The sequence below is a fragment of the Streptomyces sp. NPDC002809 genome, assembly GCF_040295435.1.
GTDB lineage: Bacteria > Actinomycetota > Actinomycetes > Streptomycetales > Streptomycetaceae > Streptomyces.
The window spans coordinates 57,672-102,549 of record NZ_JBEOVJ010000021.1 but is presented as its reverse complement, the minus strand read 5'-3'; the positions used below and the strand labels follow the sequence as shown (position 1 = coordinate 102,549).

At 70.2% G+C, this 44,878-nt stretch carries 39 protein-coding genes and 4 pseudogenes (1 of these 43 running past the window's edge); 21 read left to right on the top strand and 22 right to left on the bottom strand.

Going from position 1 to position 44,878, the window contains the following annotated elements; all coding sequences use genetic code 11:
* Positions 1-160: 160 nt before the first annotated feature.
* Positions 161-1,774: an alpha/beta hydrolase gene (locus ABT025_RS15745; RefSeq protein WP_350994195.1), complete on the bottom strand. Its 1,614-nt coding sequence runs from the start codon at positions 1,772-1,774 to the stop codon at positions 161-163.
* 113 nt (positions 1,775-1,887) lie between these two features.
* Entirely contained in the window at positions 1,888-2,535 is a 648-nt protein-coding gene (locus ABT025_RS15740; RefSeq protein ID WP_350994193.1) for a hypothetical protein, read from the bottom strand.
* Positions 2,536-2,666: 131 nt separating this feature from the next.
* Between ABT025_RS15740 and ABT025_RS15735 the strand changes: the two genes are divergently transcribed.
* Both ABT025_RS15735 and ABT025_RS15730 read left to right on the top strand, forming a co-directional pair.
* Positions 2,667-3,278: a TetR/AcrR family transcriptional regulator gene (locus tag ABT025_RS15735; RefSeq protein WP_350994191.1), complete on the top strand. Its 612-nt coding sequence runs from the start codon at positions 2,667-2,669 to the stop codon at positions 3,276-3,278.
* A 277-nt stretch (positions 3,279-3,555) separates the two neighbouring features.
* The gene (locus ABT025_RS15730) at positions 3,556-5,163 is read left to right on the top strand and encodes a site-specific integrase (protein WP_350994189.1); all 1,608 of its coding nucleotides are present in this window, start codon (positions 3,556-3,558) and stop codon (positions 5,161-5,163) included.
* A 17-nt stretch (positions 5,164-5,180) separates the two neighbouring features.
* On the opposite strand, the gene ABT025_RS15725 is transcribed toward ABT025_RS15730, so the two are convergent.
* On the bottom strand, positions 5,181-5,771 hold the full coding sequence (locus tag ABT025_RS15725; RefSeq protein ID WP_350994187.1) for a TetR/AcrR family transcriptional regulator: 591 nt from the start codon (positions 5,769-5,771) through the stop codon (positions 5,181-5,183).
* Between the two features lie 127 nt (positions 5,772-5,898).
* Between ABT025_RS15725 and ABT025_RS15720 the strand changes: the two genes are divergently transcribed.
* From ABT025_RS15720 to ABT025_RS39495, 3 genes and pseudogenes are all read left to right on the top strand, one after another.
* The gene (locus ABT025_RS15720) at positions 5,899-6,630 is read left to right on the top strand and encodes an SDR family oxidoreductase (protein ID WP_350994185.1); all 732 of its coding nucleotides are present in this window, start codon (positions 5,899-5,901) and stop codon (positions 6,628-6,630) included.
* A 260-nt stretch (positions 6,631-6,890) separates the two neighbouring features.
* The gene (locus ABT025_RS15715) at positions 6,891-7,751 is read left to right on the top strand and encodes a DUF4158 domain-containing protein (RefSeq protein WP_502971953.1); all 861 of its coding nucleotides are present in this window, start codon (positions 6,891-6,893) and stop codon (positions 7,749-7,751) included.
* Positions 7,652-8,110, top strand: a pseudogene (locus ABT025_RS39495) (Tn3 family transposase); the annotation flags it as partial. The gene ABT025_RS15715 and the pseudogene ABT025_RS39495, both read left to right, overlap by 100 nt.
* 71 nt (positions 8,111-8,181) lie before the next feature.
* Here ABT025_RS39495 and ABT025_RS15710 read toward each other — a convergent pair.
* A complete protein-coding gene (locus ABT025_RS15710; protein WP_350994182.1) occupies positions 8,182-8,940 on the bottom strand; it encodes an SDR family NAD(P)-dependent oxidoreductase in 759 nt (252 codons plus the stop codon).
* A gap of 147 nt (positions 8,941-9,087) precedes the next feature.
* Between ABT025_RS15710 and ABT025_RS15705 the strand changes: the two genes are divergently transcribed.
* Together ABT025_RS15705 and ABT025_RS15700 are read left to right on the top strand one after the other, a co-directional pair.
* Positions 9,088-9,723: a TetR/AcrR family transcriptional regulator gene (locus ABT025_RS15705; RefSeq protein WP_350994181.1), complete on the top strand. Its 636-nt coding sequence runs from the start codon at positions 9,088-9,090 to the stop codon at positions 9,721-9,723.
* A gap of 137 nt (positions 9,724-9,860) precedes the next feature.
* Positions 9,861-10,013, top strand: a complete 153-nt coding sequence (locus ABT025_RS15700; RefSeq protein ID WP_350994180.1) for a hypothetical protein — start codon at positions 9,861-9,863, stop codon at positions 10,011-10,013.
* A gap of 103 nt (positions 10,014-10,116) precedes the next feature.
* Here the strand turns inward: ABT025_RS15700 and ABT025_RS15695 are convergent, their stop codons facing one another.
* Positions 10,117-10,485 carry a VOC family protein gene (locus ABT025_RS15695; RefSeq protein ID WP_350994178.1) on the bottom strand — a complete coding sequence of 123 codons (369 nt, stop codon included), beginning with the start codon at positions 10,483-10,485 and terminating at the stop codon, positions 10,117-10,119.
* A 32-nt stretch (positions 10,486-10,517) separates the two neighbouring features.
* Positions 10,518-11,291, bottom strand: a complete 774-nt coding sequence (locus tag ABT025_RS15690) for an oxidoreductase (RefSeq protein WP_350994176.1) — start codon at positions 11,289-11,291, stop codon at positions 10,518-10,520.
* Positions 11,292-11,373: 82 nt separating this feature from the next.
* Between ABT025_RS15690 and ABT025_RS15685 the strand changes: the two genes are divergently transcribed.
* Entirely contained in the window at positions 11,374-11,952 is a 579-nt protein-coding gene (locus tag ABT025_RS15685; protein ID WP_350994174.1) for a TetR/AcrR family transcriptional regulator, read from the top strand.
* 43 nt (positions 11,953-11,995) lie between these two features.
* Here the strand turns inward: ABT025_RS15685 and ABT025_RS15680 are convergent.
* Positions 11,996-12,463: pseudogene (locus tag ABT025_RS15680) on the bottom strand (Tn3 family transposase); the annotation flags it as partial.
* 10 nt (positions 12,464-12,473) lie between these two features.
* Here ABT025_RS15680 and ABT025_RS15675 point away from each other — a divergent pair.
* Both ABT025_RS15675 and ABT025_RS15670 read left to right on the top strand, forming a co-directional pair.
* Positions 12,474-12,668 (top strand): annotated as a pseudogene (locus ABT025_RS15675) (hypothetical protein); the annotation flags it as partial.
* Between the two features lie 421 nt (positions 12,669-13,089).
* A complete protein-coding gene (locus ABT025_RS15670) occupies positions 13,090-13,830 on the top strand; it encodes a MerR family transcriptional regulator (RefSeq protein WP_350994172.1) in 741 nt (246 codons plus the stop codon).
* A gap of 219 nt (positions 13,831-14,049) precedes the next feature.
* Here ABT025_RS15670 and ABT025_RS15665 read toward each other — a convergent pair whose 3' ends face one another.
* Positions 14,050-14,802, bottom strand: coding sequence for a helix-turn-helix domain-containing protein (locus tag ABT025_RS15665; protein ID WP_350994170.1), 753 nt, complete (start codon positions 14,800-14,802; stop codon positions 14,050-14,052).
* 166 nt (positions 14,803-14,968) lie between these two features.
* Here ABT025_RS15665 and ABT025_RS15660 point away from each other — a divergent pair, with 166 nt between their 5' ends.
* Positions 14,969-16,480, top strand: coding sequence for an alpha/beta hydrolase (locus ABT025_RS15660; RefSeq protein WP_350994168.1), 1,512 nt, complete (start codon positions 14,969-14,971; stop codon positions 16,478-16,480).
* Positions 16,481-17,380: 900 nt separating this feature from the next.
* Here ABT025_RS15660 and ABT025_RS15655 read toward each other — a convergent pair.
* Positions 17,381-18,241 (bottom strand): 3-hydroxybutyryl-CoA dehydrogenase, encoded by an 861-nt coding sequence (locus ABT025_RS15655; protein WP_350994166.1) that lies wholly within the window; start codon positions 18,239-18,241, stop codon positions 17,381-17,383.
* Between the two features lie 276 nt (positions 18,242-18,517).
* Between ABT025_RS15655 and ABT025_RS15650 the strand changes: the two genes are divergently transcribed.
* Positions 18,518-19,795, top strand: a complete 1,278-nt coding sequence (locus ABT025_RS15650) for a glycoside hydrolase family 10-like protein (RefSeq protein WP_350994164.1) — start codon at positions 18,518-18,520, stop codon at positions 19,793-19,795.
* 51 nt (positions 19,796-19,846) lie between these two features.
* On the opposite strand, the gene ABT025_RS15645 is transcribed toward ABT025_RS15650, so the two are convergent.
* Complete coding sequence (locus ABT025_RS15645; protein ID WP_350994162.1) at positions 19,847-20,053, bottom strand: DUF1918 domain-containing protein; 207 nt, start codon at positions 20,051-20,053, stop codon at positions 19,847-19,849.
* A 42-nt stretch (positions 20,054-20,095) separates the two neighbouring features.
* A complete protein-coding gene (locus tag ABT025_RS15640) occupies positions 20,096-21,073 on the bottom strand; it encodes a DMT family transporter (protein WP_350994160.1) in 978 nt (325 codons plus the stop codon).
* Between ABT025_RS15640 and ABT025_RS15635 the strand changes: the two genes are divergently transcribed.
* From ABT025_RS15635 to ABT025_RS15625, 3 genes are read left to right on the top strand one after another with little or no spacing between them, the layout of a single operon-like run.
* Complete coding sequence (locus tag ABT025_RS15635) at positions 21,072-22,541, top strand: aminotransferase-like domain-containing protein (protein ID WP_350994158.1); 1,470 nt, start codon at positions 21,072-21,074, stop codon at positions 22,539-22,541. The genes ABT025_RS15640 and ABT025_RS15635 overlap by 2 nt on opposite strands.
* Complete coding sequence (locus ABT025_RS15630) at positions 22,538-22,969, top strand: GNAT family N-acetyltransferase (protein WP_350994156.1); 432 nt, start codon at positions 22,538-22,540, stop codon at positions 22,967-22,969. The genes ABT025_RS15635 and ABT025_RS15630 overlap by 4 nt, the downstream gene beginning before the upstream one ends.
* 60 nt (positions 22,970-23,029) lie before the next feature.
* A complete protein-coding gene (locus ABT025_RS15625; protein ID WP_350994154.1) occupies positions 23,030-23,602 on the top strand; it encodes a histidine phosphatase family protein in 573 nt (190 codons plus the stop codon).
* A gap of 45 nt (positions 23,603-23,647) precedes the next feature.
* Here ABT025_RS15625 and ABT025_RS15620 read toward each other — a convergent pair whose 3' ends face one another.
* The 5 genes and pseudogenes from ABT025_RS15620 to ABT025_RS15600 all read right to left on the bottom strand — a co-directional run bounded on the left by ABT025_RS15620 (position 23,648) and on the right by ABT025_RS15600 (position 29,065).
* Positions 23,648-25,888, bottom strand: a complete 2,241-nt coding sequence (locus tag ABT025_RS15620) for an MMPL family transporter (RefSeq protein ID WP_350994152.1) — start codon at positions 25,886-25,888, stop codon at positions 23,648-23,650.
* A gap of 192 nt (positions 25,889-26,080) precedes the next feature.
* Positions 26,081-26,824 (bottom strand): Clp protease N-terminal domain-containing protein, encoded by a 744-nt coding sequence (locus ABT025_RS15615; RefSeq protein ID WP_350994150.1) that lies wholly within the window; start codon positions 26,822-26,824, stop codon positions 26,081-26,083.
* Positions 26,825-26,977: 153 nt separating this feature from the next.
* Positions 26,978-27,475, bottom strand: coding sequence for a peptidylprolyl isomerase (locus tag ABT025_RS15610; RefSeq protein WP_350994148.1), 498 nt, complete (start codon positions 27,473-27,475; stop codon positions 26,978-26,980).
* A 129-nt stretch (positions 27,476-27,604) separates the two neighbouring features.
* Positions 27,605-27,955, bottom strand: a pseudogene (locus ABT025_RS15605) (mycothiol transferase).
* Positions 27,956-28,255: 300 nt separating this feature from the next.
* On the bottom strand, positions 28,256-29,065 hold the full coding sequence (locus tag ABT025_RS15600; RefSeq protein WP_350994146.1) for a LysR substrate-binding domain-containing protein: 810 nt from the start codon (positions 29,063-29,065) through the stop codon (positions 28,256-28,258).
* A gap of 58 nt (positions 29,066-29,123) precedes the next feature.
* On the opposite strand from ABT025_RS15600, the gene ABT025_RS15595 reads away from it, so the two are divergent.
* The 4 genes from ABT025_RS15595 (at position 29,124) to rox (ending at position 35,262) form a co-directional block, all read left to right on the top strand.
* Positions 29,124-29,513: a DUF5997 family protein gene (locus ABT025_RS15595; RefSeq protein ID WP_350994144.1), complete on the top strand. Its 390-nt coding sequence runs from the start codon at positions 29,124-29,126 to the stop codon at positions 29,511-29,513.
* A gap of 449 nt (positions 29,514-29,962) precedes the next feature.
* Positions 29,963-31,609, top strand: a complete 1,647-nt coding sequence (locus ABT025_RS15590) for a TlrC/CarA/OleB/SrmB family ABC-F type ribosomal protection protein (protein WP_350994142.1) — start codon at positions 29,963-29,965, stop codon at positions 31,607-31,609.
* A 92-nt stretch (positions 31,610-31,701) separates the two neighbouring features.
* Positions 31,702-33,501 carry a hypothetical protein gene (locus tag ABT025_RS15585; protein WP_350994140.1) on the top strand — a complete coding sequence of 600 codons (1,800 nt, stop codon included), beginning with the start codon at positions 31,702-31,704 and terminating at the stop codon, positions 33,499-33,501.
* Between the two features lie 318 nt (positions 33,502-33,819).
* Complete coding sequence (gene rox, locus ABT025_RS15580) at positions 33,820-35,262, top strand: rifampin monooxygenase (RefSeq protein WP_350994138.1); 1,443 nt, start codon at positions 33,820-33,822, stop codon at positions 35,260-35,262.
* A 98-nt stretch (positions 35,263-35,360) separates the two neighbouring features.
* Here rox and ABT025_RS15575 read toward each other — a convergent pair whose 3' ends face one another.
* Complete coding sequence (locus ABT025_RS15575) at positions 35,361-36,101, bottom strand: esterase/lipase family protein (RefSeq protein WP_350994136.1); 741 nt, start codon at positions 36,099-36,101, stop codon at positions 35,361-35,363.
* A 142-nt stretch (positions 36,102-36,243) separates the two neighbouring features.
* On the opposite strand from ABT025_RS15575, the gene ABT025_RS15570 reads away from it, so the two are divergent.
* On the top strand, positions 36,244-36,843 hold the full coding sequence (locus ABT025_RS15570) for a hypothetical protein (RefSeq protein WP_350994134.1): 600 nt from the start codon (positions 36,244-36,246) through the stop codon (positions 36,841-36,843).
* A gap of 229 nt (positions 36,844-37,072) precedes the next feature.
* Here the strand turns inward: ABT025_RS15570 and ABT025_RS15565 are convergent, their stop codons facing one another.
* From ABT025_RS15565 to ABT025_RS15550, 4 genes are all read right to left on the bottom strand, one after another.
* Positions 37,073-37,618: a flavin reductase family protein gene (locus ABT025_RS15565; protein WP_350994130.1), complete on the bottom strand. Its 546-nt coding sequence runs from the start codon at positions 37,616-37,618 to the stop codon at positions 37,073-37,075.
* Entirely contained in the window at positions 37,615-38,136 is a 522-nt protein-coding gene (locus tag ABT025_RS15560; protein ID WP_350994128.1) for an NADPH-dependent FMN reductase, read from the bottom strand. The genes ABT025_RS15565 and ABT025_RS15560 overlap by 4 nt, the downstream gene beginning before the upstream one ends.
* 414 nt (positions 38,137-38,550) lie before the next feature.
* Entirely contained in the window at positions 38,551-40,050 is a 1,500-nt protein-coding gene (locus ABT025_RS15555) for an MFS transporter (RefSeq protein WP_350994126.1), read from the bottom strand.
* 98 nt (positions 40,051-40,148) lie between these two features.
* Positions 40,149-40,523: a cupin domain-containing protein gene (locus ABT025_RS15550; protein ID WP_350994124.1), complete on the bottom strand. Its 375-nt coding sequence runs from the start codon at positions 40,521-40,523 to the stop codon at positions 40,149-40,151.
* Between the two features lie 73 nt (positions 40,524-40,596).
* Between ABT025_RS15550 and ABT025_RS15545 the strand changes: the two genes are divergently transcribed.
* Positions 40,597-41,070, top strand: coding sequence for a MarR family winged helix-turn-helix transcriptional regulator (locus ABT025_RS15545; RefSeq protein ID WP_350994122.1), 474 nt, complete (start codon positions 40,597-40,599; stop codon positions 41,068-41,070).
* Positions 41,071-41,273: 203 nt separating this feature from the next.
* Here ABT025_RS15545 and ABT025_RS15540 read toward each other — a convergent pair whose 3' ends face one another.
* A protein-coding gene (locus ABT025_RS15540; protein ID WP_350994120.1) for an ATP-binding protein crosses the window boundary here: on the bottom strand, positions 41,274-44,878 show its 3' portion. It continues 2,083 nt past the right edge of the window; only the last 3,605 of its 5,688 coding nucleotides appear in the window; its start codon lies beyond the right edge, outside the window — the gene reads right to left on this strand; the stop codon is at positions 41,274-41,276.

Genomic DNA, 44,878 nt, shown 5'->3' with positions numbered 1-44,878 from the left:
GCGAAAAGGCAGCCACTTCCTCGCCTTCCTCGGCCTCGCAGCAGCCCTCACCTGCTACAAGAGGCTCGCGAAACTCACCACGTGAGACATCCTCTAAGTCATTCCGCTGTTCTGAGGTCGTGCCGTGCGTATGCGTGGGCGGGTGACGGTCGGCTGCGACTCACCGCTTCGCAGGGACCAGGGGGCGGGTGGTCGCGGGCGTGTCCGTTTTGCACACGGTGCCGTCGGTGGGGTGGGTGCCGTGGAGGAATGCGGCGTCAACTGCTCTGTCGACACACGAGTTGATGCCGTAGGAGCCGTGTCCGACTCCCTCACGTGTGAGCAGGACCGCGGAGTCCAGAGTCCGGGTCATGTTCTCGGCCCAGTGGTGGGGGGTGACGGGGTCCAGTCGGCCTGCGACCACCAGTGCCGGTGGCGCACCGGCGCCTGTGAGCGGCTTGGTGACGCGGTCCTTGTTCGGCGCGGGCCACCGAGCGCAGTTGAGAGCGGAGTAGGCGGCCCGGGTCCCGATCCGCTTCGCCTCAGTAGTGGCCTTGGTGGCTGCGGCCTTGTGCGCGGCGATGCCGGACGGGGTCTTCGAGTCGGCGCAGCGTACCGCTGTGTGGGTTTCGAACATCGCGGTGGGGACGGGGAAGGGAGATACCGTGACGCTGTTCCACAGGGTGTAGAGGGGTGCGCCGTTGCCCTTCTGCGCGGCCAGCAGCGCCGAGGTCAGCAAGGGCCAGGTGTTCTGGTCGCCGGCCAGGGCTCGGGTGGTCTCCAGGGCCATGGCACCGTCGAGTTCGCCGATCGGAGTGGCGTCCCCCTTGGCGGATGCGATCTTCAGCGGTTTCGCTTCCAACGTGTCCATGAGCGTGTCGAACGCCGCCTCCGGGTCACCTGCCCCGAACGGGCACACTGCGGCCCCTTCGGCGCGGCAGGTCTTGAACCAGGCGTTGAGGGTTCGTTCGCTTGCCACGGCGACGTCGTTCTGGAAGGGGAGGGAGTTACCGAACCACTGGTTGGTGTCGACGGGCGCGTCGAGCACCATCTGGCGGACGCGGTGAGGGAAGAGGGTGGCGTACATCGGGCCGACCACGGTGCCGTAGGACAAGCCGTAGTACGTGATCTTTTTCTCGCCGAGCGCGGCGCGGACTTGGTCGATGTCGCGGGCCACGTTGTCGGTGGACAGGCTGGCCAGGAACTTTTTGTTCTGGTGCTTGGCGCAGCCGTCGGTGAACGCGGCGGCATCGGCCAGCAGTCGCGGCAGAGGCTTGCCCCCGGGGATCGCCGGGGCGAAGGAGGTACCGGCGGCGTCGGCTCGCTGCTGGTCGGTCAGGCAGCGAACGGCCTGCGACTGGCCGACGCCGCGTGGGTCCATCGCGATGACGTCGAATCTGGCGAGCACAGCGGGCGAGAAAGCGCCCGGGGTGCCGGCTGTGTTGGGCAGATTACGCAGTGTCTCGGTGGCGGCGACCCCGGGTCCGCCCGGGTTGAAGATCAGACTGCCGATGCGCTGGTCGGGATCAGTGGCCCGGTGCCGCATGACCGCGAGCGGGATCTGCGCGCCCTCGGGCTCGATGTATTCCTGCGGCACCTTGATCGTGGCGCATTGCAAGTCCTTCCCGCACGTGCTCCAAGTGAGCGGGTCCGGGGAGCGGACCGGAGCCGACGCGCCCGCTGCGGACGTGCTGCGCAGTCCCGAGGTGCCGGATGAGCAACCCGTCAGGACCATCAGGGCTGTGGCGAACGCAGCCCCGTACTTGGCGGCGGCCCGTGGCCTCAACCGGATCATGATCATCTTCCTTTCGTCCTACGTGTGCCATTCCCTGCAGCCTGGCCGTGCCGGTCGCGCGAGAGGCCGGCCGAAGAGGGGTGACGTGGTCGCGCCTTCCTCGCTTCGATGAGTCAGTGACCGGCGGCGTCGAGCAGGGAGGAGTACCGCAGGCGGAGTGCGCGCTCCATGCTCGCCAGAACGGCCCCGCCCCCCAGTGCGAGGTTCAGCCAGATCGGCAGGTGTATCGGCGATACGAATGTTCCGACCCGCTGTGTGACGGGGGGGATGTGAGAGACGGGTTCGGCGAGCTGCAACAGGTTCAGTCCCACACCTATGACCAGCAGCAACGCCGATCCGATGGCGACCGCCCGGCTCAGTCCCGGATGGCGGGCACCGAAGCGCGCCCTCCGCCCCTCCGCCGAGGCAGGGTCGGGCGTGAGCTGAGACGGCTGTCCGCCCCAGGGGCGATAGTGGCAGCGCTTGACGCCGTAGCCGCTCATCGCCACCTCGATGAGGCCCCCGTCGACAGGGAAGAGTGCGGGCAGTTTCGACTCGGCCACATGCCTGCCGTCCAGGAACAGATGCGCCCGGATCCTGCTGTTGTCCAACCGCGCCCAGTGCCGTACGTCGACGGCGTGCAGGCGTTCCTGCCCGCCGTCACCGGGAAGCCGTAACCAGAACAGGGAGCGCACGGGGAGCTGCCACCAGCGGAACCGCTGCAGTTCTCTGCCGTCGCCCGGCTTGAGGCGCCTTGATGCCGCCCACTGCTTCATCGCCATGATCCGCCCTTCCTGTGCGCATCGGCCACACCGCCACTAGTACAGCGTGTTGGAGGGGACGCTAGCACACTGTACTAGTACGGCGTACTAGTACAGTGAAAGGCGCTGGGAGAAGCGAAGGAGAGCGGGACATGGAAACACGCGAGAAGATCCTCAAGGCCGCTGCGGAGATGATCGCCGAGGATGTAGCGGCGAAGCTGAGCGTGCGAGCCGTCGCCGCGCGTGCGGGAGTGAGCATCGGCTCCCTGAGGTTCCACTTCCCCACTCAGCGCGCGCTGCAGGACAGCCTGCTCGAGCGGATCTACGAACACCTGCTGCCCGGCGACCCGATCCGGGATCAGACCCTGGCGCCCCGCGAACGGCTGCTGAACTGCCTGCGGCAGGTTCTCGCCCTGACCGGCACCAACGAAGACGCGCGAACCGCATGGGGCGCCACGTACCGGAACTTCATCGAGCCCGAGCCGACCGAACCGGTACGCGCCGCGTACCTCCGCCTCGAGCGGGAGGCGGAGCGCCGGGTCGAACACTGGCTGACCGTGCTCGCCGAGGAAGGCGCACTGCCCCCGGGAGACCACACTCGCCACGTCAGGTTCCTTCTCACCATCCTCAACGGACTCTCGTTCGAACGCGCCCTGCCTACCCGCGAATCCGCCCTCATCGCCGAGATCGAGACCCTCAACGCAGCCGTCGATCACGTTCTCTCCGTCGGCCCCGAAACACCCGGCAGGCCGACCCGGCCGTGAACCGAACCAAGCACCCCTCTGCACCGGTTGCCCTCGAAGGGCAGGGGTGCGAGAGCAGATTGATGTATGCCCCTTGGCCCTTGTGCGGACCGGGCCGGTCGGGGGCAACCTGCTCGATGAGCACGTCGACATCGGCGACCTGCTGACCCCCGAGCCGGAGAAGGTCAGCCGCCCAGGGCGGACGGAGGCCGACGAGTGGCGGTCAGCGCGGGGACTGCCACACCGGCGGTGATCCCCAAGTGCCGGGACGGCCGATCCCTCCCACCGGAGTGAACTGATGGCACGCTTCCCGAAGGGCTACGTCAAGCCCACCAGCTCCTGCTCAGGCTGCCTGGCCTGGGGCGAGTTTCGCGGTCGGCTCTGTCACACCTGCTACATGTTCGGCCGCAGCCACGAGACGGCCGTCTGCATCGGCTGCCGGCGAGTCCAGCCGCTGAAGTGGGAGTGCTGCCGTCTGTGCTGGTGCCAGGCCCGACCCAACGCCAAGACCGCCACCAGTATGCCGACCGTCAACGACGAGGTGATGACCCCGTGGCTTCAGGCCGTGCGCCATCAGCAGCTCTTCTTCGTGGGACTGCACTACCGCAGAGGATCAGCTCTCACCGCCCTGCATCACGTCAAGGCGCGAGAAGCATCCCGCAGGCCACCACCCATGTCGCGCTCACAGCCGAGAACCGGTTGGAGGCAACTACCGCTGTTCGAGCAGGTTCCGCGTGGTTTCGGACGGCTCGACCCGGCCGCCGCCGACCTGGCCAGCCCATGGCTGGCCAGGGCGAAGCACCTCGCCCACCAACTCGCCGAAGCCCGAGCCCGAGCCCGGGGCTGGGGACGCGGCATCCGCTTCGCTGTCAACCGCGGCCTGGCCGTCGTGCTCACCGGATACGTCGAGGGCGACGTCATCCGCCACAGTGAGATATTCACCCCGCTCCGTGCCCTCGACCTGCGGGTTGGTCACGTCATCACGGTCCTTGAGGAGATGGGGATCTCCCTGGACGACAGTGAACCGTCCTTCGAACGCTGGCTCGCAGATCGTCTGAAGGGTCTCGCCCCCGGCATTGCTGCGGAGGCTGAACGCTGGACCCGGGTTCTGCGCGACGGCGGCCCACGGAGCCTGCCTCGGCAACAGGGCACGGTCTGGCTCTACCTCAACCGGGCCCGACCGGCGCTGCTGGAGTGGTCGAACCGCTACGACCACCTGCGGGAAGTGACCCGCGACGACGTCCTCACCTACGTCAAGACACTGCGCGGCCGGCAGCGGCATGACCAACTCGTGGCCCTGCGTTCGCTATTCATCTGGGCCAAGCGGAATGGGCTGATCTTCCGCAACCCGACCGGCCGGATCAAGGTCGGGCAGTACGAGTACGCCGTGCTGCAACTGCTGGTCCCCGATCAGGTCGACCGCTCTGTCGCGGTGGCCACCACCCCGGCGACGCGGCTCATCCTCGCCCTCGCGGCGATCCACGCCGCCCGGGTCGCTCAGATCGGCACGCTCATGCTCGACGATGTCGATCTCGGGAACCGCCGGCTGGCCATCGCCGGGCGAGTCCGGCCGCTCGACGACCTCACCTTGAAACTGCTGCTGGACTGGCTGGAGCACCAGCGAAGCCGGTGGCCGAACACCGCGAATCTCCACCTGCTGATCAACAAGCAGACCGCCACCAAGACCAGCCGCGCCAGCAACCACTGGATCAGCGCTGCGATGCGCGGGCAGGACGCGACGCTGGAACGGCTCCGCGTTGACCGGCAACTCGAAGAGGCCCTGACCCGCGGGCCCGATCCGCTCCACCTCGCCGAGGTGTTCGGGCTCGACGAGAAGACCGCGATGCGCTACTCGGACTCCGCACGAGCACTACTGGAACAGGCCGCTGAACAGCAGCTTCGATGATGTCCGGGCTTCTGGCGTCAGTTTTCGGGGGGCCGCGACGGCACGGGTTTCAGTCCGTCCAGGATGAGGTCGAGAAGGCGTTCGGCCTGCTCTCGCTGCTCGGGCTTAGCCGAGGTGAGGGCGATGCCGGCGAGGGCGGCGAACATGTCGGTCGGGCTGATGTCGGACCGGATCGTTCCGGCAGCGCTATTGGCGTCCATGAGGGAGGAGAGGGCGGTCTGAATCATCTCGTGACTTTCGGCGTAGGGATTGGTTCCCAAGTTGACGACGGCTCGCAGGGCGTCGGCCATGCCGAGTTTGGCGGTGGCGTAGTCGATGAAGCGGCGGGTCCAGGCTCGCAGCGCCTCAGGCGGTGACATCGCCGCAAGGAGACCGGGGACGGCGTCGCACAGCCGGGCCACTTCGTTGCGGTACGCCGCCTCGATCAGAGCTTCCCGGGTCGGGAAGTTGCGGTAGAGGGTGCCGGTTCCCACGCCCGCTTCTCTGGCGATGCGCTCGAAGTGCGCATCCAGTCCCTCCTCGGTGAACACGTGCACCGCGGCGGCCAGGATCTTCTCCCGGTTCCGCTGTGCGTCAGCCCTCAGCGGGCGTCCTGCATCCCGGGCCATCAGTGGCTCTCCCTTGTCTCCATTTGCTAAGTGGAGGCTCCGCCACTTAGTGTGAACGAAGTGGCCGAGCCTCCACTTTCACTGTAGGGCACGGCCCCCCGCTCCTCCGCTGGAAGGACTGTCCATCATGTCGGGAATCGAAGGCAAAGTCGTGGCGATCGCGGGAGCCAGCAGCGGCATCGGCGAGGCGACCGCGCTTCTGCTCGCCGAGCGCGGTGCGAAGATCGTCCTCGGGGCACGCCGTCCGGAGCGTCTTGAGGCTCTGGCCGCCCGCATCGAAGAGGCCGGCGGTGAAGCCGTCTGGGCCCGCACGGACGTGACGCGACGCAAGGACCTTTCCGGCCTCGTCAAGCTGGCGAGCGATCGATACGGCCAGCTCGACGTCCTCGTCAGCAACGCCGGGATCGGCTTGATCTCCCGTCTGGATGACCTGCGCGTCGAGGACTGGGAGGAGATGATCGACGTCAACCTCAAAGGGGTCCTGTACGGGATCGCCGCGGCCCTTCCCGTCTTCCGGGAGCAGGGCTTCGGGCACTTCGTCAACACCGTGTCCACCGCCGGACTGCGTATCGTGCCGCTCCAGTCGGTGTACGCCGGCACGAAGAACGCCGTCCGCACCATCTCCGAGGGCTTGCGGCAAGAGGCCGGCGACAGCCTGCGCGTCACCGTCGTCTCTCCCGGCGCCGTCCGCACGGACTTCGCAGAGCGCATGGATCCGGCGGTGAAAACCCAGATCGACAAGATGATGGAGACCGCTCTTTCGCCCGACGCGGTGGCCCGCGCCATCGCCTTCGCCATCGAGCAGCCGGACGGTGTCGATGTAGGCGACATCGTGGTTCGCCCCACCGCCCAGGGATAGTCTGCGCAACCACGCAGCTCACCCCCACGTTCCTACCGAACCCACGGATGCCCCCAGCCGACGCACACGGACCGACCCTCGAGTTCCCGCTGAACAAGCTTCAGTTCCGCTGAACCCACGGGCCTCGACGGCCTCGGGGAACATCGGTGCGGCGGTGATCGGTGAGAACGATCATGGTGGTCTAGCACAGTGATCCACTTCGCCGCTGGGGTTCGGGGGAAAGCTCCGGGCCCGTTCTGGGGCTGGCTACGGTCCGGCTCGTGCCGGTGGAATCTCTGAGCGATGGTCAGGCCGAGGCGTACGGGACGTTCGCCGAGGAGCCGACGAGGCCCGAGCTGGAGCGGTTCTTTTTCCTGGGCGACGTGGACCGGGACCTGATCGCTCTGCGGCGAACGGAGCATCACCGGCTCGGGCTCGCACTCCAGATGTGCACGGTTCGGTACGCCGGGCTGTTCCTGGAGGACCCGCTCGCTGTGCCGTGGCCGGTGATCGAGCACCTGGCCGTGCAGCTCGGCATCAAGGACCCGTCGGTGGTCAAGCGGTACACGGAGCGGCGTCAGAGAGCTGGAGCTGGTCGAGGAGCAGGAGACGGACCTGGATGTGGCCGCGCTCTGGGCAGCCGTGGAGGAAGTCGCCCCGCGCGCGACCGTAATGACTGCGGCGGCCACGGTGGTGACGCTGGTGCCCGAGGACGAGAACTCGGCCGAGGTCGCCATGCGGGCCGCGCTCGCGAACCGGTACGCCACGGTGCGCCCGTTTCTCGCGCTGCTGGGCGAGTCGAAGGCGCTGGACGCGGCGAGCGCGGGCAAGCGGGTCCTGGCCGGGGTGCGCGCCCTGCCGGCGCTGGCCCGGCGGAAGGTGGGGGTCAAGCCGCTGCTGCCGCGCGAGGTGGACGACAAGCTCGTGCCGCCGGCGTGGCGCAAGGCGGTGTACGCCAACCCCGATCTGCCGCAGGGCGCGGTGGACCGGGACGCGTATGTGGTGTGCGTGCTGGAGCAGCTGCACCGGGCCCTGAACCACTCCGCTCGGCGCGGCGTTCGCCGAGTACGGGCGGATCGCCAAGACCGAGCACCTGCTGCGGGTGGTCGACCCGGTGGGCGACACCTACCGCCGGCAGATGAACCGGCAGCTCACCGTCCAGGAGTCCGGCCACAAGCTGGCCCGGGACGTGTGCCACGGCAACCGCGGCACCATCCACCAGGCGTATCGGGACGGGATGGAGGACCAGCTCGGCGCGCTCGGCCTGGTCCTCAACGCCATCGTGCTGTGGACCACGAAGTACATCGACGCCGCCGTCGCCCAGCTCCGCGCCGAGGGCCACGAGATCTGGGACGAGGACATCGCCCGGCTCTCCCCGCTCAAGCACCGCAACCTGAACCTACTCGGCCGCTACAGCTTCACCGTCGGCGCCCCGGCCGTCGGCGCCCCGGCCGGCGGCGCTCTACGCCCCCTGCGCGACCCGGACTCGTCGGAGCTGGATGAAGACGAGACTGGCGCGGAATGGATCCGGCGCGCCGTTGCCCGTGACCCGGAACAGACCCGCCCGGTCGGTCACAGGAGGGCACCGCCGGAGACCTCGATGCGCTGGGCGGTCATCCAGCGCAGGCCGTCGGAGGCCAGCGTGGCGATGGCGTCGCCGATCTCCTCGGGTTCGCCGACGCGGCCAAGCGCGGTCTGCCCGGCCAGCCCTTGGCGCATACCGGCGTCATCCCGCATGGCACCGCCGTTGAAGTCGGTGGCGGTCGGCCCCGGGGCAATGCTGTTGACCCGGATACCTAGGGGGCCGAGTTCTGCGGCCAGAGTGCGGCTCAGGGCCTCGACGGCGGCCTTTGAGGCGGAGTAGACGGAGGTCGCGGGGCTGGTGTGGCGAGTCAACGACGACGAGACGTTGATGACGCGCGCGCCTTCCGCCAGCAGCGGCACAAGCGACTGGATGAGGAAGAACGTGCCCCGAACGTTCGTGCCGAACACCGTGTCGAAGTCGTCGGTCGTGACAGCTTCCAGTGGGCCGAAGACACCCACCCCCGCGTTGTTGACCACGATATCGAGCCGCGAAGCCCCCCAGCGCTCAAGCAGTCCGCTCAGTTCGGAAGTGAAGGCTCCGAAAGAGGAGACGTCGCTGATGTCGAGACGCACGACAGCGGCGGTCCCACCCGCAGCGTGCACCTGCTGCTCCGTCTCCTCGGCCCCGGTCACATCACCGCGATGAGTGACCACGACCCGCACCCCGTGCGCCGCCAGCGCAAGAGCCGTACTCCGGCCCAGACCACGGTTCGCACCGGTCACCAAAGCGATCCTGTCGGCTGTCATCCGCTACTCCCTCATCACACGGCACCGGAGAGACATCGGGCACCGCCATAAGAGGCGAGTCACTTGACTCGCCTTTTCATTGCAGCGTAGGCAGCCTCGAAGAGGCGAGTCAAGTGACTCGCCTCGGATCTAGGGCATACTGCACGCATGGCAGCAGAGCTCTCCGCACACCACCGCCGTCTCGCCCAGCAAAAGCGTGAGGCGATCATCTCCGCGGCCACGGACCTCTTCCTGAACCACGGTTACGACGGCACGTCCCTCGCGCGCATTGCCGAAGGGGCGGCAGTCTCGAAGTCCACCTTGTTCAAGCAGTTCCCCACCAAGGCAGCCCTCTTCGAGGCCATCGTCACCGAGTCATGGCAGCGTGACGCCACCGACGCCGTGGCGCGACCTCAGGCCGGAGATCTGCGTTCCGGCCTGACCTCCGTCGGCCACCGCTACGCCGACCTGATCAGCCGGCCCGGCATGACAGCCCTGTTCCGCATCGTCATCGCCGAGCTGCCTCGCTTCCCCGAACTGGGACGGATGCAGTTCCAGCTCGGCAAGCTGCCCTACTTCACCTCTGTCCAGCGCTACCTGGAGTCGGAGCATGAGGCCGGTAACGCCGACGTTCCGGACGCCGAGAGCGCCGCCAACCAGTTCCTCGGGATGATCGCCAACTACGTCCTGTGGCCCCGCATGCTGCTGACCGACTGGAACCCCACAGCCTCCGACATCCGCTACGCCGTCGAGCAAGCGGTAGAGACCACGCTCGCCCGCTATGCCTCCGATCGACCAGCCTGATCCGAAGCTGGAATTCGTACGCCGCCACCCCAGCGCCGGAGGGGCCGGCGGAGACGCGACCGTGCGGGTCGTCGCTGTCGGTATACGGGTGCCGGTAAGGACCGTGTCACCGGCCGCAAACGGCCGGTCGGGGCTTCGTGGCCGATGCCCTGCTCGACGTGGTCGCGGTCGACGCCAACCCGCAGCAGGGCGTCAATCTGATGATTGAGGTTCTGGACGGCGGTCGAGACCCGCGCGTAGCCCATGAGCACGTGTCGGAATCTATCGGCCGGACCGTTCACCGACGCTGATTCCCGACGCGCGTTGCCGACACTGCTCACCTGCGGTGATGCGCTGACCGCTTGAGCTCGCCATCGTTTGACGACAGGGGCGGCTCGGTGGACGGCGACCGGCTCAGGTTGAGCGCAGGCAGAAGGGGTGGCCGGCCGGGCTGGCGTAGACCCGGCTAACGGTCCGGGTTTCCGGGGTGACCTCGTCGGTGGGCCGCAGTCGGGTGGCGCCGGCGTCGATGGCCGTGCGGTCGGCGGTTGCGAGGTCGTCTACGCCGAAGTCGAGGTGCATCTGCTGGGAGGTGCCGTCCGGCCAGTTCGGGGCGGTGTGTCCGGGGGCGGACTGGACCACGACCACCGGGAGGCCAGGAGCCTGGACGAAGTGGTGGGTCGGCGTGGGAGTGACAGAACCGCCGAGCAGCCGGTGCCAGAAGGAGCTTTCCTTCTCGATGTCGGCGGCGTCGATGATCACGGACGCCAGGGTGATGGGCATGGGGGTGTCCTGTTCGTGTTGTCGGTGGTTGCTCAGACGGTGGGGATGATGCCGCCGTCGACGCGGAACTGTGCTCCGGTGAGCCATTTCGCGCGGCTGGAAGAGAGGAAGGCGATCATCTCGGCGACATCCTCGGGATCTCCTGGGCGGCCCATGGGAACGTTCAGGTGCTCCACGATCTGCCGGGTGACCTCCTCGGTGGTGATGCCTTGCTTCTCGGCCATGTGCTTCAGGTGGGCGGTGGCGCCGTCGGTGACGACGAAGCCGGGAAGGACACAGACCACGCGCACGCCGTGCTCGCCGACCTCGGTGGCCAGTTCGCGGCTGTAGGTGTTGAGCGCGGCCTTGGCGGCGGCGTAGGACGCCTCGGTGCGCTGAGGCAGTTGGCTGGCGATCGAGGAGACGTGCACGACGACGCCCGAGCCCCGCTCAACCATTCCCGGCACCAGCGCCCGGTCCAGGCGCACGGCGCTGAGGAGGTTCATCTCCAGGTCCGCCCGCCAGGATTCGTCCGACCGGCTCAGGGTCGGCGCCGGGGCGCTCGCCGCGCCCGCGTTGTTCACGAGCACGTCCACACCGCCCACCTCATCGACGACGCGGCGGCCGAGTTCGGCCACCCCCTGCTGCGTGGAGAGGTCCGCCGCAAGGAATGTGGCACCCCTGTCCTTCTCGGGCCTGCTGCGGGAGGCCGTCAGCACGGTCGCGCCCGCGGCGACGAAGCGGCGCACGGTCGCCGCGCCCAGGCCCCGGCTGCCGCCGGTGACCAGTACCCGAAGGCCGTCGAGGCTGTTGTCCGTGATGGGCATGGGGTCTCTCCTCCGTAAGATGAACCTGACTCCGGAAAAGGTACACCGTAAACGGAGCTGGACTCACCTTATGGAGGTTCTCTTGCCGCAATCACGCCCGCTGCGTGCCGACGCGCGACGCAACCGCGAGGCACTGCTGTCCGCGGCCCGCCAGGCGTTCCTCGGCGGCGACACCGACGCGCACGTCGAGGACATCGCCCGCAGCGCCGGCGTCGCCGTCGGAACGCTCTACCGCCACTTCGAAACCCGCGACGCGCTGATCGAGGAGGTCTACCGCAAAGAGGTCGACGACCTGTGCGCCACGCCCGGCGTCCTGCTGGACCAGCACGCCCCGGAGGAGGCACTGCGGCGCTTCCTGCTGCTGCTCGTGGACCACGCGGCGGTGGGCAAGGGGATGTCCAGTGTGCTGGAAAGCATCATGGCAACGGACTCACACGTCTTCGACGATGCACGCACCCGTATGGCCAACGCCCTCTCCCTGCTGCTCGAAGCCGGCAGCGCGGCCGGCACCGTACGCGACGACGTCACAGGTTCCACCCTTCTGCGCGCCCTGGGCGGCATCTGCGGAATGCGCGCCACGGAGGGCTGGTTGGTCGAGGCCCGGCAGATCACCGCCCTCCTCTTCGACGGCCTGCGACACGTCGCCCCGCGGTCACCCTGAGCCGGGGGCCGCGCGCGGTGCGCCACCGGCCAGGCCCTGCCCGTCACTCTTGACCGTTCCCGTCGTCGTCCTCGTACAGCTCCGGCGGGTCAGGATCGCGCAGCGGGCACAGTGCGCGGACGGCGGGGATCCTGGCGGTGAAGTACTAGCGGCCGGGCACGTTGAGGTTGGGCGTGCTTGAGCGGGGAGACGCGGGCGACGTCTTCGTCCAGGACGTCGTGCTCGCGCTCCTCGGCGGGCAGGGCCCGTAACTCGAATGCGGCGTCGAGATGGCGAGTCGTCCACAGCGCGGCGGCATTCAGCACCACACCGAGCGCGCCGAGCTGGTCCTCCTGGGCGTCTTGTACGCCTGCATGATCTGCCCGCGCTTGCCGAGGCAGATGTCGCGGGCGAGCTTGTGGTGGGACTCCTGCACGGTGAGCTGCCGGTTCATCTGCCGCCGGCAGGTGTCGTCGACCGGGTCGACCACCCGTAGCAGGTGCAGAGTCCTGGCGATCCGCCCGTACTCGGCAGCCCCTGTTCGTTTCAGCAGCGCGGCGGGGGTGCGGGACTGGTTGTCCTGGCTGGACACCTTCAACACTGCCTATGGCCCCGTGGACGCTGACGTGTTCTCACCCTCATCCGGGCCCACCGGGCTTCCAGAGAAACCTGGCCTCGCATCCCGAAGCTGTGCTGGACGACCATGTTCGATCTCAGCGCCACCCACGGTTCATTGATCTCCGGGCCCGGACTCGGCCGTGAACCGAACCAACCACTTCTCTGCACCGGCTCCCCTGATGAGTGGGGGTACGAGAACGGCGTGGTGTACGCCCTTGTGCGGATCGGACCGGACCGATGAGTGTCGACAGCCGCCGAGCCCTCGACGACGCAATGACCGCACGGCTATCAGCAGGGCGGGGACCTCGGCGATGATGTTGGGCTGGCGGACCATGGAGTTCCTGCGGGCGTCGTGTTCCCTTCAGGTACCCGCAGCCACCGGTCTTCTTCTGAACCTCGGTGGTCTCCGCACATCGCCAAGAGGCCGGGACAGCACGCTCGTACGCTCTGACCTGCCCCAGCCTGCCGTTGCGTCATGGTTTTCAATGGGGCTCGCGACGTGGCCGCGTCGGAGCAGCGGACGGTGGGGAGATTTCGATCATGGCGTGGAGCACCCGGGAGATGGCGGAGCTGGCCGGCGTCAGCCTCAGGGCCGTACGGCACTATCACGACATCGGCCTGATCGAGGAGCCGGAGCGCCGATCCAACGGCTATAAACAGTACGGCGTCAGTCATCTTGTCCGGCTCCTCCGGATCAAGCGCCTCACCGCTCTGGGCTTCTCCCTCTCCCAGATCGCGGACATGGACGAGGACCCGGATTCGGGTCCCGATCCGCGTGACCTGCGGGCTCTTGACGCTGAGCTGGCCGCCACCATCGAACGTCTGCAACACGCACGTGCCGAGGTGGGCGCCCTCCTGCGCGGACGAGCCGCGAGCGATCTTCCCCTCCGCTTCGCCTCTGTGGACAAGACAGCCGAGCTTCCTGACCCGGACCGCTCCTTCGTCACGGTCCTCGGTACGGTCCTCGGGCCCAGTGGGATGGATGCCTATGCCGACCTGCTCCAGCAGGAGCCGCAGCCCGTGGCACGTGAACTCAACGAGCTTCCCGCCGATGCCGACGATCTGACCCGCCAGAGTCTCGCCGAGCGTCTCGTGCCTTACGTCCTGGGTCTACGGTCCCGCCATCCCGGGCTCAGCGACCTGGCTTCAGATGCCCCGCGCGGTCGACAGCACACCGGCCGCACCATCGGCAAAGCCATCAGCGATCTCTACAATCCAGCCCAGGTGGACGTCATGAAGCGGCTCGACGGGCTCCTGTCCGATGTGGATGCTCCACGGTGACCGTGCTCAGAGCGCCGCTTCGTGACTCGGTGGGTGCGGCCCAGTGCGCGCCTGATGGTGTGACGAGTGCGCGAAAGAGCCGTCGTCACTGCCACTACCACCTGGACATCAGCGAACCGTAGTCGGTGTGGTCCACAGCCGCACGTGCCTCGTTTCTGTAGGCCGGTACGACGCCTGTGCGGACGCACAGATGCGGTGTGCTCCTGCCCGGCGCTGCCCTCACCACTGGGCATCGTCGCTCTCGCTCCCTGCGGTGTCGTTCTCGACGAGGATGGTGTGAACGCGTCGCAGCACGTCGAGGTGCGCGCGGTTGTAGAACTCGACCAGTGCGTGCACGGCGACCGAGTCCGCAAGCGCCCTTTCTCGGTGCGAGGCCAGCCCGAGGTCGGCCAGAGTGGGGTGGGCCCGGTGCTGCTGGCGGACTTCGGGAGCCATCTGCTCGGCCAGCCGCTGCCGTACGTCGTCGGGAGCATCCTCCTCGAGCGCCGCGAACTCCGCTTCGAGGTCGCCGCGAGGTCCCGAAAGCTGTTCTTGGAGGGCGGCAATCGCTTCGGGCGTGAGGATGCTGGAGTAGGCCACCAGCAGGGATCGCTGGGTTTCGGGCAGGTCGTCGGCAAGCGTCTTGAAGTCCGGGGGCATGTCGAGCGCGGCCCGATTGTCCATGATGGCCGCCAGGTCCCGCCGCATCTGCTGTCGGCGTTCGATGTCCGCCGCGAGTTCGGCGTCCAGGTCCCGAAGGATCTGCCGTGCCCTCTCATCACCGCCTTCGACCGCGGGGACATCTGCGAGGGCCACGCCGAGGCCGGTCAGTCTGCGGATACGCAGCAGGCGCACCAGATGGCTGACGCCGTAGCGCTTGTAGCCGTTGGACGCCCGTTCCGGCTCGTCCAGCAGGCCGATCTCGTGGTAGTGCCGGACGGCCTTGGCCGTCGTCCCCGCGAGTTCCGCCAGCCGACGGGTACTCCACGCCACCAGGAGCCCCCTCTCCAGGATCGTGCCCGGCGGCCATTGAAAACCCTGCCCCTGGGGCACGGTCAACTCCGTCCGGTTCCGGCTCGCCACCGGTTGACCGTGCCCCAGGGGCAGGGAGTGGGATGGTCGCGACCACGCCCCACGCACCGATATGCGGAGACTGGACATGAAACGACGAAGCAGTGTCGGCCGAAACCTGGCCCTCCTGGCTGTCATCGGCCTGGGCGCGTCACTGATCACTGTGCCCGCCGCCGCCGAGGAGACGAAAACGCCTCAGGTGAAGTGGGGTCAGTGCCCCGACGACGTCGTGGCAGAAGCCGCTCCGACCGTCTTGCAGTGCGCCACCGTGCGCGTGCCGTTGGACTACGCCGAGCCGGAAGGCGAGCAGATCGACCTCACCGTCTCCAGGCTGGCCGCCACCGACCCGTACAAGAGGCGCGGCGTCCTCATGCTCAACCCGGGCGGTCCCGGCGGATCCGGGCTGGCGCTGTCCGCGCTGCTGGTGGCCCAGGGCCTTCCCAGCAGCGTCACCGACCGCTACGACCTGATCGGCATGGACACCCGGGGGATCGGTCATTCCACGCCGGTCAGCTGCGGTTTCACCACAGACAGCCCCTACTACTCCAACATCCCGCCCTATGCGGTGGATGACGCCGCGGTCACCGCGCAGGCGAAAGTCGCTGAGCGGGCAGCCGAGCAGTGCACGGACAACGACGACGATGGCCGGCTGCGCCACCTGACCACCGCGAACACCGCCCGCGACCTGGACCGGATCCGGGCCGCGCTCGGCGAGGAGAAAACCAGCTACCTGGGCTACTCGTACGGCACGGCCCTCGGCGCCGCCTACGCGTCGATGTTCCCGGAGCGTTCCGACCGGATCGTGCTCGACAGCAACATCGGAGACACCCACCTCGACCGCGACGGCATGCGCCGCTACGCGCTCGGCATGGAGCAGACCCTGCCGGACTTCGCGAAGTGGGCCGCCCGCCGGCACGACAGCTACGGACTGGGCCACACACCTGGGCAGGTACGGGCGTCCTACCTCACCATCGCCGGCAGGCTCGACAAGGCTCCCGTCGCGGGGATCGACGGCAACCTCTTCCGGCTCCTGACTTTCGGCCACCTGTTCAAGCAGACGCAGTACCCCACGCTGGCGCAGACCTGGCAGACGCTGCTCGAAGGCGACGAGGCCGCGGCCCGCGGTCTGACGGCCGCCTCCGAGGAAACGGCGGACGGCACGCTGTCGCCGACCGACAACGCCCTGACCGTGTTCCTCGCCGTTACCTGTAACGACGCGGAGTGGCCCGAGGACATCAACACCTACCGGCAAGGCGTCGCCGAGGACCGCGAACGCTACCCGCTGTACGGCGCCGCCACCGCCAACATCACCCCCTGCGCCTTCTGGCCGTACACCCCTGCTGAACCGCCCGTGGAGGTCCACGCCGAAGGCCCGCGCAACGTGCTGCTCCTACAGAACCGGCTGGACGCGTCGACCCCGCACTTGGGCGGGAAGATGCTGCGCGAGAAGTTCGGCGACCGCGCACGGCTGATCAGCGTCGACGACAGCGGGCACGGTGTCTACGTCCTGGGCCGGAACTCCTGCGCGTTGAACACCACCACGCGCTACCTCGTCGAGGGCGAGATGCCCACGAAGGACACGTCCTGCCGCGCGGATTGACCACCGGACCCGCGCCGCCGGCACCCCGTCCGCCGTTGACATCTTCCGGCGTACCCGTCGATGCCGGTTTGCAAGTAGTGGCGCAGTCCGCAGTACCCGTCCTCCCTCGGTGAACGGCGCCAGTTGCGGCGCGCCTGACCGAGAGATTCGGCAGTGGGGTCCGGAAGCCGGAGCAGACACAGGACGGGCACGGGACTGCCGTAGTGGCGCTATGAGAGCTCGCCATTGGTTCGCAGTGTCAGCAGTACGCCCTGCCGACGCGGGTCAGGGCCGGTGAAGGGTGTAGCAGTGCATCGAAGGCGCCACTGGTACCAGGGCTCCGATGCGTTTCGAATGGCGGGTCCTACGGAGGTGCCAGGTGGCCGTGCGTTGTGGGAAAGGCACAGTTGCCGTAGTGCCTCCGGCCAGTGTGCGCGGTCCTCGGTGAGAGCCGCGAGGTCTGACGGGGATGAGCGGCCGATCGGCCTCGCCGGTGGACGGGCGGTGGACAGACGCCTTTGGACGGTGCGGCACGAGGTGGCACGGGCCAAGCTGCTGCCGATGCTCTGACCAGGAAAAATGTCACGAGACAGTACGGCAGGGCATTCCCTGGCATGATCGCTCTCGGTCTCGTAATGCGTAGATCCCGGGTCGGAGTTGCCAGGGACTTTTCAGGGACTTTCAGCTCTGTCGGAGGGACATCCGAGGGAGTTTTCGCAGTACAAGCACGGAAGGCTGCGACAGCGCTGAAAGGCCCAGGGTATCGGGCCCGCGCATCCGCGCCGTCGCTCCATAGCGCTCCGGCACGGCGTCGGGTCGACGTTAGGAGACGAGGCTCTTCGGGGCCGCACACGGCCCTGACCTCGAGGAACGTGCCCCCACGGGCCCGGCGGCGTGAGCGCCGGGCCCGCGGGCGGGCGGTCAGGCGTACGGGTAGAACCCCGACCCCGTCTTCCGGCCGAGCCGGCCCGCGTCCACCATGCGCTGGAGCAGCGGGGGAGCGGCGTACAGGGGCTCCTTGTACTCGGCGTACATCGAGTCGGCGACCGAGGCCACCGTGTCGAGGCCGATCAGGTCGGCGAGCTTGAGCGGGCCCATCGGGTGGGCGCAGCCCATCTCCATGCCGTTGTCGATGTCCTCGCGGCTGGCGATGCCCGACTCGAACATCCGGATCGCGGAGAGCAGATACGGGATCAGCAGCGCGTTGACGACGAAACCGGAACGGTCCTGGGCGTGGATCGGGTGCTTGCCCAGTATGTCCTGCACCATGGCCTCGGCGCGCTTGACCGTCTCGTCCGACGTGGTCAGTGCCGGGATCAGCTCGACGAGCCGCTGCACCGGGGCCGGGTTGAAGAAGTGGATGCCGATGACCTGGTCCGGGCGGGAGGTCGCGACGGCCAGCTTCACCAGCGGGATCGAGGAGGTGTTGGAGGCGAGGATCGCGTCCTGCCGGGTCACCACCTGGTCCAGCACCTGGAAGATCTCGGTCTTGACCTGCTCGTTCTCCACGACGGCCTCGATGACGAGATCGCGGTCGGCGAACTCACCGAGGTCCGTGGTGAAGCTGAGACGGGCGAGGGTCTCGTCGCGCTCCTCAGCCGTGATCTTGCCGCGTTCGGCGGCCTTCGAGAGGGAGTTGTGGAGCCGGGTGCGGCCGATCTCCAGCGCCTCGCCGGTGGTCTCGGCCACCTTGACGTCGAGGCCGCTGCGGGCGCACACCTCCGCGATGCCTGCGCCCATCTGGCCGCATCCCACCACTCCGACGCGTGCAATGTCGGCCATAGAGTCCGTCACCTCGTGCCTTTCGCTGTTCTCCGGTCGGCGGCTTCCGTCTGATTCCGGGCTCCACCACGACCCCACGACGTTACTCCGGGCCTCGGGGCGACCGGTAAATGGGGGGCGAGGCCGAGGGGCCGGGGGCGCGCACCTGCCTCGCTCCCGCTTCCCCCGTTTGCCGGTCGCCCTTACCGGAGATCGCGGGCCGGGGCGGGCATGCTCGGTCTCACGCCCGGATTCCGGGGCCGCGGAGGCGAGTGCAGGGACGGCAGGTGCGGCGATATGCGGCAAATGGAACGAAGGAAGTTCGTCACGGGTGCGGTCGGTACGGTCGCGGGGGTGATGGCCTCGGCCGTCATGGCGGGTGACGCCGCCGCGGCCGTGCGGGACGGGGCCCTCGCAGGCCTGCCCGGCGGGGCCCGTGATGTGCTCCGGAGCGATCTCCGGGGCATGTGGGTGGCCACGATCGAGAACGTCGACTGGCCGTCGAAGCCGGGTCTGTCGGCCGCGGCGCAACGGGCCGGGCTGATCGCGTACCTCGACGAGGCTGTCGCCCGGCGGCTGAACGCGGTGATTCTCCAGGTCCGTCCCAGTGCCGACGCGCTGTGGCCCTCACCGTACGAGCCGTGGGCCAAGTGCCTCACCGGGGTCCAGGGCAAGGACCCCGGCTGGGATCCGCTGGGCACGGCCGTGCAGGAGGCGCACAGCCGGGGCCTGGAGCTGCACGCCTGGTTCAACCCGTACCGGGTCGCCAACCACGCCGATCCCTCCCTGCTGTCCGCCCGCCATCCCGCGCGGCTGCACCCCGAATGGGTCGTGCCGTACGGCGGGAAGCTCTACTACAACCCCGGACTGCCCGAGGTCCGCGCGTTCGTCCAGGACGCGATGCTCGACGCGGTCCGCCGCTACGACATCGACGCCGTCCACTGGGACGACTACTTCTATCCGTACCCGGTGGCCGGCCAGAGCTTCGCGGACGGTGCCGCGTACGCGAAGTACGGCGCGGGTTTTCCGGACCGGGCCGCCTGGCGGCGCTCCAACACCGACAAGCTGGTGCGGGAGATGTCCGAGCGGATCAAGGCGCTCAAGCCGGCGGTCCGGTTCGGTATCAGCCCGTTCGGCGTGTGGCGCAACGCCTCCACCGACCCGCTCGGCTCCCGCACCGAGGCGGGCGTGCAGACGTACGACGACCTGTACGCCGACACCCGCGGCTGGATCAAGAAGGGGTGGATCGATCACGTCTGCCCGCAGCTGTACTGGAACATCGGCTTCGCTCCCGCCGACTACGCGGCACTGGTCCCCTGGTGGGGCGAGGTGGTCCGGGGCACGGGCGTGGACCTCTTCATCGGCGAAGCCCTGTACAAGGCCGGCGACCCGGCCCAGCCCGCGGCCTGGCAGGACCCTGCGGAGCTGTCCCGGCACATCGGCTTCGCCGCGGCGTACGACCAGGTCCGCGGCCACGTCTACTTCTCGGGGAAGAGCGTGGTCACGGACCGGATCGGCGCGATGGACCGGGTGGTGGCCGACCACTACCGGACGCGGGCGCGCCCGCCCCGCTGACCGGCCGCCCCGTTCCGCTGCGGCGCCTCGCGGGGCGGCGGCCGGCCGTCCTCAGGTTCCCGGGTCCCGGTCCCGGGCGGTGTGCTGGACGACGCTGTCGGGGCCGGGGGCGATCAGGTGTTCATGTCCGTCCTCGAAGCGGACGCGGTACGGGGGAGTCCCCCCGTCACCGAGCACTTCGACGATCTCTGCGACCCGGTCGTGCTGCCCCACGGTCCTGCCGTGCGTCAGCAACCGGTCGCCCGTGTGTGCCTCCATCGGGAGTGACCTCCTCACGGGTGGCGTTCCATGTCGACAAGTCTATGACCGGCGGGCTCCGGCGCGCTGGGTGACCGCGATGCAGACGAGGACGGCGACCGCCGCCGCCGGGGCCGCCGGGGCGACCTCCTCGCCGAGCAGCAGGAACGACCAGATGAGCGTCAGCAGCGGCTGTGCGAGCTGAAGCTGGCTGGCCCGGGCGACGCCGATCTCGGCCATGCCGCGGTACCAGACGTACAGGCCGAGGAAGGTCGACGCCACGGACACCCAGACCAGTCCGATCACCCCGTGCGCGGTCAGCCGCACCGGCTCGTACGGCAGCGCGATCGCGGCGCCCGCCACCGCGAGCGGCACAGTGAGGATCAACGCCCAGCCGGTCACCTGCCAGCCCGGCATCTCCCTCGCCAGCCGGCCGCCCTCCGTGTACCCGGCGGCGCAGACCAGCAGCGCGCAGAACAGGTAGAGATCCCCGGCCGACAGGCCGCCGCCGCTCTGCAGCACGGTGAAGGCGATCACCACCGCCGCCCCGGCGAGCGCCGCGGTCCAGAACGCACGGGAAGGCCGCGATCCGGTGCGTACGGAGGAGAACACCGCGGTGGTCAGCGGCAGGAGGCCGACGACCACCGCCGCGTGCGAGGTGGTCGAGGTCCGCAGCGCCAGCGTGGTCAGCAGGGGGAACCCCACGACCACCCCGCCCGCCACGACCGCGAGACCGGCCCAGTGCCGCCGCTCGGGCAGCCGCACCCGGGCCGCGACCATCACCGCACCGGCGACGGTGGCGGCCAGCAGGGTGCGCAGCGCGACCAGGGACCAGGGGCCGAAGCTCTCCAGGCCCCAGGCGGTGGAGGGGAAGGTCAGCGAGAAGGAGACCACTCCGAGCAGGGCGAGCAGGGTGCCGTTCCGGCTCGCCGGGAGGGAATCGGGGGACGCGAGGGGTGAGGGGCCACTCGATGCCGGCCCGGTTCCCGCCGGGCCGACCGCTATTGCGGGTCCGGCAGTAGCGCTATCCTGTGCTGTCATGCAAGAGCGTAGCAGTGTCGCCCAGTTGACTGAAGTACTCCGGAGTGAGCTGAACCGCTACTCACCTGGTGAGAAGCTGCCGTCCAGTCGTGCACTCGTCGAACGTTTCCGGGCCGGCCCCGTCACGGTCTCGCGGGCCGTGGCCCAGCTGGCGGCCGAGGGGCTCGTCGTCACCCGTCCCGGCTCCGGCGCATTCCGCGCGCAGCCCCCCACAGGTGTACGCCCGCCCGCCGACACCTCCTGGCAGGAGGTGTCGCTCAGCGGTGACGGCGGGCCCGAGGTGGTGCCCCGTACGGTCGACGCCTCCGGTCTCCTGGTCACGCTGACGCCGCCGCCCACCGGGGTCATCGAGTTCAACGGGGGCTATCTGCACAGCTCGCTCCAGCCCGAGCGGGCCATGGCGGCCGCCCTCGCCCGGGCCGGCCGCCGCCCCGGCGCCTGGAGCCGGCCGCCCACCGACGGGCTCACCGAACTGCGCGCCTGGTTCGCCCGTGAGATCGGCCCCGCGCTCACGGCGGCGGACGTGCTGATCACCGCGGGTGGCCAGAGCGCCCTGGCCACCGCGCTGCGGGCGCTGGCCCAGCCCGGCGCGCCCGTCCTCGTCGAGTCGCCCACGTACCCCGGCATGCTGGCGGCAGCCCGGGCCGCCGGGCTGCGCCCGGTGCCCGTCCCCGTCGACGCCGACGGTGTGCGGCCCGATCTCCTCGACGCGGCCTTCCGGGCCACCGGCGCCCGTGTCCTCGTGTGCCAGCCCCTCTTCCAGAACCCGACGGGCGCCGTTCTCGCCGGCGGCCGGCGTGCCGAGGTCGTCCGGATCGCCCGGGAGGCGGGGGCGTTCGTCGTCGAGGACGACTTCGCCCGCCATCTCGTCCATGACGACGCCGGACCGCTCCCCGCTTCGCTGGCCGCGGACGATCCCGACGGTGTCGTCGTCCACGTCTGTTCCCTGACCAAGGCCACCTCGCCCAGTTTCCGGGTGGGCGCCCTGGCGGCCCGGGGGCCGGTCCTGGAAAGGCTGCGGGCCATCCAGGTCGTCGACAGCCTCTTCGTCTCCCGGCCGCTCCAGGAGGCCGCGCTGGAACTCGTCGGCTCTCCCGCCTGGGGCCGTCATCTGCGCTCCGTATCGGCGGAGCTGCGCATCCGCCGCACCGCCATGATCACCGCGCTGCGCCAGGAACTGCCGGGCCTCGCGCTCCCGCACATCCCCGCGGGCGGCGGCAGCCTCTGGGTGCGCCTGCCCGATTCCGGCGCCGGTGCGGACGAGTCGGCCATGGTCGCCGCGGCCCTGCGCGGCGGCGTCGCCATCGCGCCGGGGCGTCCCTACTTCTGCGCCGAACCGCCCTCGCCCCAGGTCAGGTTGAGCTTTGTCGCGGTCGCCGGTCTCGCCGAGATCACCGAAGGCGTGCGGCGGCTGTGCGCTGCCTGGGAGGGCCTGCTCGGCACCCCGGCCGATAGGGTCCGGGCATGACCGAAATGCCTCAGGAACGTTACGAGATATCGTCCGACCCCGGCCGGCTGGACGCTGCCCGGGTTCACAACTGGCTCTCCACCGACGCCTACTGGGCCATGGGGCGGACCAGGGAACACCAGGATCGCGCCATCGCCGGGTCGCTGAACTTCGGTGTCTACGACCGCGTATCCGGCGAACAGGCCGGATACGCCCGTGTGGTGACCGACCTCGCGACGTTCGCCTGGCTCTGTGACGTGTACGTGGACCCCGCGGCCCGCGGGCACGGTCTGGGCGGAAGGCTCGTCGCGGCGGCGCGCGACCATCTCGCTCCGACCGGTGTCCGCAGGTTCCTGCTCGCCACGGCCGATGCCCACGGTGTGTACGAGAAGGCCGGTTTCCGGCCGCTCGACAATGCGGACCAATGGATGTGTCTCCGGTTCGCCTGAGCCGGAAGCCTTTCGGCGGCACTCTTGACCTGCGCGGCGATCGGCTCCACGATCGCGCCCATGAGTGTTCGAGTCTCGCTCGTCGCCGCGGCACGCAGCTCCTCCCTGCTCGGTGAGCGCTTCGACGACGACCGGCCGCTCGACGAGGCCGGCTGGCACGAGGTCCGGTTCGCCGCCCCGGCCCTGGTGCCCCTCGGGGCGGCCGAGCTGCGCTACTGCTCGCCGACCGCCCGCAGCCGTGCCACCGGCGACGCGCTCGGCTTCGCGCCGCTGGTCCAGCCCGCCCTGCGCGACTGCGACATGGGGCGCTGGCGCGGCTGCACGCTCTCCGATGTCACCGCACGCGAACCGGCCGCCGTGGACGCCTGGCTGGCGGACCCGCGCTCGGCGCCGCACGGCGGCGAGCCGCTGCTCGCGTTCATCTCCCGGATCGGCAACTGGCTGGACACCCGCCCCGCCTGCGACGGGTCCATCGTCGCCGTGGCCGAACCCGCGGTCGTCCGGGCCGCCCTCGTCTACGCGCTGAAGGCCCCGCCGTCGACGTACTGGAACGTCGACGTCCGCCCGCTCTCCACGGTCACGCTCACCGGCATGCCCCGCCGCTGGAGCCTCCGCCTGGGAACCGGGTCGTGACCTCGGCCGCTACCGGGGACGGACGGGCGGGACGGGCGAGGGCGGTCAGGGGGCCGGCAGGGGCGGGACCGACTCGCCCTCGGTGTCGATGCGGGGGAGCACCCGGTCCAGCCACCGTGGCATCCACCATGCGCTCCGGCCCAGCAGCGTCATCACCGCGGGGACCAGCAGCAGCCGGACGATCGTGGCGTCGACGAGCACGCTGACCGCCAGTCCGAGCCCCAGCATCTTGACCACGATGTTGTCGCTGATGACGAAGGCGGCGAAGACGCTGACCATGATGAGCGCGGCGCAGGTGATCACCCGTGCGGTGATCTCCAGCCCGTGTGCCACCGCGCCCTTGCTGTCCCCGGTCCGCAGCCAGGCCTCGTGCACCCGGGAGATCAGGAACACCTCGTAGTCCATGCTCAGACCGAAGACGATGGCGAACATCATCATCGGCACATAGCTCTCGATGGGCACGGTTCCCGAGACTCCCAGGGACGGCCCGCCCCAGCCCCACTGGAAGACCGCCACCACCACCCCGTACGACGCGGCGATCGAGAGGAGGTTGAGGACGGCCGCCTTGACCGCGACGAGGACGCCCCGGAACACGATCAGGATGATGATGAAGGCGAGCCCGACCACGACGGCGATGATCAGGGGGAGCCTGCGGGTGATGATGTCGAGGAAGTCCTCCTGGGCCGCGGTCGTACCGGTCACATAGGCGGAGGCGGAGGTGCCCGACACCCCCTGCGGCAGGACGTCGTCCGTGAGGTGGTTGAAGAGCGTGGTCGTGCCCGCATCCTGCGGGGCCTCCTTGGACAGGGCCGTGCCGATGAGGAGCGCCCCGTCGTCGGTCGGCTGCAGCGGAGTGACGCTGGCCGCACCGGGCACGTCGGTGAGCGCCTTCTGCAGATTGCTCGCCAGCGCCGAGCGGTCCGCGCTCGGGACCGACTGCTGATCGACGACCAGGGTGAAGGGGCCGTTCGCGCCGGGCCCGAAGCCCGTGGAGATCAGGTCGAACGCCCGCCGGTCGGTGAAGCTCGTCGGATCGGCTCCGTCGTCGATGTGCCCGAGACGGATGGAGAACAGCGGGATCGCGAGGACGCCCACCACGACCAGCCCGGTGAGCAGGAACCACCAGGGCCGCCGCTCCACCCGCTGGGCGTAGCGGTGCCAGCCGCCCGTCGCCGCGGTGCCGGGGCCGGCCCCGCCCTCGGCGACCGGGGTCCGCACCCGGTAGCGGTCGATCCGCCGGCCGACGAGACCGAGCAGGGCCGGGACCAGGGTGAGGGCGCCGATGACCGCGGTGATCACGGTGACGGCGGCCGCGGCGCCCAGCTTGCCGATGAAGCTCACCCGGGAGACGTACAGACCGGCCAGCGCGACGATGACGGTACAGCCGGACACCAGGACGGCGCGTCCGCTCGTGGCGACCGCCCGGCCGGCGGACCGTACCGGATCGGCGCCGTCCATGACGAGCTGACGGTGACGCGTGATCAGGAAGAGTGCGTAGTCGATCCCGACACCCAGCCCGATCATGGTGGCGAGCGTGGGCGAGACGCTCGCGAACGTGGTGGCCGCGGCCACCAGCGCCAGACAGCTCAGCCCGACGACCACGCTGATCAGCGCGGTGATCAGGGGGACCCCGGCGGCGATGATGCTGCCGAACCCGATGAGCAGCACGACCACCGCGACGGCGAAACCGACGGCCTCGCTGGTGAGGTCCTTGGTCTCGGGCCTGGCGAGCTCTCCCAGCGGGCCTCCGTACTCGACCTCCACGCCGGCCGATCGCAACGGCTTCACCGCCGTGTCGACCTGGTCCAGATAGGAATCGTCCAGCGAGGTCGGGTTCACGTCGAACCGGACGGTGATGTAACCGGTCTGGCCGTCCTTGGACAGCGAGGTGGATGTCGAGGAGGAGGACGAGGGCAGCGGGTTCTGGGCGGACAGGACGTGCGGCAGCTTCTGGAGGTTCGCCACCACCTGGTCGACCTGGCTCGCCACCTCGGTCAGGGGTTTCTTCGCGTCGTGCAGGACCACCTGAGCCCCGGTGCCGCCCGCCGCCGGATCGTGCGCCTGCAGCAGCTCGGCGCCGGTGTTGGACTGGGTGCCGGGCAGGTTGAAGTCGTCGGAGTACGTCCCTCCGAACGCGCTCTGGAGGGCGTGCAGCCCGCCGAGGGCGACCACCCACAGCACGATCACCACGACGAAGTGGCGCGCACACCATTCGCCCAGCCGCAGCAGCCACCCCCCGCCCGAGCGCGCCGGTGGGGTGTACGTACTGCTGCTCGGCGGGGCCATGGCGCTCTCCGGAGAAGGGGACGGGCGTCTGCCGGGGCGCTTCGCGTCCCTTGTGTCCACTTCGAGAACGTAGAGGCGGGCACGGAAGCCGTGGCTCGCGACACGTTCGCCGGCCTGCCCGTTCCGCCGCACGGCCGGTATCGGCGGCAGACCCGAGCCACCGGCGCCGGAGAGCGCCCCGGCCCCGGCGGGTCAGTCCTTCTGCTGCGCGCCGACGATGAGCGTCAGCGCCTCGGTGATGGCGGTCTCCGCCGTCGCCTTGTCGAGCCCGAGGCCGGTCAGCAGCCCCGCACCGTCCTCGTGCTCCAGCAGGGCCAGCAGGATGTGCTCGGTGCCGATGTAGTTGTGACCCATCCGCAGGGCCTCCCGGAAGGTGAGCTCCAGAGCCTTGCGCGCGGCGGCGTTGTACGGGATCAGCTCGGGCAGCTCACCCTCGGCGGCCGCCGGCAGTGCCTGCTCGGCTGCCTGGCGGACGGTGTCCGGGGCCACCCCCTGCGCCTTGATGAACGCCCCCGCGAGCGCCTCCGGCTCGCTGAGCAGTCCCAGCACGATGTGCTCGGTCCCGATCTCGGCGTTGCGGGCGGCGCGGGCCTCGTTCTGCGCGGCCATCACCACGTTCTTCGCGCGCGGGGTGAAGCGGCTGAAGCCCTGGCTGGGGTCGAGCTCGGACAGTTCGCCGGGGTCCTTGGCCACGAACCGCTTCTGGGCTGCCTGCCGGGTCACGCCCATGCTCCGGCCGATGTCCGTCCAGGACGCACCGGAACGGCGCGCCTGGTCCACGAAGTGGCCGATCAGGTGGTCGGCCACGTCGCCGAGGTGGTCCGCCGCGATGACGGCGTCCTGGAGCTGGTCGAGCGCGTCGGGGTGGACCTTCTTGATGGCTGCGATGAGGTCGTCGAGTCGGACGGGATGCGTCATGCCCACGGGATTCGTCATGTGTCAACGGTAGGTTGACGGTGCGATGGTGTCAACTGTCGGTTGACACTCGTTGCGTGCGGGGCGCGGCGGTGTCCCGGCATGACAGAACGCGCCGGCCGACGATGTCGTCGGCCGGCGCGTCCGGTGAGCTGTTCCGCGAACGGTCCGGGGTCAGAGGGTCCCGGAGTCGGCGATGGTGACCTTCGCCTTGGTGCGGCCGCTCTGCGAACCGAGGCCCTCGATCTTCGTGACCAGGTCCATGCTCTGCTGGTCGGCGACCTCGCCGAAGACCACGTGCTTGCCGTCCAGCCACGAGGTCACGATGGTCGTGATGAAGAACTGCGAGCCGTTGGAGTTCGGGCCGCTGTTCGCCATGGAGAGCTGGCCGGGCTTGGTGTGCGCCAGCTTGAAGTTCTCGTCGTCGAACTTCGCGCCGTAGATGCTCTTGCCGCCCGTGCCGTCGCCGCGGGTGAAGTCGCCGCCCTGCAGCATGAACTCGGGGATGACCCGGTGGAAGGACGAACCCTTGTAGCCGAAGCCCTGCTCGCCCGTGGCCAGCTGGCGGAAGTTCTCCGCGGTCTTGGGAACGACGTCGTCGTACAGGTTGAAGACGATCCGCCCGGCGGGCTCGTCGTTGATGGTGATGTCGAAGTAAACCTTGCTCGTCATGGAACCATCCTGACATCTGCTCCCGTGGCCCCGACGGGCGGGCGCGTCCAAACACCGCTCACGGGTGACCGGCCGGTGGCATGTGGTGGACACTCCGCCAAAGCCCCAGGCCGTGTCGCGCCTGCTCCGTCACACCCCAGTGCTGCCGTCGATCCGCTCCCGCAGCAGATCGGCGTGGCCGCTGTGGCGGGCGCACTCACCGATCATGTGGGTGCAGATCCACCGCAGGTTCACCCCACCGCCCGTGAAGGGGGCCGTGTCCTCCAGCGACCGTGCCGTGCGTTCGGCCCGGGACACGGCGATCTCCTCCTGCCGGCCGGCGCGGGCTCCCGCGAAGGTACCGGACGCCGGACGGCTCGAAACCCCCGTCGTGACCGCCAGGGCCTGCCGGTGACCCGTCGGCGGGCGGGACGTCCTCGCCGGTCAGCACCGGCGGAACCAGTTCCGCTCGACCTCCGTCAGGTGCTGGACCAGTCCCATCGGAGTCAGTGACGGCGGCGGCACGGAGGCGTGCCGCAACCTGCTCGTCGGTGAGGCCCTCGCATTTCACCGCCACGGTGGCCCGGTGGAAAACGAGCCGGGCGGCCATGGTGGTGTGCTCGTCGGCGTTCAGGGACGTCATGGGGCGTTCGGTGCTCTTCGCGATCACCGATGTTGCCGGCCGGGTCTGCCGGCTGGGTCTGCCGGCCGGATCTGAGAGCTGGGCCTGTCAGCCGGGTCTTCCGAACGGGTCTGCCGGCCGGGCCGCCGCGATCACGGCGAGGCGTCGGCCGCTGCGTCCTACGGCCGGCGGCGGGGCTTGCCGCGCTTGGCGCCCGCAGCTCCCTTGGCGCCGCGCGCGCCGCCCTTCGCACCCTTCGCACCACCGGAGCCGCCCCGCGGGTTCTTCCCCGCCGACGCACCCGCCGCGGGCTTACGCCGAGCACTGCCGGTCTCGGCGCGCTTCGACTTCGGCTTCGGCTGCTCCGCGGGCGCCGTGCTGCGGCCCCGGGAGCTGTTCACGGTCCGACCGCGGACGATCCCGATGAAGTCCTCCACCAGGTCGGTGGTCCTGTCCTCGGGCCAGGACAGGGCGATCCGCGACTCGGGCGCGTCCGACAGCGGGCGGTAGGTGAGGTCCTTGCGGTGGTGCAGACGGGCGAGCGACTGCGGAACGACGAGGACACCCACCCCCGCGGCGACCAGCTCGACGGCGTCCTCCGTCGTGGCCGGGCGCTCGATCGCGGGCTTGCCGGGGAGCCGGTCCCAGCCGAGGGTGTCGTCGAGCGGATGCAGCACGACGTCGTCGGCCAGCTCCGCGAGGGAGACCTCGTCGACCGCCGCCGCCACGTGGTCCTTGGGGATCACGACGACGGTCTGCTCGGTGTAGAGCGGGATCGCGCTGAGGTCCGTACCGTCGACCGGCAGCCGGACGAAACCTGCGTCGGCGCCGCTGTCGCGCAGCAGGGCCGGCGCCTCGGCGGCCGGCACCGCGACGAGGGTCAGGGGGACGTCGGGCAGGCGCTCGTTCCAGATACGCACCCACTTGGTGGGCGTCACCCCCGGGACATACGCGAGCCGGAACGAAGGGGATACTTCCGAGCCTGTCACCCCGCCAGGTTAACCGGTCGTGGTCAGAGGTGGCGCACACGCTCGATACTCTTGAACCATGACGTCGCACCAGACCGCCCAGACCATGAAGGCCGCAACCGCGGCGAAGAAACTGGGTGTGTACCTCGAGGCCACCCCCACCGAGTTCCAGGAGGGTGTCGTCTCGCGCGCCGAGCTGGCGGCTCTCCAGTCCGATCCGCCCGAGTGGCTGCAGGAACTGCGACGCAACGGCCCGCACCCGCGCCCCGTGGTCGCGTCCAAGCTGGGCGTCTCCATCTCCGGCCTCGCCCGCGGAGGCGTCACGGACGCTCTCACCACGGAGCAGATCGACGCGCTGAAGCAGGACAACCCCGAGTGGCTCCAGAAGGAGCGGGCCACACAGGCGGAGGTCCGCAAGGAAACCGTACGCATCAAGGAGCGGAACGCGGAGCGCAAGGACGCGTCCTAAGCGCTGCCCGTGATCCGTGGTGGATCAGCCCGCGGCGTCGGATGCGGTGCATCGCAAGGCGGAGGGGCATCCGCGTACTGGATGTATCCGGGCGCTCCGGCAACGCGGCGAGGTGCCGTAGCCGTCGTCGTGCGCCCGCCAGGGATTACACGACAGCTCCAGCTCGCACCCGACTTCCGAAGACCGACATGTGGGTGGTCTCCGTTCCCTCGCCGACCGGCGGGACGGAGGCCACCCCCACGTCGTTTCCGGCGAAACGGCCGCCGTTCGGCACGGCCGTCGGCCCGAAAAACGGGTGACGGCCGACCCGACCCTGCGTACCGTGGTCCCCATGGGAACGCTGTGATCGCCCCGCCCACGACCGCGTAGAGCTCAGCTCCGCCGTCGTGGTGCCGCGCATTCGTCCGCGAATCCGTTCTGCCGGCACGGCCGGGAACAGGGGCTCATCCATGCACCCAGCACACTCAGCACAACTCTCTCTGCACGGCGTCACCAAGCGTTACGGCGGCCGCACCGTGCTTCGACAGGTCTCGTTCAGCCTCGCGCCCGGCGAGAAGGCCGGCGTCATCGGCGACAACGGGGCCGGCAAGTCCACACTGCTCCGCCTCCTCGCGGGCGAGGAACGGCCCGACACGGGCGAGGTGTCCGTCGTCTCACCCGGCGGGACGGGGTATCTGGCCCAGGCCATCGGACTGACTCCGCAGGCCACGGTCCAGGACGCGGTCGACACGGCACTGGGGGAGCTGCGCGCCCTTGAGTCGGAGCTGCGCCGGGCCGAGTCCGCGCTGGCCGTGGCGGCCCCCGGCCCGGAACTGAGGGCCGCCCTCGCCGCGTACGCGCACCTGACCGAGCGGTACGAGGCGCGCGACGGCTACGGCGCCGACACCCGGGTGTACACCGCTATGCACGGACTCGGTCTGCCCCGGCTCTCCCGGGACCGGCCGCTGGGCACGCTGTCCGGCGGCGAGCGGTCCCGGCTGGCGCTGGCCGCGACACTCGCGTCCCGCCCCGAACTGCTCCTGCTGGACGAGCCGGCCAACGACCTCGACGACCGGGCGGTCGGCTGGCTGGAGGACCATCTGCGGAACCACCGCGGAACGGTCGTCGCGGTCACCCATGACCGGGTGTTCCTCGAGCGGATCACCGCCACGGTCCTGGAGGTAGACGGCGGCCGCGTCTCCCGCCACGGCAACGGCTACGCCGGATACCTCACCGCCAGGGCCACCGAACGCCGGCGGCGCCAGGAGCGGTACGACGAGTGGCGGGCCGAACTCGAACGCGGCCGCCGGGTGGCCGGGAACAACGCCGTCCGCCTGGATGCCATCCCGCGCAAGCTGACGAAGGCCGGTTCCGGAGCCGGTGCGTTCCGTGCGCGCGGGCGTGCCCACGGCGCGATGAGCCGTATCCGCAACGCGAAGGAGCGGGTCGGCCGGCTCACCGCGAACCCGGTGACACCGCCGCCGGACCCGCTGTCGTTCACGGCCCGCATCACCACCGCGAGCGGTCCCGGGGAGACCCCGGCCGCGGCCCTGGACCATGTCGTCGTCGAGGGCCGGCTGAAGGTGCCCGAGCTGCGGATCGGACCGGCCGAGCGGTTGCTGGTCACCGGCCCCAACGGAGCCGGCAAGAGCACCCTGTTGCGGGCTCTGGCCGGGGAACTCCGTCCGGACACGGGCGCGGTGGCGACCCCCGGGAAGACGGGGCACCTGCGGCAGGAGGAGACACCGTGGCCGCCGGGCACGACCGTGCTGTCCGCCTTCGCCCACGGCCGCCCCGGCGACCGGGACGAACACGCCGACCGGCTGCTGTCGCTGGGCCTGTTCGAGCCGGCCGCCCTGCGGCTGCGCGTCGGGGACCTCTCGTACGGCCAGCGGCGCCGCATCGAACTCGCCCGGCTCGTCAGCGACCCGGTGGACCTGCTCCTGCTGGACGAGCCGACCAACCACCTCTCACCCGCTCTCGTGGAGGAGCTGGAGACCGCGCTCGCCGGCTACACGGGCGCGTTGGTGCTGGTCACCCACGACCGCCGGATGCGGACGCGGTTCAGAGGCACCCGGCTGGAAATGAGCGAAGGCGCCGTCACCCGCGGATCCTGAACGGGCGCCATCCCCGCCCCGGCGCCCCGGAACGAGCGCGGCCGTGACACCGCCGCCCCTCCGGGGCGCTCTCATTCCATAGGGTTGCGCCCATGCTGGAGCCGGAGGGAATCGACGACGTCGACTGGGCGGCGCTGGAGCACGCGTACGGACCGGCGCACGACGTCCCCGCTCTGCTGCGGGCGGCCGGATCGACGGACGCCCGGATCCGGGACGAGGCGGTGGACGAGCTGTACACCTCCCTCTGCCACCAGGGATCGGTCTACTCGGCGACAGCGCCGGCCGTGCGCTTCGTCGCCCGGCTCGCACTGGACGGGCCCGGTGACCGGCAGCCGCTGCTGTGGCTGCTGCACGGTGCCGCCGACGGGGCGGGACGCGAACGGGAGCAGGCACGGCGGGCGGTGGCCACGGCCCTTCCGCCTCTTCTCGGGCTCGCGGCGGACCGGGACCCGGATATCCGGCGCACCATGGTGTGGATCGTCGCTGCCTGCGAGGAGGCCTCCCTGCCGCTGCTCCCGCTGCTGCGGGCCCGGCTGGAGACGGAGGAGGACGCCGAGGTGCGGGCGGATCTCGTCACCGCGCTCGGCCTGCTCGACGTCGCGCCGGACATCAGCAGGGCGCGCAACCAGGATCTGCTCTCCGCTCCGGAGCCGTCGGTGCGCAGGGCCGCGGCGACGGACCTGCTGCGTACGGCCCCGCTTCCGCTGCCGCCCGCGCTGGTGGAGACGGCGCTCGACGCCCGGGAGACCGCGCCCGGCGACAGCGACGCGTTCCACCCATGGCCCGCTTCCCATGTCCCGCTCACCCAACGGCTGATGGATGATCCGGATGCGGCCCTGCGTGCCGTCGAGCGGGGGCTGCCGATGGCCTGGGAGCTCACCGAGACCTGGCGCGACCGCGAGCGGGACGTCCTGCCGTGGCTCGCGGCCACGGCGACGGACGCCGAGGACCTGTGCCGGGTGGCCCGCGTGGGTGCCGCGATGCCGGGCGGGGAGACGGCCCCGTGGCTCGAATCCCACCTGCGGGCCGACGACCCCGCGGTCCGGATCGCGGCGACCCTCGCCGCGGTACGGCTGCGCGTGCCCGGTGCGCTCGGCCTCGTCCTGCGGCTGATGGACGAACTGCCGGAGGACGCGGCCTCGCTGCGGCTGACCCCTCTCGGCACGCCCGGCACGGTCGTGACCGCGGCGGTGGAGGTGTTCGGCGCGGCGGCCGAACCGGTGGCCCGGCGGGTCGCGGCCCGGCCCCGTGCCGAGTGGCTCGACGCCCTGCGTCCCTTTCCCGGGCTCGCGGCCGGCTGCGTGGACGACCTGGTCCGGCTGCTGCCCGCGTCGGCCGGGGTGCTCGCCGCGCTGGGGCCTGCGGCAGGCCGCGACGCGGCGCGAGCCCTGCGGGCACGGGCCGCGGCGGGTGACCTCTCGGCAGCGCTGGCGCTGGTGCGGGTCGACGGTCGGGCCGAGCCGGCTGTGCAGGCGGTGCGCATGCAGCCGGACGCGGTGGCCCGACGTGCGGCAGCGGTCCGTGCAGCGGACGAACTCGGCCCAGCGGCAGCTGTGTTGCTGCCGTTGCTGGAAGAACGGCTGAAGGCGCCGACCCGGGAGAGCCGGGCGGGCGCGGCAGCCGCGATCTGGCGCGTCACGGGCCGCACGCACGACACGGCGCCGCTTGTCGCGGACCAGCTGACCCGCCGCGACAGCCTGCACGAACCGCCCCTCGGCGCGCTGCGCGCACTCACGGAGATGCGCCTGCTCCCGGCGGCGGCCCGCCCCGCGGTCGAGCACATCGTCTCCTCACCGCGCCGCGTCGTCAGGGCCTTTCCCTGCGACGGCACCCCGCACCCGGACATCGCGGTGAGGGAGGTGGCACGGGAGCTGCTGGCGGTGACCGGCTGAAGGGACTGGGCGCTCCGGCGCCCCGTGCGGCGGCCGCCCCGCGGCAGCTCGGCGCCGAGCGACGGGCGGGGCGGCCGGGTGCCAGGGACACCAACAACACAGAATCCCGAGCGCCGAGAGCGCGGAGCACCAAGCGCCGGGAGCGCCGAGCGCGCCAGGAGCGCCGAAAAAGAAAGGCAAGGAGGTTTTCCCACCCCTTGCCTTTCTCAAGATATAGCGCACCGGGGGGCTTGCGGCAAGGCCCCGGGGATGCCGCAGGATGATCGACCGCAGCCGGTGCGGCAGGGCCGAAGTCCGATCTCTTGAATGGGTGTTCCGATGATTGACGTGATCGTGGTCGGCGGCGGGCCGACCGGTTTGATGCTGGCCGCCGAATTGCGGCTGCACGACGTGCGCGTGGTCGTGCTGGAGAAGCTGACCGGACCGACGGGGGAGTCCCGCGGGCAGGGTCTCCACGCCCGCAGCGTCGAGATGATGGACCAGCGCGGTCTGCTGGACCGGTTCCTGGCGGTGAGCGAGAAGTTCCAGGTGGGTGGTCTCTTCGGTGGCATCGCCACGGCGTGGCCGGACCGGCTCGACACGGCTCACCCGTACGGCGTCGCCACCCCGCAGCCGGTCACCGAGCGGCTGCTCGAAGAGCGTGCCGTCGAGCTCGGTACCGAGATCCGGCGTGGCTGTGAAGTGATCGGGCTGAGCCAGTCCGAGGACGGGGCCGACGCCGGTGTGACCGTCGAGCTGGCGGACGGCACCGAACTGCGCTCGCGCTACCTCGTCGGGTGCGACGGCGGCCGCAGCACGGTGCGCAGGCTGCTGGGCGTCGCCTTTCCAGGGGAGCCCGCCACGGTCGAGACACTGCTGGGCGAAATGGAGGTGACCGAGGATCCGGAGAAGATCGCCGCCGTCGTCGCGGAGGTCCGCAGAACCCAGCTGCGGTTCGGCGTCGGCCCTGCCGAGAACGGGGTGTGCCGGGTCGTCGTGCCCGCCGACGGCATCGCCGAGGACCGTACGGCCCCGCCGGTGCTGGAGGACTTCAGGAAGCAGCTGCGGGCGGTCGCGGGCACCGACTTCGGCGTGCACTCGCCGCGCTGGATGTCCCGGTTCGGCGACGCCACCCGGCAGGCCGAGCGCTATCGGACGGGCCGGGTCCTGCTGGCCGGCGACGCGGCGCACATCCACCCGCCGACCGGCGGGCAGGGGCTCAACCTCGGCGTCCAGGACGCGTTCAACCTCGGCTGGAAGCTGGCCGCCGCGGTCGACGGCTGGGCACCGGAGGGGCTGCTGGACAGCTACCACGCCGAACGGCACCCGGTGGGCGCCGCCGTGCTGGCCAACACCCGAGCGCAGATCACGCTGCTGGGGACCGATCCGGGTGCGACCGCGCTGCGTGCGCTGTTCGCGAAGCTGATGGACTTCGAGGAGGTCAACCGGTACGTGACCGGGATGATCACCGCGGTCGACATCCGCTACGACTTCGGCGAGGGGCACGGACTGCTCGGCCGCCGGATGCGGGACGTGGAGCTGGAGGGCGGGCGACGCCTCTACACGCTGATGCGTGAGGGGCGCGGGCTGCTCCTCGACCGGACGGGCCGCCTCTCGGTGGCGGGCTGGTCGGACCGGGTCGACCACGTCGTCGACGGCAGCGAGGAACTGGACGTGCCCGCAGTCCTGTTGCGTCCCGACGGCCATGTGGCATGGGTCGGTGAGGACCAGCAGGAACTGCTCGGCCGGCTGCCCCGCTGGTTCGGCGCCGCCGCCCACTGAGCCCGGCCCCGGGTGTCGTGGCCGGCCGCGCACGACCGGTGTCCCGTCCCCGGCACCCGTAGGGGCGGGGACGGGACGTGTCCGGCCGGCGCAACTGGTCAGGAGGCGACGAAGCGCGCGATCTGGCCCAGCACGACCGTGTCCGTCAGGTACCCGATGTGGGTCTGGCAGGCCACGTTGTGGTTCGTCGCACCGCTCAGCTTGGTGCTGGTGTACGGGAGGATCACGCCGTCGCACGCCGAGTACCAGGTGGCGTACGCGGTGTCACCCGGTGTCTCGTCGCCGGAGGAGATCTGGGAGATGAACGACGAGCCCGGGTACATCTGCTGACAGGTCGTGTAGATCAGGCAGGCACTGGCGAACGTGGTTCCGTGGTTCGCGCCCGCGATGGAGGCGAGGTGGCTGACGCTGGTGTTTCCGCCCAGGACCTTCAGGTAGTACTGGCTGACGAGGCCGCCCATCGAGTGATTGACGATCGCGACCTTGCTCGCCCCGGTCTGCGACTTCACGTTGTTGACGAAGGTGGCCAGGCCCTGGGCGTTGGTGACGTTGTTGCCGTAGGAGTTGTACTCGTAGGCGAACAGCTTGGAGCTGGACCAGCCGTTGAGCTGGAAGACGCTCTTGGCGGTGACCCAGTTGGAGGCGTTGCCGGTGTACCCGTGGACGAAGACGACCGGGGTGCTGGTCGACAGGGGCTGAACGGCGGCTTCGGCGGACCGTGTGGCCGACGGGGCGGTGGTCTCGGCCGCGCCGGCCGTCGACATCGAGCCGAACAGGGTGAACGCGACCGCGGCGGCCGCGAGAACGCCGAGAAGCCGGCGGGGTGAACGACGACGCATGGAGCACTCCTGACAGGGGTGTGGGGAGGCGGGGATGCAGATGCCTGCTGGGATCAGAGTCGGGGCGCGGGGCGCGGGCGGCATCGGCGATTTCACCGGTGTCCGGCTCTGATCCGGCGGACGGCCCGTAGCATCGGCGTCCATGGGGACCTTCCTCGACGGACTGATCGAGACACGCACGGCGGGCGGGGCCTGGAAGGCGGAGGCCGATCTGCTCGGATTCGACCTGGGTAAGGCCCGGTACGCCCGCGAGTGCCTGTTCGGCTACGGCGGGAGCCTCGGGGTGCGGCGGCCGCTGTTCGACCGGCGGGGGTGGCCGGAGGACGCCTGCGCGGAGGTGCCGAAGCAGTGCGACGAACTGAACCACAGCCACTCGTACGCGACGGGGGCCGAGATCGCGGCGGTTGACTGGGACGCACCGCTCTGCGACGGACCCGACGGAATCCATGTGGGCGTGTGGCGACCGGGGCCGGACGGCGAGCTCGCCCTGGAGGACGTGGTCTGGGCGCCTGTTGATGTGCTCGACGCGGCGGAGGAACTCTTCGGCGAGGACCTGTTCCCGTCCGAATGGCCGGCGGGCGGTCAGGTTGCTCTGAACGGCTCCGTGTACCGGCCGGTGGTCCTCACGGCCAGGATGTTCGTTCCGCCGGACGGCCGTTGGGCCCCGGTGTGGGCGTCGGTGAAGGTGCTGTCGGCCCGGTACGGGAGTGAGAACGTCCGCCTGGTGGTCTGGTTCGGCTGAGCCGGCCCGGCCCGGATTCCCGGCCGGGCCTGATACGGGTTCGGACACGGCCCGTCCGAACGCACCGGGGGCGGTGAGGACCGCGGGTCAGGTCGCGTTCTCGGACACGGGGGAGCGCCGGGAACAGTGACCTGGTGCACGACGGCGAGCGGGCCCCGCTCTTCGTCGCGCACCAGGTTGTGGGGCGCCCGGCCGGCCTGTCGCGGCTGCCGGGGTGCGTAAGCAGGTCTCAGGAGATGTGCTCGTGGCGCATCCGCGGGAACCGGCCGTCGTGAAAGAGCAGAGGAGTCTCGGGGCCTTGCCCCACCTGGTGTATCCGGAAGGTGATGACCGTGTGGTCGCCCGCGGCGAGTTCCCCGACGACCTCGCAGTCCATCCAGGAGCTCGCGCCCTCGACGAAGAGCGGGCCGTGTCCGGTCACGCGGGTGCTGAGGCCGGCGAACCTGTCCGCATCCTTCGCCGCGAGCTGGCGGCAGGCCGCGCCCTGGTGCTCGGCGAGCACCGAGGCGCCGATCCGCCCGGCCTTCCTCAGGACGGGCCACGTCGAGGAGTCGTTCCGTGCCGAGAACAGTGCCATGGGCGGGTCGTAGGAGACTCCCACCGCCAGCGATGTGGCGACCATGCCGTAGGGCGCCCCGTCGACCACCGCGCAGAGGGCCACAACCGCAGCCGGGAACCCACCGAAAACGGCGCGGACCTGGTCGGAGTGCGCAACCGCGGGCGCGAGGACCGCGGCATCGGTGCCGAACCGCCGATCGAGGCCCGCGAGCGTCATATCGCGCCAGCCTTGAAACCGGAGGCGGCACGGATCTGGCGGAGCCCGACGGCATTCGCCTCGATCCAGGCACCGACCACCTCGTCCGCGCGGTCCACGAGCGGGGTCTCCAGGTAGAGGCCCCTGGTCGGCACCAGGGCTCCGAGTTCGACCAGGAGCGGGCGCAGGTTCACCTCGGGGGCCATGGAGTGGGCGTTGTCGGCCCCCATCATCAGGGGGATGGCGCACACGTCCTTCAGACCGAGGGTCGGGTAGCGGTCGAGGAAGCTCTTCAACAGGCCCGTGTAGGTCGCCTTGTAGGTGGGCGAGGCGAAGATGGCGAGGTCGCTTGCGGCGACCGCGTCGTTCAGCTCCGCCATGCGGACAGAGGGCCACGCGAAGATCTCCGCCACGTGCTCGGCCAGGTCGATCGTCGTGATCTCGTCACCGGGCTCGGCGATGGCCTTCGCAAGTGTTCGAGCCAGGCCGAGAGTTCGCGAACCTGCCTTGGGGTTCCCCGCGACAACGCTGATTCTCACGACAGCCTCCAATCGTCATCACGATGGCGGCGAACAGACCCGTCAACTGCCTGCTCGGCAGCGGCATCCGGGCGCGCGCGCCGGTTCGGAAGGTGCCACCGAGGACGTGTGTCCCGGGGGCGAATCACGCCGCCTTGCGGCACCCCTGCGGACACGGGCCTGGTCGCCGCCCGGTCAACATTTCAACAGTGGATCGCATCAGCTCATGACGCCCCGTCGGGTGCTCGCCGCTCTCCGGCCGGGTCCAGCTGATGCCGGTAGGGGTCATGCCCGTGCACGGTGCGACGGCCTGTGCACGCGGGTTCGGCTTTCAAGCGCGACCTGCCTGGCGGACCGAGGTCTTCAGCCACGCCAGGCAGGTCGAGCGTTCACCCTGCCCCCCTGCTTACGGGGCGCTGCGGATCTTCGCAGGGGCTATTCCCCCCCGGCCTGCCCAGCGGGCTGTGTTCCAGGAGCAGGCGCAGGAGCAGGAGTGGGAGCAGGAGCGGGTGGGGCCATCTTCACCAGACCGAACAGCCCGATGAGCAGGAGGACGGCGATGAACGCCGCGCCGCCGCCGAGGGCGTCCCCTGCGGCATTCGCGACAGCACCGTGCGGGGTGCTGCCGTTCCCGAGCGCGTCTTCCAGCCGGGAGATGTAGATCGTGCTGAGGACGGCGATACCGAGGGCACCACCGACCTGCTGCATGGTCTGCAACATGCCCGCCGCAGCGCCGGCGTTCTGCGGCGGCAGACCGGCGAGGACGGTGAAGTTCAGCGAGGTGAAGGCGATGCCGACGCCGATGCCGCACAGGAGCGTGGGCACCACCACGAAGGAGTAGCCGGTGGACGGGGTCATCTGGCTGAGCCAGAGCAGACCGATGATGATCAGCACAGCCGCGGCGATCACGAGGTTCTTCGGGCCGAACTTCTTCACCAGCGGCGGGAAGGTCCACCGGGAGGAGAAGACGCCCAGGGTCAGCGGAACGACCGCGAAGCCGGCCTCGACCGGGCTGTATCCCAGTGAGCCCTGCGCGTACACCATCAGGAAGTAGAGACCGGCGAACATGGCCCCGGGCAGCATCAGCATGCCGGCGTAGGCGGCGGCCCGGTTCCGGCTGGCGAACAGTGCCAGCGGGATGATCGGCTGGGCCACACGCCGTTCGCCGAGCAGGAACGCGATGAGCAGCACGACTCCCACGGCGAAGGCGGCGATCGTCTGTCCACTGCCCCAGCCTCCGTCGGCGGCGTGGGTGAACCCGTAGACGACGGCGATCAGACCGGCAGTGCCGGTGACCGCACCGAACACGTCGAGCTTGCCCTGGATGTGCGGCAGTTGGGGAATGAACCGGACGGCGAGCACGATGATCACGATGCCGATCGGCACGTTCACCAGCATCACCCAGCGCCAGTTGGCCCAAGAGGTGAGAACGCCGCCGACCAGCAGGCCGAGGGAGCCACCTGCCGAGGACGCGGCAGTGTAGTAGCTCAGGGCCCGGGCCCTGGCGGCCGGTGCGGTGAAGGTGGTGGCGATCAGTGACAACGCGCTCGGTGCGGCGACAGCCGCGCCGATCCCCTGGATCACCCGGGTGGTGAGCAACCAGCTGGGGTTCTGGGCAAAGCCTCCTACGAGGGAGGCGATCGTGAACACGGCCACGCCGACGACGAAGACGGTGCGGCGACCGAACACGTCGCCGAGCCTGCCGCCGAACAGCAGCAGGCCGCCGAAGGCCACCCCGTAGGCGTTGATGACCCAGGTGAGGTTGGCCGAGGAGAAGCCCAGCGCCTCCTGGATGGTGGGCAGGGCGGTGGTCACGATCGTCAGATCCAGCATGATCATGAGCTGGCAGGTCACGATCACGACGAGGGCTATCGTTAACCGGCGCTCGGCTGACCGGTCGGCCACCTGGGGTGGTGGGGTCGAGGCTTTCGACATTGCGTTCCTTCGGACGAGGGGACTGACACTGTGTGATCGGCTCACCTGGCGGAGCCGATCACCAGTCAGGAGCGGTGGCCGGAGGGCCTGTGCCGGTGTCAGACGGTCCAGGGGATGGGGTTGGCACCTTCGGTGCCAGGAATGCTCACCAGTGCCCCGGCCTGCATGGCGACCAGCGCCTCAAGGGGCTTGCCGGTGCTGCGGAACTGGCGCACGGACCCGGCCGGCACGACCAGGGCCTGGCCGGCGGAGACCTGCTCGGTCTCGCCGTCGACCGTGAACTCGAAGGATCCGGCGATCGGCATCCAGACCTGGTCCTTGTCGATCACGTGGACGGGGGACTCGCCGCCGTCGATCACCGAGACCTTCCAGGTCGCCACCTGCTCGCTGCCCTGGCTCGGCGCGGCGAGACCGTACATCACGGCAGACGCGGTCTTGATTGTCCGGTCCTCGGACGGGTTGATGATGTTCATGGTGATAGCCTCCTGTGTCAAGTTGCTTGACACAGTCTAATGGGGGCGGGCGAGGATGTGTCAAGATGGAACTATGGAAAGCGCGGATGAACTGACCGACTACGAGCTCATCTACCTTGTCGGGATGACGTTCCAGCTGTTGCTCGGGGAGTTCGTGGGCAGGCTCGACGAGCGCGGTTACGAAGAGATCAGACCGATAGATGGAATGGCGCTCCAAGTACTCAAGGGCGATGGCGCCACCGGCACGGAACTGGCCGCCGAGCTAGGAATTACCAAGCAGGCGGTGAGCGGAATGGTCGCGCACCTCGAGGAGCTCGGCTACGTGATGCGCGTGGAGCACCCGTCCGGTGGGCGCCGTCAGCTGATTCAGCTGACCGAAAAGGCCTATGTGCATCTGGATGTTGCCGGTGCCGTGCTGCATGATCTCGAATCCGAAATCATAGGCCGGACCGGGCGGATATCGATGTACACGCTGCGGATGACGCTGGCGGAGATGATCAGGACGCTGAGCGGAGGCGATATTCCTCCGCTGCGACCAACGTGGTGACCAGGGGTTTCGCTCTCTCCGGAGAGTTCTTTGGGGAGGTTTTCGGACGGCTTGCGGAAGGCTTTCCTGAGGACCTCCCTGACAGCTTTCCGGAGATTTCCGGCACCGTGTCCGCCGAGTCTCCGGAAAGCCGTCAGGGCTATTGCTGATCGAGAGCGGCCGCGACCGATCTCGCAGGTGGGGCGAATTATTCATTTTCACCATCAGCTGTAGGACGTGGCCAGTTCGATGTTCGTATCCTCGAACCCGGAGCCGGCTGTCATCTCGCATGCCGGTCCGGTCCCGAGTGCGTCGATGATTGCGGGGCGCAGCCGCGCCCCGCTGATGATTCTGTCGACCGAGCCGACCTCGACGGCCCGCTGGATCGTGTGAATTCCGTCGAACTCGGCTGCGACTTCGCTGAGTTTCGCCGCCCGGACGGCCTCGGTGACCTCGGCCAGTTCGGCATTGAGCGTGGCACGGTCGGCCGTTCCGGCCCCCGCCACCTTCGCGCGGAGGCCGGCGACGCGGGGGTCGGCGGCGGTGCGCTTGCGGACCTCGCCCGCGAACACGACCGCGGCGGCGGGGGCGCCGCCGAGCACCGAGGCGAACGAGCCCTCCACCGCGAGGATCGTCATGTTCGGGTTGAGCGCCTTGGAGAACACGGCGAACGTCCCGCCGTGGCAGCGCGAGACGATGCAGAACACGATCGGGCCGTCGAAGTTGACGACCGCCCGGCCGATCTCGGCGCCGTACTCCAACTGGAACTTGCGCATCGACTCGGGGGAGCCGTCGAACCCGGACATGTTCGCCACGACCACGAGAGGCCGGTTGCCGGAGGCGGAGTTGATGGCCCGTGCCGTCTTCTTCGACGACATGGGGAACAGCGTGCCGGCGGTGTAGGTGTCCGGGCCGTCGGAGGGCGGGAAACCCTGCCGGGGCACGGCGTGGGACTCGACCCCGAGCAGGCAGACCGGGCGTCCGCCGATGCGGGCGTCCTGGACCACGGACGTCTCGGCGTCGGCCATGTCCGCCCACCGCTCGAGGACCGGGTGGTCCTGGTCGGTCACGGCCCGCATCATCGTGCGGATGTCGAACGGCTTCTTGCGGTCCGGGTTGGACGCGGCGGAGAAGATCTCCCCGACCGTGGTGAAGTCGCTCCCATCGGCCGGATGCGGGTAGCCGCTGATGTCCCGGTCGGCCGGGTCGGTCGTCGGGGCCGGGCGCTGCGACTGCTCGCCGGGCGCGATGTACGCGTAGTCGTAGTGGGTCATCAGCAGCGCGGCCGCGGCGGTGAGGTCCGGTGCCCAGTACTGGGCCTGGCCGTTGGGGCCCATGACCCGGTCGTAGCCGCCGATGCCGAAGTTGTCCTCCGCGGACACACCGCCGGAGAAGTCGAGGGACTGTTTGCCGGTGAGGACCATCGCCGAGTCCGGGGTCATGACCAGGATGCCCTTGGTGTGCATGAGCATGGTCGCCTCGGCGTTCCAGTACGGCTGGCCGCCGACGGTGATCCCGGCGATGACGATGTTGATCTCGCCGCCGGACTGGGTGAACTCGACGATCCGCTTGAGAGCGGCGGCGACCCAGTCCATGTTCTCCGAGCCCGAGGCCATGGAGATCTGCGCCCCGGCGGAGATGGCGAACCACTCGACCGGGACCCGCATCTCCTCGGCCAGGTCGAGCGCGGCGATGACACGGGCGCACTCGGGCTCGGACAGGGCGCCGAGGGACTTCGTCGGGTCGCCGAGCAGCGCCACGCGGGTGATGCCCTCGGGGTACACGGCGGTGGGTGTGGTGATGACGCCGACGACGATACCCGCGGTGTTGTTCCCCTTCGGACGGTCTGCCGGGACGAGGCGCCTGTGCCCGGCGACGGGCCCCACGGCGCGGACCGCCTCGCCGGGTTCGAGGTCGTACTCGGTGAACGTGCCCTTCTCCCCGGCGAGCAGGCCGATGAGTTCGTAGGGGTAGACGGCGCCACGGCGGGCCGCGGACAGGACCTTCTGCCGGTAGTCGTCCAGCGGCAGGACGACGTCGGTGGGCGGCGGGCCGGTGTGCAGCACCGGGGCGCCCACCGCGCCGCCGGTGATCCGCACCGCCGTCTCGGTCAGCTCCCCGGCCGCCCGGCGCTGCCGGAGGACGAGTTGGACCTCTTCCAGACCGGCGTCCGGCACGGACGGGCGGATCCGGCGGATGAGCGGGGCCAGTTCTTGGGCGCCGAGGTCGCCGGCGGGCCACACGTACACGAGGATCCGGTCGGTCCCTGTGATCTTGCCGCCCGGCCGTTGGGACCGGGCGGTGCGGATCGCGTCGAGGCAGGCGGCGAGGGCGTTCTCCACCTCGGGCAGGGCGACCAGCCGGCCGTCGGCGTCGCGCTGCGGGGTCAGCTCCCGGACCTGCCCCATCGCGATCAGCCGCTCGTCCCTGCCGTTGGCCTTCGCGACGGCCCGGAGCAGGTGCAGATCCTCGTCCGCGGACGGCAGCCGGGTGAGGCTGAACTCGCGGAGCCGATCGAGCCGCAGGCGCTCGGCGGTCTGCGGGTGCAGACCGCGGACCAGCCGGTCCTCGGCCAGGCAGCCGTCGTCGTCCGGCCGGAAGGTGTAGTGATGCTGCATGACGGCGGCCGCGGCGCAGGCGACCGTGACGGTGATCCGTACGACCCCGGCAGGCGCAGGCCGCGACGTGACGGCGCCGGTGACCGCCGCGGCGATCTCGTCGGCGGTGGCCCGGCCGGGCCGGCCGACGTAGATGTCGGCGGCCAGACCACCGCCCGGCGTCCGGCCGGACAGGGCCCCGGTGGCCGCGACGGCGTCCGGCAGGCCGGCGATGTCCGTGGTGGTGGCCGCGAAGCGGGTCACGGAGCCCGACCGGTCGGCGGCGAGGGCGTCGGCACGCTCCGCGGTGACGAACCGGTGCCCGGCGATGTCGGTGACGGTGACGTCCGACAGGCGGCGGTTGCCGTAACAGCGGCGGGTCAGGACCTCCAGCAGCGGCGCGTGATCCGGGCCTGGTCCGGCGGTACCCGCCAGTCGCGCGGAGCGGATGATCCGTTGTCCGAGCAGCCGGACGAGGGGTTGGGGGGCGGCGACCATCGCCTGGATGCGGTCGTCGCGGTCGGCGGCTGCCGGGTTCGCGTCGAGACAGCGCAGGTCCGAGCGGACCGCGGCGTACACGCGGGCCCGGCTGCGGCGCAGCAGCGGCTGGGTGAACCAGCGGAGCACGACGCCGCGGGCGAGGTCGGACACGGTGGGGAACTGCGCCCGGGCTGCCTCGATGAGGTGTTCCAGGGCCGAGCGGGCCTGCTCACGGGCGGACTCCGCGGGAGGCGCGCTCGTCTGCCACCGCCGCAGCAGCTCGGAGACGATCACGGCGCCGCCGGTCAGCTGCTGCTGGGCCAGGAAGATCCGGAAGACCGCCCTCTCCAGTTCCGGCGTCCGGTCCGGTCCGCTGACGCCGTAGTGGGCCAGGACCCGGCACAGCCGGGCCCGGACCGCGTCGGGGACCCCGGCACGGTCCACGTCGAGGCTGCGCAGATAGGCGCGGAAGTACTCGCGCGGGCTGTGCACGAAGCTCGCGGAGCCCGCCACGGCCAGGTCCGAGCCCGCCGCCCCGGCAGGGTGGACCGCCCTCTTCCGGCTCAGCTCCGACAGGTCGGCGAAGACGGTGAGCAGGTCCAGTTCCGCGGGGACGAGCTCGTCGCCCAGTTCGGCGCGGGCGTCCAGGTACCCGTCGAGCAGGAAGGTGCGGTCGTCGGCGTCACCGTCGAACCCGAGCAGCAGGCCGCGCAGGTCCCGCAGGCAGGCACCGGCCCGGTCCCCGGCCGCCC

Bases quoted from the DNA above. Each gene is read 5' to 3' on its own strand.
- ABT025_RS15745 (WP_350994195.1), bottom strand. From the start codon at position 1,774: ATGATCCGGTTGAGGCCACGGGCCGCCGCCAAGTACGGGGCTGCGTTC.
- ABT025_RS15740 (WP_350994193.1), bottom strand. From the start codon at position 2,535: ATGGCGATGAAGCAGTGGGCGGCATCAAGGCGCCTCAAGCCGGGCGAC.
- ABT025_RS15735 (WP_350994191.1), top strand. From the start codon at position 2,667: ATGGAAACACGCGAGAAGATCCTCAAGGCCGCTGCGGAGATGATCGCC.
- ABT025_RS15730 (WP_350994189.1), top strand. From the start codon at position 3,556: ATGGCACGCTTCCCGAAGGGCTACGTCAAGCCCACCAGCTCCTGCTCA.
- ABT025_RS15725 (WP_350994187.1), bottom strand. From the start codon at position 5,771: ATGGCCCGGGATGCAGGACGCCCGCTGAGGGCTGACGCACAGCGGAAC.
- ABT025_RS15720 (WP_350994185.1), top strand. From the start codon at position 5,899: ATGTCGGGAATCGAAGGCAAAGTCGTGGCGATCGCGGGAGCCAGCAGC.
- ABT025_RS15710 (WP_350994182.1), bottom strand. From the start codon at position 8,940: ATGACAGCCGACAGGATCGCTTTGGTGACCGGTGCGAACCGTGGTCTG.
- ABT025_RS15705 (WP_350994181.1), top strand. From the start codon at position 9,088: ATGGCAGCAGAGCTCTCCGCACACCACCGCCGTCTCGCCCAGCAAAAG.
- ABT025_RS15695 (WP_350994178.1), bottom strand. From the start codon at position 10,485: ATGCCCATCACCCTGGCGTCCGTGATCATCGACGCCGCCGACATCGAG.
- ABT025_RS15690 (WP_350994176.1), bottom strand. From the start codon at position 11,291: ATGCCCATCACGGACAACAGCCTCGACGGCCTTCGGGTACTGGTCACC.
- ABT025_RS15670 (WP_350994172.1), top strand. From the start codon at position 13,090: ATGGCGTGGAGCACCCGGGAGATGGCGGAGCTGGCCGGCGTCAGCCTC.
- ABT025_RS15660 (WP_350994168.1), top strand. From the start codon at position 14,969: ATGAAACGACGAAGCAGTGTCGGCCGAAACCTGGCCCTCCTGGCTGTC.
- ABT025_RS15655 (WP_350994166.1), bottom strand. From the start codon at position 18,241: ATGGCCGACATTGCACGCGTCGGAGTGGTGGGATGCGGCCAGATGGGC.
- ABT025_RS15650 (WP_350994164.1), top strand. From the start codon at position 18,518: ATGCGGCAAATGGAACGAAGGAAGTTCGTCACGGGTGCGGTCGGTACG.
- ABT025_RS15645 (WP_350994162.1), bottom strand. From the start codon at position 20,053: ATGGAGGCACACACGGGCGACCGGTTGCTGACGCACGGCAGGACCGTG.
- ABT025_RS15635 (WP_350994158.1), top strand. From the start codon at position 21,072: ATGCAAGAGCGTAGCAGTGTCGCCCAGTTGACTGAAGTACTCCGGAGT.
- ABT025_RS15640 (WP_350994160.1), bottom strand. From the start codon at position 21,073: ATGACAGCACAGGATAGCGCTACTGCCGGACCCGCAATAGCGGTCGGC.
- ABT025_RS15630 (WP_350994156.1), top strand. From the start codon at position 22,538: ATGACCGAAATGCCTCAGGAACGTTACGAGATATCGTCCGACCCCGGC.
- ABT025_RS15625 (WP_350994154.1), top strand. From the start codon at position 23,030: ATGAGTGTTCGAGTCTCGCTCGTCGCCGCGGCACGCAGCTCCTCCCTG.
- ABT025_RS15620 (WP_350994152.1), bottom strand. From the start codon at position 25,888: ATGGCCCCGCCGAGCAGCAGTACGTACACCCCACCGGCGCGCTCGGGC.
- ABT025_RS15615 (WP_350994150.1), bottom strand. From the start codon at position 26,824: ATGACGAATCCCGTGGGCATGACGCATCCCGTCCGACTCGACGACCTC.
- ABT025_RS15610 (WP_350994148.1), bottom strand. From the start codon at position 27,475: ATGACGAGCAAGGTTTACTTCGACATCACCATCAACGACGAGCCCGCC.
- ABT025_RS15595 (WP_350994144.1), top strand. From the start codon at position 29,124: ATGACGTCGCACCAGACCGCCCAGACCATGAAGGCCGCAACCGCGGCG.
- ABT025_RS15590 (WP_350994142.1), top strand. From the start codon at position 29,963: ATGCACCCAGCACACTCAGCACAACTCTCTCTGCACGGCGTCACCAAG.
- ABT025_RS15585 (WP_350994140.1), top strand. From the start codon at position 31,702: ATGCTGGAGCCGGAGGGAATCGACGACGTCGACTGGGCGGCGCTGGAG.
- rox (WP_350994138.1), top strand. From the start codon at position 33,820: ATGATTGACGTGATCGTGGTCGGCGGCGGGCCGACCGGTTTGATGCTG.
- ABT025_RS15575 (WP_350994136.1), bottom strand. From the start codon at position 36,101: ATGCGTCGTCGTTCACCCCGCCGGCTTCTCGGCGTTCTCGCGGCCGCC.
- ABT025_RS15570 (WP_350994134.1), top strand. From the start codon at position 36,244: ATGGGGACCTTCCTCGACGGACTGATCGAGACACGCACGGCGGGCGGG.
- ABT025_RS15565 (WP_350994130.1), bottom strand. From the start codon at position 37,618: ATGACGCTCGCGGGCCTCGATCGGCGGTTCGGCACCGATGCCGCGGTC.
- ABT025_RS15555 (WP_350994126.1), bottom strand. From the start codon at position 40,050: ATGTCGAAAGCCTCGACCCCACCACCCCAGGTGGCCGACCGGTCAGCC.
- ABT025_RS15550 (WP_350994124.1), bottom strand. From the start codon at position 40,523: ATGAACATCATCAACCCGTCCGAGGACCGGACAATCAAGACCGCGTCT.
- ABT025_RS15545 (WP_350994122.1), top strand. From the start codon at position 40,597: ATGGAAAGCGCGGATGAACTGACCGACTACGAGCTCATCTACCTTGTC.